Genomic DNA, 55,689 nt, shown 5'->3' with positions numbered 1-55,689 from the left:
AGCGTGTCTTCGAAATCCTGATCGGTCTCTCCCGGAAAGCCGACGATGAAATCGCCGGACATCGCGATATCCGGACGGACAGTGCGTATGCGCTCGACGAGACGGAGATACTCCGCCGCCGTGTGACGCCGGTTCATGGCCTTGAGGATACGATCCGAGCCCGACTGCACCGGCAGGTGGAGATAGGGCATCAGCGCACGCAGATCGCGATGCGACTCGATCAGCTTGTCGTCCATGTCGCGCGGATGGCTCGTCGTGTAACGCAGCCGCGCGAGACCGGGGATTTCCGCCAATCTGTAGAGAAGATCGCCGAGGCTCCATTCGCCCTTTTCGCCTTCAGAGCGCCAGGCGTTGACGTTCTGGCCTAGAAGCGTGATTTCGCGAACACCCGCATCCACCAGCCGCCGGGCTTCGTCCAAAATCTGCTGCACCGGCCGGGAGACTTCCGAACCCCGCGTGTAAGGCACCACGCAGAAGGTGCAGAACTTGTCGCAGCCCTCCTGCACCGTCAGGAAAGCGGTCACGCCGCGGGCGCGGATCTTTGCCTTTTCCGTTGCCGGCAGATGTTCGAACTTGTCCTCCACCGCATATTCGGTATCGACCACGCGGTTACCGGCCCGGGCGCGCTTCAGCGCTTCCGGCAGCCGATGATAGGTTTGAGGGCCGATAACGACATCGACGGCGGGGGCGCGGCGGAGGATTTCCTCTCCTTCGGCCTGCGCGACGCAGCCCGTCACGCCGATCATCAATTCCTTGCCCTCAGCGGCCCTTGCCTTCTTCATGTCGCGCAGACGCCCGAGCGCCGAATAGACCTTGTCGGCCGCCTTTTCGCGGATATGGCAGGTATTGAGGAGGATCAGGTCCGCCTCACCCATCTCTTCGGTCGCCACATAGCCATCGCCTGCCAGCGCATCGGTCATGCGGCCGGAATCGTAGACGTTCATTTGGCAGCCGTAGGTCTTGATGAAGACCTTGCGGCTGTTGGCGCGCTCATTCGGACGCGCTGGCGGCTCTTCGGCCGGAACTGAGAGGGAGACGTGTTCGTTCATGCGGGCTCTTTACCGCAAGAGGGCCGGGAAATGAAGCATTTCCTACATGCCTTCATAGTCGCGGCCGCGCAGGTGCCTGATCAGCATGCGCCGGATGCGGCTGGTGATTGCCTGGCTCAGATGTTTGCGATTGTCCCCGGTGCGGAAATCCACCGTTTCGCCGAACGCCACATCGACATCGAGCGCGCCTTCCTTCAGCACGCCCATCAGATGCGGGACGAGTTCGATATCGCCCGGCCAAGCCGCGATCGGCCGGTGGAAGCGGCCCATCGCCATGCCATGCACACGGGTATAGGCGAGCGCCACCGGCTGGACATGCACGACGCCTCCGGACGTGTAAGGCGCCGCGGCGGCCGCCGCTCCAAAGAGCGATGATTTGACCTCCATGAGCCGGTTGCCGTCCGATGTCGTGCCCTCGGGAAAAAGCACTACGATCTCGCCTGCCTTCATCCGCTCGGCAATCTCGTTTACCTGCTCTCCCGTCCGACGCTTCTGCTCGCGGGCGATGAAAATGCTCTTCTGGAGCTTTGCCAGGGTGCCGAAAATCGGCCAGTCGGCAACTTCCGCTTTTGCGATATAGACGACATCCGCCACCGCGCCGAGCACCAGAATGTCCTTCCATGACACATGGTTGGAGGCGAGCATCAGCGGCCGGCGGTACTCGAGATGCCCGTGTACGTGGATGCGGATCCCGAGCAACCAGCAGGCTGCCCTGTGCCAGTAGCGCGGGACGCGACGCCGGATCTTGAGGTCGAAGAGGAGGCCAACCAGCTGGAACGGCAAAAGGATCAGCGTGACTGCGAAGAGGGAGACGACAATGAGGCCGATCCGCAGCCAGGTTATCACTTATCGTCCTTGTCGAGCGGGATGCCGTAAAGCTCCAGCCGATGGCCGACGAGGCGGAAGCCGTGCTCGCGGGCAATTCGCTCCTGCAGCGCTTCGATTTCCGCCGAGCGGAATTCGATGACATTGCCGGTAGTGAGGTCGATCATGTGGTCGTGATGTTCTTCCGGCACGGTTTCATAACGCGAGCGGCCATCGCGAAAATCATGCCGTTCGATAATCCCCTCGTCCTCGAACAGCTTGACGGTGCGATAGACAGTCGAGATCGAGATACGCGGATCGACTTTGGAGGAGCGGCGGTAAAGTTCCTCGACATCCGGATGGTCGGCGGATTCCTGCAGGATACGGGCAATCACACGACGCTGGTCCGTCATTCGCATGCCCTTTTCCGCACACAGCTCCTCCAGGGTTTTGGAAAGGTCTGTCATGTCGTTTGGCCTCGAAACGTTCCAGTCTGAAGTTAGGGACTAACGAAGAACGCGGCTCATGACAAGCGCCGCGGATCGTGTCCCATCCGTCCCCGCATAATAGGCCGGCCGTTCCCCGACCTTCTCGAAACCGAGCTTGCGATAAAGTCCGACCGCCCCACGGTTTGCGGCCTCGACCTCGAGAAACATACTCTCACCGCCGCGGGCTGCGGCCTCCCTGAGGGCGGCCTGCATCAGCCGCCAGCCGAGCCCCTGCCTGCCGAACTTCTCGTTCACCGCCAAAGTCAGGATTTCCGCTTCACCCGCCGCCTCGCGCGACAGGACAAAACCACCAAGGGGCTTCGAGAAAAAGGCATTGGTCTGGCGCGCCACGAAGCCGAAAACATTCTGTTGCAGGAGCAGGCTCTGAAACTCGCCGTCATTCCACTGGCGCGGAAACCGCTGACCGTGCAGCTGGGATATTTCCGGGCAGTCGGCGACTTCCATCGGCACGATTTCGAAAAAGGGCTTCCAACTCAGGTAGTCGTCGAACATCGGAGCAGTCAGATATGTGCAAGGGCGAAGCCGGTCTGCGGCTTCGCATCGGGTCCGCGAAGATATAGCGGTTTCGGACGCTCCGCATCCAGCGGTTTTTCAGCACCGATACGGGCGACCATGGCGATATCGAACCGGTCGGAACCGGCGCCTTCGCCGCTGCCGGCGGAAGCGGCTGCACCCGAGCCGATGACGACGGCGGAGAAAGTCCCGGCAAGCCCGGCCACATTCTCGGCAGAAAGGGCCGCGGCCTGGTTGAGGGCCGTGCCTTCACCGGAAAATGCCTGCGCATAAATCTCGTTGCGCTTGGCGTCCATGGCGGCGACCACCCCTTTGCCCGGATGTCCGGCCAGATAGCTGCGAGCCAGGACCTCCAGCGTGGTCACGCCGACGGAATCTACGCCGAGTGCCAAGGCAAGTCCGCGAGCCGCGGCCACCCCCACCCTGATGCCGGTAAAGGAGCCGGGGCCAATGACGACGGCGATCCGACCCACCCTTTCAAGCGGGAGATTGGCTTCGAAAAGCGCCTGATCGATCACCGCCATCAGCCGTTCGGCATGGCCCTTGCCGATTGTTTCAGTAACGGCAGACAGGACCTTGCCCTCCGCGCTGTCAAACAGCGCAGCGGAACAATCCACCCCGGCGGTATCAATGGCCAAAACGATCATGCGGAGGAATCGGCGGGCTCAGAGAGCCTCGACCGCCTGCACTTCCGGAACGAAATGGCGCAGCAGGTTCTGCACACCGTGCTTCAGCGTTGCCGTCGAGGACGGGCAGCCCGAGCATGCGCCCTTCATGTTGAGATAGACGGTACCGTCGCGGAAACCTTTGAAGGTGATGTCGCCGCCATCCTGAGCGACGGCCGGGCGAACACGCGTCTCCAGCAACTCCTTGATCGTCGCAACGATGGTTTCGTCATCCTCGTCGAAGAATTCGCCTTCCTCGTCCGAGACTTCGGCAAGCGTGGAGGTGCCGCCCATGACCGGCTGACCCGACATGAAATGTTCCATGATCGAACCGAGGATCGCAGGCTTCAGGTGCTGCCATTCGGCGCTTTCCTTGGAGACGGTGATGAAATCGTAACCGAAGTAGACGCCGCTCACACCGTTGATCGCGAAGAGGCGGGCAGCGAGCGGAGAGACTTCCGCCTCCGCAGCATTGCGGAAATCCGCCGTGCCCTTTTCCATGACCACCTTGCCCGGCAGGAACTTCAGGGTCGCCGGATTGGGTGTGGCTTCCGTCTGAATGAACATTTTGTTTCTCCCGGGCAATGTCGCCCCTGAAATTTAGAATTCTTCAAAAGAAGATAAGCCGTATCATCTTTTGGTTCAAGTGCGTCTTTACCATTTCGAGGTCAAGCGGGCTCTTTGTCTTGACGCTATCTCAGACGCAAAACCGCTGCACGTTTCCTCGAATTGTTCTAGCAAAGGGCGTCAATTTCCTCGGCCGTGAGCGTATCCGGGAGCACGGTAACTGGGATCGGGAAGGCCGCCGCCCGGCCGGCGATGGACGATACAAGCGGCCCCGGCCCTTCCTTGGCGGAACCGGCGGCGAGAACGAGGATGGCGATGTCGCGGTCCTCCTCGACCAGCTGATTGATCTGTTCCGTGGCACTGCCCTCGCGGATGACGATTTCCGGGTCGATGCCGATCGTTTCGCGCACCCGCTGCGCCGCCTTCGCCATGACCGCTTCGGCCTCTTCCATCGCCTCGGCGCGCATGATCTGCTCGACGCCGAGCCACTGCTGGAAATCGCCTTCGGGAATCACGAACAGGAGAACCAGGCCTCCATTCGAATTCTTGGCGCGACGGCCGGCATAATGGACGGCCTTTTCACATTCCGGCGTTCCATCGATGACCGCCATGAACTTGCGACGATGCCCTTCAAGCCGAGAAAGCCGTTTTGAAACCATGCTGCCCCCTCTTCGCCGGTTCACGACCGAAGCGGTCGCGATGGCGAACTTATACCAACAGCGAAAAATGAAAACCCGCCATGAAAGCCATGGCGGGTATGCAATCTTTCCGTGACGCCTGACTTATTTCAGAAAGCCGACGATATCGAAGACCTCGCCCATGACCTTCTCGGCCCGGGCGCGGGCGCGCTCGCCGCCATCGCGAAGGATCGCATCTATGTGGGTCGTATCGCCCAGAAGCCGCCGCATCTCGGCGGTAATCGGCGAAAGCACGCTGACCGCGAGATCGGCAAGCGCCGGCTTGAAGACCGAAAACTGCTGACCGCCGAACTCGGAAAGAATATCGGCCTTCGTCCTGTCTGCGAGCGCGGCATAGATGCCGACGAGATTGTCCGCTTCCGGGCGCCCCTTCAGTCCCTCGACCTCGCTCGGCAGACCTTCAGGATCGGTCTTGGCTTTACGGATCTTCTTGGCAATCTCTTCCGGCTCGTCCATCAGGTTGATGCGCGAAAGATCCGACGGATCGGATTTCGACATCTTCTTGGTGCCGTCGCGCAGCGACATGACGCGCGGCGCCGGACCCTCGATCAGCGGCTCGACCAGCGGGAAATAACCGTGGATCGGCTCCTCTCCGACGACCATGTCGACGCCGGTGCCGGTCGCGCGGATCTTCTCCTGGAAATCGATATTGAATTTCTGAGCGATATCGCGCGCAAGCTCGAGGTGCTGCTTCTGGTCGTCGCCGACCGGCACATGGGTGGCGCGGTAAACGAGGATGTCGGCGGCCATCAGGCTCGGATAGGCCAAGAGGCCGAGTGAGGCGTTTTCGCGGTCCTTGCCGGCCTTGTCCTTGAACTGGGTCATGCGGTTCATCCAGCCGATGCGGGCGACGCAATTGAAGATCCAGGCAAGTTCGGCATGCTGCGGCACGGCCGACTGATTGAAGACGATATGCTTCCTGGGGTCGATGCCCGAGGCGATAAAGGCTGCGGCGATGGAACGGATCTGGCCGCGAAGATCGTCATGGACGAGCTGGGCGGTGATCGCATGCAGGTCGACGACACAATAGATGCAGTCGTTGTTTTCCTGGAGTGCGACGAATTTGCGGATTGCGCCGAGATAATTGCCAAGATGGAGATTGCCGGTCGGTTGAACGCCGGAAAAAACAAGCGGCTTGAAGGAATTCATTATCGTCCTCGATAGGCTGGTGGAGGGCCCCAGGCCCGAAGGGCCATGTTGCTAACGCGCGGGCTTATGCACGGTGGAGGATGCGGGATCAAGGGGCGCGCGGGGCTTTATTTCAAGGCAGACTCGTCCCTTGGTGCTGTCGTGATTTTTCAGTTTCGGCCGGGACACGTCGTGTGCCTCGTATAAATTAGTTTAGGTGACACGCGACGTGTCCCGTTCGGTGTGTTTTTCCGCGCAACTCCGGTTCCTCTGTGGCGACCCGTTTGTCGATGATGTTTATCAGGGCCGGTTTGTGTGCGACACACGCACGCCCCGCCGGTTCCGGCGAGAGGGGAACCATTTTCTGCGCAGCCCCTGACGATCCGCTTGCATAAGGGCGGTTCGCCAGATCACCGGTCCCGCCTCGCCGGTTATGCGGGCCGGTGTAGCCGAAGCGGGGCAGGCAAATTCTAGGCGGAGCCGGTGCGGGCGGGGATGCGGGGGGATAATATTTCGTCTATGTCTTTGAAAAACGGGCGGGGATGGAAGAAAATCATCCCCGGACAGCCGATGCCGGGAAAGGAATGGCGAAAGCTGATCCACCTACCACTTTTGGTCTCAAGCTTTCCGTCGCCTACCTATAAAGGGGAATTTTCTTGCTCCCCCTCATCCGAAAAGATTAACGCCTGTTAGCCTTTAAGGCAGGAACTTTCCCATTTTTGAGCAAAAGCCTCCTTATTCGCGCCTCTTTTGGAAAAGAAATACTCTCCCCGTACCACGGTTAATCCGTCATGAACGACGGGTCTCATCTCGGGGGATGTCATGCGCAATATTTTTCGCGTCGCGCTTACCTGCCTTCTGGCGCTCGGATTCAATGTGAACGCCGAAGCCGGCGAAAGCCAGAAACGCCGAGGCAACATTTTCAGACACGACTATACCGCCTTTTACACCGTGCAACGGGTGAGCGTCCGGACGAACTGTTTTCCGGAAAAACTCGGAGCCATTCTTGCCCATATCGCAAAGCAGACCGGCCGAAAGCCGATGGTGACGTCCGGTCACCGGCCACGATCAGGCCGATCGCAGCACAGCAACTGCTACGCCGCAGATATCCGCGTGCCCGGCGTTTCGGAACGGACGATCCTTGCGGCGGCTTCCAGCGCGCCTGGAATCGGCGGCATCGGGCGCTACTGCAACGGCATCGTCCACGTGGATATCGGGCCTAAACGGCGCTGGGTCCATTGCGGGCGACGGTCGAGAGGCTAGCCTACCTTCGGCTTTCGCTTCAGGTTCCGCCGGATCATGCCGATATCGGCGCCGCCGATCAGGAAAGCGGCGGCAAAATAGACCACCATGGCAAGCATCAGCAGGGCGCCGAGTGCTGCAACCTGATAAAGCAGCGAAACCTGCGGCGCCAGCCACGGCCCGGCATAGGGCAGCGCATAGACGAGTGCTGCCGACATGATGCCGGCGGCGACCAGCAGCAGGATGAGCCGCTTCGCAAGCGCCCATTCCCAAGCAAGGTCGCCGCGCCAGAGGAGCGTCGAAAAGAGCAGGACGGTATTGATCCAGCCGGCGGCCGCCTCCGCCGTCGCGATGCCGCGCTCGGCGATCAGCGGAAAGAGCGAGATCGCCAGGACGGAATTCAGGACGACGGAGACCATGGTGAAACGCATCGGCGTCCTGGTATCCTCGCGGGCATAAAAGCCCGGCTGCAGCGCCTTGATCAGCACGAAGCCCGGAAGACCGACACCATAGATGGCGAGAATGGAAGCCACGACGTCAGTGTTTTCCGCCGAAAAGGCACCGCGCTCGTAGAGAACCCGGATGATCGCTTCCGAAAGTATCCAAAGACCTGCGGCGGCCGGCAGCGTCAAGAACAGCACGAACTCGATCGACCGGTTCTGGGTATTGGCAGCTTCCTTCACATGGCCAGCCTTCAAGGCTCTTGCGAGCTCCGGCAGCAGGACGACCCCGACCGCAACGCCGACCACCCCGAGCGGAAGCTGATAGATCCGGTCGGCGTATTGAAGTGCCGCGATCGCGCCCTCCTTGCCGGATGCGATCGCCTGGCCGATGATCTGGTTGATCTGGGTGATGCCGCCGGTCACGGCCGCCGGCACGGCGAGGACGAGAAGGCGCTTGACGTTCGACGTCATTCTCGGGCGGCGGAAGCCGATATTGATGCCGGCATGGCGCACGCCGACATAGACCACAGCCAATTGCAGGATGCCGGCGACCAGTACGCTCCAGGAGAGATACCAGGCGATGGTGAGCGGTTCAGCGCCGATCCAAAGCCCATAAAACAGGGCCGCGATCATCACGACATTGAGGAAGACCGGGGCGATCGCTGCCGCAAAGAAATGATGCAGCGAATTGAGCATACCGCTCATCATCGCCGTCAAGGACATGCACATCAGGTAGGGGAACATCACGGCCGCCATGCGGATCGTGATCGACGTCTTTTCCGGGTCATCAGCAAAACCCGGCGCGATCACCCATTCCACCAGCCACGGCATGGCCAGTTCCATGACGATGGTGATGATCATCAGGGCCGAAAACAGAACGCCGAAGACCTCTTCCGAAAACCGCTTGGCGCCTTCTATGCCGTTCGCCTCGATTTCCTTGGAGAAGAGCGGCACGAAGGCCGCATTGAAGGCGCCTTCGGCGAACAGGCGCCGGAAAAGGTTCGGAAAGCGGAAGGCGGCATAAAAGACATCGGCCATCGGCCCGGTGCCCAAGGCGGCCGCCATCAGCGTCTCACGCGCGAAACCGAAGATACGGCTGCCAAGCGTCGCACCGCCGACGGTCGCGAATTTTCTGACAAGGCTCATTGGGTGGGGCTCATCGTGTCGTGCGAAATAGCACCGGCTTCAGCAAGCCCGCCCCCCTCTGGCCTGCCGGCCATCTCCCCCACAAGGGGGGAGATTACAAGCGGCGCGCTTTTCCCGCCAAATTGGCGAAGAGCCGAATAGTGGCGCCTATTGTTTGGTGACACCGTTGCCACCAGCCGATCTCCCCCCTTGTGGGGGAGATGGCCGGCAGGCCAGAGGGGGGTGTACTTCCAAGCAAAGGTGTTCATCAAAGACGGCTCACGCGCTGGCCTTGGTCTTGCGCTGGGCAGGCGTCGGGGCCGGTGCGATGATGCCGGTCGGCATGCCGCTTCTCAACTCGTCTTCCTGTTCCGACATGACGGCCTTCAGCCTCGCGGAGATATTGCCCTGGCGGTTCTCGTTGATGATCTTCGAGCCGACGAGATCGGTTACGTAGAACGTATCGATGACCTTTTCGCCGAAGGTGGTGATATGCGCTGAATGGATATCGAGCGACAGGTCGGCCAGGACCGCTGTGATATCCGCAAGCAGGCCGGTACGGTCCAGGCACTCCACCTCGATGACGGTGAACTTGTTCGAAAGCGCGTTCGAGATGGTGACGGAGGGCGGCAGGACGAAGGTCTTGTTGCGCTTGCGGGATTTGGCGCGCGTGGCGATAACTTCCGGCAGGCGTTTCTTGCCCGACAGCACGTCCTCGATCATGCGGCTGATCGTGCCGGCGCGGCGAAGCTCGTCCTCGTCCACCTGGAATTCGCGATTGATGAGAATCGTGTCCAGCGCACGCCCGTCGGATGTGGTGAAGATCTGCGCGTCGGCGATATTGGCGCCCGCCGCGGCGCAAGCGCCGGCGATGATCGACAGGAGGCGCGGATGGTCCGGCGCCAGAATGGTAATCTCGGTGATCGCATGAAACGAGTCGGTGCGGACCATGGTAGCAAGCGCCTGGCCGGACTTGTCCGCATCGCGGATGAATTTGGCGTGGCGCACCTGATCGTCCAGCGATACCGAGAGCAGATAAGGCTGGTAATGCAGCTTGGAATAGGTGCGGCGCTCCTTCTGGCTCCAGTCGACGAGCGCCTTGAAAAGCTCCTCTTCCGCCTGCTTGGCGCGCTCCTTGCGCGACAGCTCCGAGAAGCCGCCGGACAGGAGCAGCTCGGTCTCATAATAAAGCGTGCGCAGGAGCTGGCCCTTCCAGCCGTTCCAGACGCCCGGACCGACCGCACGGATATCGCAGATGGTCAGCACCAGGAGCAGCTTAAGCCGGTCCATCGACTGCACTTTTTCGGCAAAGTCGGTAACGGTCTTGCGATCGTGCAGGTCGCGCGTCTGGGCGGTCATCGACATCAGGAGATGTTCCTCGATCAGCCAGACGACCAGTTCGGTCTGTTTCGGGTTGAGCCCGAGCCGCGGGCAGAGCTTGCGCGCAATGCGGGCGCCGGCGATCGAGTGATCCTCCTGGCGACCCTTGGCGATATCATGCAGCAGGACGGCGACGTAAAGCACCGTCCGATCCTCGATGCTCGGCATCAACTTGTTCGAGAGCGGATGAATATCGGCGGCCTTGCCCTGGTCCACCTCGGACAGCGCTTCCACCGAGCGTATCAGGTGTTCGTCGACCGTGTAGTGATGATACATGTTGAACTGCATCATCGCCACGACCTTGCCGAACTCGGGAATGAAGCGGCCGAGAACGCCCGCCTCGTTCATGCGGCGGAGCATGAGGGCTGGGTCACGGCGCGAGGTCAACATGGAGAGGAAGAGGCGGTTGGCCTCTTCGTTCTCGCGAACGTCGTTGTCGATCAGCGACAGCGATCGGGTCATGTGCTTCAGCGCGTCCGGATGCAGCTCAAGCCCGTTGATATCCGCCACATGGAAGAAGCGGATGATATTGATCGGATCGCGCCTGAAGACATCCGGGTCGGCAAGCGTGATGCGGCCGCGATCTTCCACAAATTCCACCGTGCCGGGGATCTTGCGCAGCCGCTTGGTAAAGCGCGAGATGACACGCTGGGTCAGGCCCGGCGCCGCCTTCGCCTGATGTTCTTCGAGCGCGGCGCACAGGATGCGGGTCAGATCGCCGACATCCTTGGCGACCAGGAAATAATGCTTCATGAAGCGCTCGACCGCGGACATGCCCGGACGCGAATGGTAACCGAGGCTTTCGGCGATTTCGCGTTGGATGTCGAAGGAAAGGCGTTCCTCCGCCTTGCCGGTCAGAAAATGCATGTGGCAGCGAACGGCCCAAAGGAAGTCATCCGCCTTGTCGAACAGGCGCCATTCCTCGCGCGACAGGACGCCGAGCTTGACAAGATCGGCCGTATCGCGGACGCGGTAATAATATTTCGCGATCCAAAAGAGGGTGTGAAGGTCGCGAAGACCGCCCTTGCCTTCCTTCACGTTCGGCTCCACGAGATAGCGGGTATCGCCCGCTTTCTGGTGGCGCTGGTCGCGCTCGGCGAGCTTGGCGGCGATGAATTCAGGGCCTGTGTCGGCGACGATCTCCTTGTCGAAGCGGGTCTCCAGCTCCTTCACCAGACGCTCGCAGCCGCAGATGTCGCGGCTCTCGAGGATGGCCGTGCGGATCGTCATGTCCGTCTTGGACAGGCGGATGCATTCCTCGAGGGTGCGGGTGGCATGGCCGACCTTGAAGCCCAGGTCCCACAGGACGTAAAGCAGGAACTCCACGGCCTTGCGCATATTCTCCGAATTTTTCTCCGGGAGAAGGAAGAGAAGGTCGATATCGGACCCCGGCGCCAATGTGCCGCGACCATAACCGCCGACAGCCGCGATCGCGATCGCGCTGCTCTCCGGATAGAGGCCGGCTGCGATGGTTTCGTGCAGGACGCAGATTAGCTGATCCTGAAGCCAGGAAATGCGCCGCGCGCAGGCGAGCCCGCTGCCGTCCCTGGCCAACAGTTCCCGCGCCTTTTCGCGTCCTTCGACGCTGGCGCGGCGCAGGACCGGCAAGAGAGCGGCGCGGAGTTCGAGCTGCGAGCGGTTCTTGTCCTCGGCGATCGCCTTGCATTCGGCCCTGAGTCGGGTTGCGTCGAGCAGTTCAGAAAAATCGATATCGTGTCTGGCCATGTTATCCTGCCGGTGCCGGCCTGCCGGGGAGGCTATAGCGATTTCGGGGCACCTTGACCAACAATTATCACTGCCGGTCGTTTCAAAGTTGTTTCTTCCCGACACAAAGTTCAAGTCCGCTTCGGTTCTGCGGAGCCGCTTTGCGCCTGCTTGGCCCATATGCGGTACTGCGCCGGGCTCATGCCCGTCACGCGACGGAATTCGCGGTTGAAGTTCGATTTCGTCGAAAAGCCGACATCCAACATGATCGCCGTGACCGTCCGTTCGCTTTGCCGCAGGAGCCGGCAGGCTTCCGCGACGCGCCGGTTGTTGACGAATTGCGAGACGTTGAGCCCGGTCGCGCGGTTGACGGCGGAAGAGACATCCCGCACGGAGAGGCCGGTCCTGCGGGCAAGCTTCGCGAGGCTCAGATCTTCGCTCTTGTAGAGTTCGCGATCCTCCAGCGCCACCTCCACACGGGCGAGGATGGCGCGGTCTTCCGCGGTCGCCTCCATTGCCGGCCTTGCCGGAGCGCCTGAAGCCGAAAGCTCCGGCGCGAAGTAATAGACCACCACGGCGGCGATTGCGGCGATATTCATGATGGCGACCACGAAAGGCACGTCATCGGAGCCGTAGAGGCCTGCATAGACGGCGAGGCCTGCGTCGCTCACGGCAAAGAAGAACATCAGTCCGGCAGTGAGGCGCGCCGCACGAAGCGCCGGGCGCATCCGCTGCAGCGAAGCCTCGGCCATGACCTCGGTGCCGTTCGCCATGGTGAGCCGCCAGAGCGCGAAAGCGTAGCCGAGGAAGATCGCCAGCAGCAGCAGGTCCACCAGATCGCGGAAGAAGCCAACAGCGACCGAAACGGCAAGCGGCGGCAGCAGATGGAGCAAGGGCCTCGGGAGAGGCTTCGCCGTCAGACCGCGAAACGCCAGAAAAGCAAGCGGCGGCATGAGGGATGCCGAGACTGGAAGAAAGGGTGTCAACCCCTCGACACCATAACCAAAGCGCAGACCCACACCGATGCCCTGCAAGGCATAAAGGACGAGAAAAGCATAAAAATAACGGCGGGTGCCGGGGACTTCGACGCCCTTCAGGCTGCGATAAAGCGTCAGCGCGAAGACAAGGCCGGCAAGGAATGGCAAGGGAATGGAGAGCAATGCAGATATCCGACGAAAGTCGCCTCAAATCCAGATTTCGATGCCTATCATGTTCCAAGTCGAAAAGCATGAAGAGACCGCCGCAGGATGCGCCGGCCGTCTTGCTCTCAGATCAAAAGCTGTCAGTTCAGCTGCTTCTTCAGCGCATAAAGCGCGTCCAATGCCTCGCGCGGTGTCATGTCGTCTGGATTGATTGCCTTCAGCGCTTCCTCGATTTTCGACGGCCCGGCGCGTTTGGCTTCTTCACGGCGCACTGCGACCTGGAAGAGCGGCAGGTCGTCGATCAGTTGGCTTGCCGGGTTCTTGCGGTCGGAATCTTCCAGCTTGGTGAGAACGTCGCGAGCGCGAGCAACGACGGAATCAGGCAGGCCGGCAAGCCGGGCGACCTGGATACCGTAGGAGCGGTCGGCAGCACCTGGGCCGACCTCATGCAGGAAGATCACCTCGCCGTCCCATTCCTTGACCTTCATCGTGGCGTTGGAGAGGCGGGTGAGCTTTTCCGACAGCACCGTCAGCTCATGAAAATGAGTAGCAAAGAGGCCGCGGCACCGGTTCGCCTCGTGCAGGTGCTCGACCGCCGCCCAGGCGATCGACAGGCCATCGAAAGTGGCGGTGCCGCGGCCGATCTCGTCCAGGATGACCAGCGACCGGTCGGTCGCCTGATTGAGAATCGCCGCCGTCTCGACCATCTCCACCATGAACGTCGACCGGCCGCGCGCCAGGTCATCCGATGCACCGACGCGTGAGAAAAGCCGGTCGACGATGCCGATATGGGCTGACGTCGCGGGTACGAAGGAGCCCATCTGCGCAAGGATGGCGATCAGCGCATTCTGGCGCAGGAAAGTCGACTTGCCGCCCATGTTCGGACCGGTCAGCAGCCAGAGCGCGCCGAACTCGCCGGTCCCATACGGGGAAAGATCGCAGTCGTTGGCGATGAAGGGACCCGAGGACTGCCGGCGCAACGCCTGTTCGACGACGGGATGGCGGCCCCCTTCGATCGCGAACATGCGGGAGGCATCAACGACGGGGCGGCGGTAGTTCCATTCCTCGGCGAGCATGGCGAGACCGGCGGCCACATCCACGACGGCGAGTGCTCGGGCGCCAGCCTTGATCGCCTCGGCTTCGGCGGTAACGGCCTCGACCATCTGGCCGAAGGCTTCGAGCTCGATCGTCAGCGCCCGATCGGCAGCGTTGGCGATGCGGCTTTCAAGATCTGCAAGCTCGGTCGTGGTGAAGCGCATGGCGCTTGCCATGGTCTGGCGATGGATGAAGCGCGCCTTGCCCTCCGGCGTGTCTGTCATCGTGCCGGAATTGCCGGCCGTGACCTCGATGAAATAGCCAAGCACGTTGTTGTGCTTGATCTTCAGCGATTTGATGCCGGTTTCCTCGGCATATTGAAGCTGGAGCGCGGCAATCACCCGGCGCGACTGATCGCGCAGGGCACGGACCTCGTCCAGCTCCGAATGGGCGCCTTCGGCCAGGAAGCCGCCGTCGCGCTTCAGGAGCGGCAGTTCCTTGGCCAGCATGTTTCCAAGCATCGATTCCAGGTGCAGCGGAAGGGCTTTCAAATCGGTGAGCGCATTGCCGAGCTCTTCCGGCAGCAGAGCACCATCAAGAAAGGCCGCCACGCCGCGCGCCGCTTCCAGCCCCTGCAGGATGCTGCCGAGATCGCGCGGACCGCCGCGATCCAGCGCCAGACGGGACAGCGCACGCGGCATATCCGGCACGTGTTTCAGCGAAGAACGAAGCTCGGAGCAGAGCCCAGGCTCCTCCAAGAGGAACGAAATCGAGTCGAGCCGCCGGTTGATGCGGTCGGGATCAGTCAGCGGTGACATCAGCCGCTCGGCGAGCAGACGAGCGCCGCCACCGGTGACGGTGCGGTCGATCGCCTTCAGGAGAGTGCCTTCGCGTTCACCGGACAGTGTGCGGGTGAGTTCCAGGTTGCCGCGGGTGGCGGGATCGATAAAGAGCGTCGAGGCGCCGCTTTCGCGTTCCGGCCGGCCGAGCGGCGGGCGTTCGGCAATCTGGGTCTTTTCCACATAGGCGACCGCGGCCGCGGCGGCGGCCAGCTCGGAGCGGGAGAAGGTGCCGAAGCCGTCCAGCGTGCCGACACCGAAATAGCGGGCGATCCGGCCTTCGGCGCTGGCGCTGTCGAACAGAACGGATGGCTGCGGCACGGCAACCTTGCCCAGCATGTCGAAGACCGGCTTCAACTCCGCATCGTGGAAAATAGTGTCAGCCAAGATCAGCTCGCGCGGATCGATGCGCAGGATATCGGCGAGCAGGCGCGACGGATCGGTTTCAGCGACCCGGAAGACGCCGGTCGAGATGTCGATCCAGGCAAGCGCCATTTGCGCTTCCGAGGAGCCGCGGATGCGGGCGAGCGCCATCAGATAGTTGGATTCGGAGGCGACGAGCAGCTTTTCTTCTGTGATCGTGCCCGGCGTCACGAGCCGGACGACATCGCGCTTTACGACCGATTTCGAACCGCGCTTCTTTGCTTCCGCCGGGTCCTCCACCTGTTCGCAGACGGCAACGCGGAAGCCGAGCGAGATCAGCTTCTGGAGATAGTCGTCCGCCGCATGCACGGGCACGCCACACATGGGAATATCCTGGCCCATGTGCTGGCCACGCTTCGTCAGGGTGATGCCGAGCGCGCGGGACGCATCGATCGCATCCTCGAAGAACAGTTCGTAGAAATCACCCATGCGATAGAAGAGCAGCGAACCGGGGTTGTTCGCCTTGATCTCGATATACTGCTCCATCATCGGCGTCGCGGACGCGCGGCTTTCCTCCGAGGCAAGCTCGGCTGCATTCAGGGCTTCGATGGAGAATCTTTCAAATTGGGTCACAGAACCGATTTCTTGTTGCGCACAGGAATTGGCGACACTATCGATGTTGGCCCCTGAAAGACAATAATCTGCCGCGGCCTGGAGGACGGCTGCCCACAAAAAGCTGAAAGCTGGAGGAGACATGCCCGTCAACGACAAGGCCCGCACGCGCACATCCGTGACCGAACAGGAGGCGCTCGACTTTCATTCCGAAGGCCGACCCGGGAAACTCGAGATCAATCCGACCAAACCGATGGCGACGCAGCGCGATCTTTCGCTCGCCTATTCACCTGGCGTCGCCGTGCCCGTCAAGGCGATCGCGGCCGATCCTGCCACCGCCTACGATTACACGACGCGCGGCAATATGGTCGCCGTCATCTCCAACGGCACGGCGATCCTCGGCCTCGGCAATCTCGGGGCACTTGCCTCCAAGCCTGTCATGGAAGGCAAGTCCGTCCTCTTCAAGCGCTTTGCCGACGTCGATTCCATCGATCTCGAGGTCGATACCGAGAACGTCGACGAATTCATCAACTGCGTGCGCTTCCTCGGCCCCTCCTTCGGCGGCATCAATCTCGAAGATATCAAGGCGCCGGAGTGCTTCATCATCGAAAGCCGCTTGCGCGAGCTGATGGATATCCCGGTCTTCCATGACGACCAGCACGGCACGGCAATCATTGCCGCCGCCGGCCTCATCAATGCGCTGGAACTGACCGGACGCGACCTCAAGACGACGAAGCTCGTCTGCAACGGCGCGGGGGCTGCGGCGATCGCCTGCGTCGAACTCATCAAGGCGATGGGCTTCAATCCGGAAAACATCATCCTCTGCGACACCAAGGGCGTCATCTTCCAGGGGCGCACCGAGGGTATGAACCAGTGGAAATCGGCGCATGCGGTGAAGACGAGCAAGCGGACGCTTGAAGAGGCGATGAAGGGCGCGGATGTCGTGTTCGGCCTTTCCCAGAAAGGCGCCTTCAGCGAAGAGATGATCCGCTCCATGGCCGACAAGCCGATCATCTTCGCCATGGCGAACCCGGATCCGGAAATCACGCCGGAAGAAGTCGCCCGTATCCGTGACGATGCGATTATGGCGACCGGCCGCTCGGACTATCCGAATCAGGTCAACAACGTCCTCGGCTTTCCTTACATTTTCCGGGGCGCTCTCGACGTTCGGGCAAGCCAGATCAACGATGCGATGAAGATCGCGGCTGTCAGAGCCCTTGCCAAACTGGCACGGGAAGACGTGCCGGACGATGTCGCCGCGGCCTACCAGGGCAACCGGCCGCGCTTCGGCGCTCAATATATTATCCCCGTGCCGTTCGATCCGCGGCTGATTTCGGCGATCCCGGTCGCCGTTGCGGAAGCGGCAATGGAAAGCGGCGTGGCGCGCAGGAACATTACGGACCTTGCCGCCTATGGCCGCGAGCTCTCCGCCCGCCGCGACCCCATCGCCGCTACCACCCAAGGCATTTACGAGCGCGTGCGCCGCTTTCCGAAACGGGTGGTCTTCGCGGAGGCGGAGGAAGAACAGGTCATGCGGGCGGCGATCTCCTTCTGCCATCAGGAACTCGGAACCGCAATCCTGCTCGGCCGCGACGACGTGATCCGCGCGACAGCGGAAAAGGCCGGCATAGAGCTCGACCGCCCCGGCATCGAAATCCTCAATGCCCGCCTTTCCAATCGGGTCGAGGCTTATACGGATCATCTCTACGCCCGGCTGCAACGGCAAGGATTCCTGCATCGCGACGTCCAGCGCCTCATTCACAACGACCGCAACCACTTTGCCGCGACCATGGTGGCGATTGGCGACGCGGACGCGATGGTAACCGGCACGACCCGCAACTACGCGACCGCACTGCAGGATATTCGCCGCTGCATCGACCCCAAGCCCGGCCACAAGGTGATCGGCGTCTCGCTAGTGATCTCGCGCGGCCGGACGATCTTCGTCGCCGATACGGCGGTCCACGACATGCCGAATGCCGAGGACATCGCCGATATCGCCGTCGAAGCCGCACGCGTTGCCAAGCGCATGGGTTACGAGCCGCGCGTTGCATTGCTTGCCTATTCCACCTTCGGCCAGCCGATCGGCGAGCGTTCCGAACGGGTGCGCGAGGCGGTGAAGATCCTCGACCAGCGGCGGGTGGACTTCGAATACGATGGCGAGATGGGAGCCGACGTGGCGCTCAATCCGCACCGCATGGAGCAGTACCCGTTCTGCCGGCTTTCCGGCACCGCCAACGTGCTCGTCATGCCGGCGATCCATTCGGCATCGATCTCGACACGCATGCTGCAGGAGCTTGGCGCTTCGACAGTCATCGGACCGCTACTCGTCGGACTCGACAAGTCGGTGCAGATCACTTCGATGGGCGCCAAGGACAGCGACATCGTCAACATGGCGGCGATCGCAGCTTACAATGCCGGGACGTGAGCCCCAGTGAAGACAGCACCCGGGTGGACGAAGTTTAGTAAACTAAGTCCACTCGATTACTTTTGCCACGAAGACGGTCAATATTCATGAAGCGAAAACTCATCTGTCGCACTTTGTCGAGGAGGCGGCAAAAGGAGAGGGTTTTGTGATCGCCAGAGCTGGCAAGCAGAGCATGACCGAAGGCATGCCGCTGCTGACTCCGGACGAACGATCGCGCAATATAACGGGCCAATCAGGCTGGTGCGTTAGCTCGCAAACCGGCCGGCGTCGGCGCCATAGTAGTTGACGTAGCGGCTGGAGATCGAGGCGATCGGCAAGACGACGAGCACGTCGGTCGTATTGAAGGCGTGGTCGACGACGGCACCGTCGCCGATCATCGCACCGAGACGCAGATAGCCCTTGATCAGCGGCGGCAGGGCCATCAGCGCCTTCTTGGCGTTGACGCCTTCGAATGGCATCAGATCCATCTTGCGATAGAGTTCCGGACGGGCGGAGACTGCCCACTCCCCCTTGGTAGAAACCGTGTGATGCAGGAAGGACAGCGCCAGCGCGTGCTCCTCCGGGTAGATTCCCGGGAAGGAGGCACAACCGAACATGGCGCTCATGCCGTGTTTCAGCGAGTAGGCCCAGTTGCCCTGCCAGAGCAGTTCGACGGTGCGTTTGGTGCGATAATCCGGCAATACGCAGGAACGGCCAAGTTCCATGAACTGCTTGTCCGGGTGACGGGAGAGCAGCGGCTCGATGTCGAACTCGGAGGCCGAATAGAAGCCGCCGTTGGCGAGCGCCACGTCCTGCCTCAGCAGGCGATAGGTGCCGACGATCTGGTCCTCGATATCGCCCTCAATCGCATGGTCGATCACAAGCAGATGGTCGCAGATAGCGTCATAGGAATCGACATCGCGCCGGCGCCGCATGGCGTCCGAATTCAGGGTCGCGCCCATCTCTTCGACAAAGACGCGGTAACGCACGGCCTGCGCGGCGTCGATTTCGCGATCATTGCGTGCAAGCCGGGTTTCCAGCGTGCCTATGCGGCCGAAGGTATCGCCGCTTGCCGGGGCAGGTGCCGGCGACTGGGTTTTTTCAGAGGTCAAGTTACGGTTCAGGAGTTCAAGTGTCATGGTGATTCGTCCCGTACCGGTTGGATCACCGCCATAAATCACGTCTCTGCAACAGGAACGTGACAACTTTTGTGACAATATGTTCCGGTAGTGATTCCGTCAACGGATCTGTTGACGACCGGACGCGGCCGCGTCCAGAGCCTGGATCTCGTCCAGAAGCTTCAGCGGGTCGACCGGTTTGCCCAAGACAACGCTCGCGCCATTAAGGAGGGCCTCCCGCCGGATATTTTCCCGGCTTTCTCCGGTGAGGACGATGACCGGAACGGGTGCGAGGCCGCCCTGGTTCTCTACCTTGCGCAATGCCGAGAGTAGGTCGAGTACCGTCCCTCCCGGCATATGCATATCCGAGATAACCAGATCGGGCCGGGCCTCTTCCCGCAGCGCATCTTCCAGCAATGCGGGAAAATCTTCGGCGAGGATGACGCGATGCCCTGCCTTTACGAGAATGGAACGGGTGAGCAGGGCGCTGACCGGATCATCTTCACCGAGCAGGATAGAAAGACCATCGACCTGTTTTTCGATCACGGGCGCCGGCGGCACCTGGTTGTCGTTCAGCGCATCGCGCGTGCCGAACCCCCTGAGCAGGCCGCTCAGCACGTCGATCAGCGATTTCTCGCGAAGCGGCCGAATGAGCCAGGCATCGAAGAAATCCTGCGGCTGGGAGGCTCGTTCCTCCGGGTTGACAAGCAGGATACGGTGCAGCGGCGCATGCGCTTTTTCATTGGCGTAGTCGGATGCCAGCCGGTGGTCGACGATGAGATCGGTGTAGGGCACAGGCCCGGCTTCCGCCCGGTCGATCAGCATCTGGGCCTCCGCCGTATTCGACACGTGCCGGCAGCGACCGCCCAGGGTCTCGATGGTCGCGACCATCGCCCTCGCCGCCGGGCCATCGGGCGCCAGAAGCAAGACACGGGAGCGGGCCAGCAACTGGTTACGCTCGACGGTGCCGGATTGCGCAACTTCCGCAAGCTGCAGCGGAAAGCGGATCGTGAAGGTGCTGCCGCTTCCCTTGCGACTCGCAACGGACAGAGAACCGCCGAATTCGGTGAGGATGCGAGAGGCAATTCCGAGGCCGAGCCCGGTGCCTCCGCTGCGCGCTTCAGCGGTGCCCATTTGTTCGAACTCACCGAAGATCCGCCGCTGTTCGTCGGGCGTCATGCCGGGACCGCTATCGATGACCGCAATCGCTACATTGCCGTTGTCGACACAGGCCCGCACCAGAACGCCGCCCTCCGCGGTGAACTTAACGGCATTGCCGATCACGTTGAAAAGCACCTGCCGGATGCGCGCTGGATCGAAGTCCAGCAGATCCGGGAGATCGGCGTCTACGGTGGCGGCGATTTCGATGCGTTTTTCGTGCGCACGAGGCGCCAGCAGTTCAACCACGCTTTCGATCACATGCCGCAGGTTCTCGGCGCGATTGTTGAGCTTGAAGCGGCCTGCCTCCAACGTCGAATAGTCGAGCAGGTCCTCCACGAGCTGCGCCAGGGCATAACCGGACTGGCGGATGCCGCTCAGATAGTTCTGCTGCTCTGCGGTCAGCTTCGTCTGGCCGAGCAGATGGGTCATCCCGAGGATGCCGTTCAGCGGCGTGCGGATTTCATGCACAACCGTCGCGATCTGCCGGGATTTTGCCGCACTGGCAGCCTCGGCATCTTTCCAGGCCTGATGCAGGCGGGAAACCGTGCGCCTGCGGCGCCATTCAAAGATGCGGGAAAACAGCGCCGCGACCGCATTGGCCGGTGGGCGGGGTTGTTCGCGTGGACCAAGGCCCAAGGCAGGCACAGCCTGCTCCTCCACCGGTTCGGCATTTTCGACCGAGGTGGGAGACGCGAACGCTTTGGCGATACGCTCATGTATTTCGGCAATGTCGCGCATATGGGGAAGACTACCGAGGTTTCTTTCCCAATCCTTAGAGCAATCAGGTAAAATTTTACTGATCGGCGGTTTTCGGTCCGAAAAGCTCGTCAAGGACCACCAGGCCGGCACCCACGGTGATAAAGCTATCGGCCAGATTGAACACCGCAAAGGACCAGGTTGCCGTGTGGAAAAGAATGTAGTCGATCACGTGGCCATATAGAAAACCGTCGATCAGATTGCCGATCGCACCAGCAATGATCAATGCGAAGCCCGCATGGGCGAAAGCCCGATCCCTCGGAGTGCGCCGCCAGAGCCAGACGACGAAGGCGACGATGACGATTCGCATACCGATGATGAATTCGCGCTCCATTCCCGAGAGAAGGGAGAAAGCGACGCCCAGATTATAGGTGCGGTAAAGCGCCAGGACGGGCAGCAACGGCACGGCTTCTTCCATGGGAAGATAATTTTCGACGGCAATCTTCACCACCTGATCGAGGACGACAGCTACGACGATGACGATCAGGGCCACCAACGGCCTTGAAAGAAAGGTGGCGCGTTCGGTCATTTCTTCTCGTCCAGGGTCAGGAGGTGGCGCCGCGCCTCGAACAGCATGATGGCGGTGGCGACGGCGAGGTTCAGCGAATCCGCCCTCCCCTGCTGCGGGATCCGGACCGTGCGATCGGCAGCCCTGGCGAGGTTGTCCGGCAGGCCGGACTGCTCGTTGCCCATCAAAAGCACAACCGGCTTTCCGGCATAATCGACGGTCCGGTAGTCGACGGCGCCGGCGAGATGCGTGGCCACGACCTCGACGCCGGAACGCTTCTGCCAGGCGAGAAACTCCTCTGCGGAACATTTCACCACCGGCATGGCAAAGACCGAGCCCATGGTGGCACGAACCGTCTCCAGCGAGAACGGATCGGTGGATTCGCCGACGAGGACAACGGCGGACGCTCCCGCCGCATCAGCCGTCCGGATGATCGTGCCGAGATTGCCCGGATCGCGGACCCGATCGAGCGCCACCAGCGTTTCGTTCCTGGCCGGTTTCAGATCGTCGAGCTTCTTCCAGCGCTGTTCGAAGATGCCGACAACCATTTGGGGATTATCGCGGCGGGTGACCGACGACAGCACCTTTTCGCTCACTTCCAGAACCAGCCCGCCGTGTGCCACGGTCTTTGCCGCCACCTGTTCGACCAGCGGCTTGCCCTTGGCTGCCTTGGAATAGACGAGCGTGCGGATCGACCAGCCGAGTTCCAGCGCGTCGATGACGAGTTTCAGGCCTTCGGCCATGAAAGTGCCGCTCTCCTCGCGGTCCTTCTTGTTGGTTAGCGCCTTGATATCCTTGATGATCGGGTTGGCGAGCGAAGTGACTTCCTTCACCTGGCCGACGCGTCGTGGCCCAGTCTTGTGATATTCGTCGGTCATGCGGGTACCCAGCGACTGAAAAGGGACGTGGACAAGGCCCGGCCGGGGCTCTTGCCGTCCAGTCCGGCCTCGCGAATGACAAGTTCGCCGGATTCCACCACGCCGCCTGCACCGCGCATCGTCTCGCGCATCAGTTCGTGAATGGAATAGAAGCTCGCGCGGATCGAATAGGCCGTGAGAACCAGACCGATCGCTTTCGGCGAAAGCAGTTCCCGGCAGATGTCCAGCATCAGTGGCAAATGATCGAAGAGCTGCCAGACCTCACCGTTGGGGCCACGGCCGAATTTTGGCGGATCGGTGAGGATGATGTCATAGCGGTTGCCACGGCGTTCCTCCCGCAGGATGAACTTCATGGCATCCTCGCAGATCCAGCGGATCGGCGCCTTTTCAAGCCGCGCCAGCGCCTGGTTTTCGCGGGCCCAGCCGATTGCCTTTTTGGAGGCATCAACGTGCGTGACCTCGGCGCCAGCGGCGGCTGCAACAAGTGAGGCCACACCGGTGTAACCAAAGAGATTCAGCACCTTGACAGGGCGGTTCGCCTCCTCGGCCCGACGCTTCATCCAGTCCCAATGAACGATCTGCTCGGGAAAGACGCCGACATGCCGGAAGGCCGTGAAGCGGCCGAGAAAATCAACCCCGAGCAGCGATAGCGGCCAGGTTTCGCCAAGAACATCCTTCGGGAAACGCCAGCGGCCCATGCCGTCCTCGTCCGTATCACCGGTGAAGACCGCATCCGCCTTTTCCCATACATGGGCGGGAAGCGACGGCTGCCAGAGCGCCTGCGCCTCCGGCCGGACGATGCGATACGGACCGTATTGCTCCAGCTTCAAGCCGTTGCCGCTGTCGATCAGGTGGAAATCACCTGCGCCGGAGGATTCCAGGATGACCGGCACCCGTTCAACCGGCCTCTCCCCCTGGCGGGCAAGAAGCGCGCGCGTTTCCGCTGGTGCCGTTGCGGCCGCATGCTTTGCGGCCTTCTCCGGGGCGCGGGCCGCCTGCCTTGCCGGCTGCGGCTTGGCTGACGCCGCCGGACCGCGCGCAGCCGTTTTTGGGGCAGCGGCCTGAACCTTCTTTGCCGGCCGCCTTTCCTTGTTCTTCAATGCGCTCATCCGCTCAGATTGGTAATCGTGGGGCAGCAGATAGCATTTGCCCGGCATTCTTCAAAGTCACTGCCGGACAGATGCCGCGTTTTATTCATCGGGCCACACGCCCACCAATGTTCCCCTTGGCAAAACGAGACGCCGCAGCAATAGTACCGCCACAGGTCTTGGGAGGATCACGACATGGATATGGGCGGCGAAGAACGAATTGCAGCACCCCGCCAAGTGGTGTGGGAGGCACTCAACGATCCGGAAATTCTCCGCCAGTGCATTCCGGGCTGTCAGACGCTTGAGCAGAAATCGCCGACCGAACTTGTCGCGGCGGTCAAGCTGAAGATCGGTCCGGTTTCGGCGAATTTTTCCGGCGAAGTGACCTTGTCCGACGTCAACCCGCCGGAGAGCTACACGATTTCCGGTGAAGGCAAGGGCGGTATCGCCGGTTTCGCCAAGGGATCGGCAACCGTGACGCTGCTGGAAGACGGCTCCGAAACCTTGCTGCGCTATTCGACGAAAGCGCAGGTCGGCGGCAAGCTCGCCCAGCTCGGCTCTCGCCTCATCGATTCGACATCGCAAAAACTCGCCGGCCAGTTCTTTGCAGACTTCAACAAAGCGGTGATGGCAAAGACCGGGCAAGCTTAGGCCAAAGCCCGTCTATTTGGAAACCAGTTGCCGAGAGGCCGGCTGACCGCCTACGGCAGCCTTGTGTTCCTTCTGCCAGCGCACTGCCTCGCGTGCCTCGACACGAGCCTGCTTGCGATGCCTGCCCTGGCTCCACCAGGTCACAGCCGCGCCGACCAGCATGCCAAAGAGAAGGGCAAGAAACAGGAACAGGAAGAAAGGCGCGCTGACGGCCAGCACGCTGTCTTCCGGCCGGAATGGATTGAGTGCAAGCGTCACCATCTGACGGTTCGCCACCGCCAGCACGATCAATATGATCCCGAGCGGCACGAAGATCACGAGGCTGAGGATCTTTTTGAGCTTGTCCATGGGTAATCTCCGGCAACAGGTCAATCGCCGCTTTACCGGCGTCTGTTGCAGAATAGGCGCGCTTTATGGGGTTTCAAGGGCGACGCAAAGCCGCGCCACAGAGGATTAATCCTCTTCGTCGGCAAGATCCGGATTCAGGCGTTCGCGGAGTTCCTTGCCGGTTTTGAAGAAGGGAACCCATTTCTCTTCCACGAACACACTTTCGCCGGTGCGCGGGTTGCGGCCGGAACGGGAGGGACGATTCTTCACCGAAAAGGCGCCGAAGCCACGCAATTCGACCCGGTTTCCGGCGGCAAGGGCATCCGTGATCTCGTCGAGCACGGCGTTCACGATGTTCTCGACGTCGCGATGGTAGAGATGCGGATTGCGAGCTGCAACGATCTGCACCAGTTCTGACTTGATCACGGTTGCCCCCTGAAAAAACTAGATTTTCAACCGCGCCCAACCTGCCAAACCGAGACCAGACCGTCAAGGAACAACTTGTCCGCGCCGAAGATGCGGAGCATATCCGGCGCGATGGCCTCGCCCAGGCCGGTCTGCTTGACGAACTGGCCAAGCATGCTCGCAAGCCAGAAGGACGACGACGAGTTCCGCTCCTTCCAGTCGACAACCGGCAGGTCCTTAGAGACGCCACGCGATTCCAGATAAACGCGGATGTCCTCGTCGCCGCCGAGCTTGTCGACCAGTTTGGCCGTTAGCGCCTGGCGACCCGTGAAGATCGCCCCGTCTGCGAGCTTCAGCACCTCGTCGCGCGGCAGCTTCCGGCGGTCTGCAACGAGATCGACGAACCAGGCATAGCTGTCCATCACCATGTTGCGGATCATCGTCTTTGCTTCTTCGCTCGCCGGGTGGAAGGGAGAAGGCTCAGCCTTCAGCGGCGCCGATTTGATCTCTTCCAGCGAAACACCGACCTTCTTCATCACCTCATCGACCTGCGGATACTGAAAGATCACGCCGATCGAACCGGTAATCGAGCTTTCGCCAGCGACGATCTGATCGCCTGCAGTGGCGATCATGTAACCGGCCGAGGCAGCAAGGGTGCGGATATCCGAAACGACGGGCTTTTTTTCCGCCACCTTGCGGATGGCCTTGAAAATACGCTCCCCGCCGTAAGTCGTACCGCCGGGCGAAGAGATCGAAACGACGAGGGCTTTGGCGCGGTCGCTCTCGGCGATCCGCTCGAGCCGCTCCAGCAGTTCCTTGTCATCGGTGATCAGCCCCGAAATCTCGATACGGGCAACATGGGGCACCGCGGATCCGGCGCCTTCGCCAAAAGCAGTGCGATAGAGCGCGAAGCCGATGCCGACCAGGAAAACCAGGGCGACGATACGCCAGAAGCTCAGCTTGCGGCGCAGGTTCCGCCTGTCCGCGATTGCCATTTGATCCATGGAAAATGCCCTTTGAAATGCGCTTCCGTTGCTAAATAGGCTCTCTAGCGCGTTTTGCAGCGGCGCACATCACGTTTTTATATTGTCCGTTATTGTTTGTTGATGAATAAAAACCATATTGGCGGACAACGAAAGCCTGCCCGATGCATGCCGGCGCCATTCGAATGGCGCCGCGGCGGTGGCAGGCAAAGAAGGACCTATCCGGCACCCATGCTGCAGAATATCCGAAAAACGGCAGGCCTTGCGCTGGCGCTGCAGCCCCAGGCGGATGCATATCAGGCCGCGCTTGCGCATTCCGCCATGGTACGGAAGCTGAAGGTCCTGTTGCCAATCGCCGCAGCCGTGATCTCGGCGGCATTCATCGGCGTTTCCATCATCCGCGCCTATTTGCCGGAAAATCTGTCCATCGAAAACGCCCGCATCGAGAACGGCAAGATCGTCATGGAACGGCCAGCCATTTCCGGCCGCAACAATGACGGCATCAGCTATTCGATGACGGCCAACCGCGCCCTTCAAGATATCGAGAACCCGAACAAGATCACGCTTGAAAACGTCAAGGCCGCCGTACCCGTCAACGACGACGTGATCGCCCGCGTGATTGCCACCGGCGCCGATTTCGACCGCGGCACCGACATGCTCGACCTCACCGCTCCCTTCGACGTCAACCTCTCCAACGGGATCACCGCCCGCTTCAAATCCGCACATCTCGATGTCAATGCCGGCGTCATGGATACGCCCGATCCCGTCGACATTTCGATGAAGGAAGGTTCGATTGTTGCAGACTCTTTAAAGATAACGGATAAGGGACGCACCATCACCTTCAAAGGTCAGGTTCGCGTCCATCTCGATCCTACCGCCATCCGCAACCAAGGCAAATAGAGCCCGGCCGTCATGACTAATCGCCGCCTTCTCAACCGGAATACCGCATTCTTGATCGCGGCAAGCTTCGCGTGCTGTTTTGCCGCAACAGCCTCCGCCCAATCGACAACCAGCCAGATGGAGGGCCTGAAGCTCTCCAACGACCAGCCGATCCAGATCCAGAGCGATCAGCTCGAGATCAAGGAACAGGAAAAGAAAGCCTTCTTCACCGGCAACGTCCAGGTCGTGCAAGGCTCGACCACGATGAAGGCCGGCAAGATGACCGTCCTCTATACCGGTGAAGGCGCGTCCGTAACGTCCGGCAACGCCAATATCGATAAGATCTTCCTGGACGATACCGTTTTCCTGACCTCCGGCACCCAGCAGGCGACCGCCGAAAAAGGCGAGTTCGACATGGCGACACAAACCTTCGTGCTTTCAGGAAAGCAGGTTGTCCTGTCGGAAGGCCCCAACGTCTTTAAGGGCTGTAAGCTGACGGTGCTGATGGAAACGGGCCAAGCCAAGCTCGATGCCTGCGGCGGCCGGGTCGAAATCCTGCTCGACCCGAAGTCGCGGCAGCCGCAACAGAAGCAATAATAGACATATCTCGTGAAAACACCGTTGCTCTCCCGTCTGTCGGCCAGGAAGCCGTCTGCGCCAGAACCCTTCGTTGCACGCGACAAAGCGCGCTACGAGGGGACATTGGTGGCGCACGGCCTTTCCAAGACCTATGATACGCGCCGCGTCGTCAACGGCGTCTCGCTGGTCGTGCGCCGCGGCGAGGCGGTCGGGCTGCTCGGACCGAACGGCGCGGGCAAGACAACCTGCTTCTACATGATTACCGGGCTCGTACCGGTCGATGAAGGCATGATCGCCATCAACGGCAACGAGGTCACCCATATGCCGATGTATCGCCGGGCTCGGCTCGGCGTCGGCTACCTGCCCCAGGAAGCGTCGATTTTTCGCGGCCTGACGGTGGAGGAAAATATTCGTGCCGTGCTCGAAGTGCACGAACCGGACAAGGACAAGCGGGAGCGCAAGCTCGACGAGCTTCTGGAAGAATTCCATATCAGCCAGCTTCGTAAGTCCGCGGCAGTCGCTCTGTCCGGCGGCGAACGGCGGAGGCTCGAAATCGCCCGCGCACTTGCGACCGACCCGGCCTTCATGCTGCTCGACGAACCTTTTGCAGGCGTCGACCCGATTTCGGTTTCCGATATTCAGAACCTCGTGCGCCACTTGACGGCACGCGGCATCGGCGTTCTGATAACGGATCACAACGTTCGCGAGACGCTCGGCCTCATCGATCGCGCCTACATCATTCACGCAGGCGAAGTCCTGACCCATGGTCGGGCCGATGACATCGTCAACAATCCCGATGTTCGCCGCCTTTACCTGGGCGACAAGTTTAGCCTGTAGCGCGCGGAAGAAATTTACTTTCCCGTACTGCGGCGCTTGACCAAATCTTTCAAAAAAGCAATTCTTGTGCCAGATGCAAATTTGGCTATGTGCGGGGATGGCCGAAGGCGCGCTGCGCTGTTTCATGACGGAACAGCCAAGGGGATATCAGGGGAGTTTCGCGTCCGCCATGGGTTTATCCGCCAGCCTTTTTCTGAAGCAGACCCAGTCGCTGGTGATGACGCCGCAGTTGATGCAATCCATTCAACTGCTGCAGATGACGCATTTCGAGCTCAACCAGTTCATCGCACAGGAAGTCGAGAAGAACCCGCTGCTCGAAATTGCGCCAGGCGAGATCGATGGCGGCACGGAAACAGGCTTTGAAAACGAGGAAACCTTCCCGGAAGCCGACGGCGGAAGCGGCGAAGCCCTCCACATCTCCAGCGACGGCCGCTGGTACGAGGGCAACTCCGCCATAACTGCCGAGCGTCTTGGCGAAGGTCTCGATACGGGATTTGAAAACGTCTTTCCGGACGACGGACCAGCCCGCCGTGCCGATGCACCAGAATTGCTGAGCCAGTGGAAGTCGATGCCGGGCGGAGAATCCGGCGACGATTACGATCTGAACGAGTTCGTCGCCGGCCAAGTGACATTGCGCGACCACCTGAACCAGCAGATCCCGTTTCTCATCACCGGCACGGCCGACCGGCTGATCGCGCAGCATCTGGTCGATCAACTCGACGAGGCGGGTTACCTGCAAGGCGCCATCGAAGAAACAGCCACCCGGCTCGGCAAGTCCTGCGACGATGTGGAAGCCATCCTGAACAAGCTGCAGACGCTCGATCCGCCCGGCGTCTTCGCACGGTCGCTCAGCGAATGCCTAGCGATCCAACTTCGCCAGAAGGATCGGCTGGACCCCGCCATGGACGCTCTCGTCCGGCATCTCGAACTGCTCGCCAAACGCGACTTCGCCTCGCTTCGAAAGATTTGCGGCGTCGACGACGAGGACCTGATCGACATGCTGGCGGAAATTCGCGGGCTGAATCCGAAGCCCGGCGCCAGCTTTGAACGTGGCGCCTCGGAGACGATTTCCCCTGATATCGTCGTCCGCGCTGCGCCTGATGGCACCTGGATGATCGAACTCAATCCCGACACACTGCCGCGCGTCCTAGTCAACCAGGCGTATTTCCAGACGGTTTCGAAGAGCTGCCCGAGAAGTGGCGAGGACCACAATTTCCTTTCGGAATGCATGCAGAACGCGAACTGGCTGACCCGCAGCCTCGACCAGCGCGCCCGGACGATCATCAAGGTGGCGGCTGAAATCGTCCGCCAGCAGGACGCCTTCCTGATGCACGGCGTCGATCACTTGAGACCGCTCAACCTCAAGACGGTGGCCGAGGCGATCAAAATGCATGAATCGACGGTAAGCCGGGTCACCTCAAACAAATACATGCTTACGCCCCGGGGTCTGTTCGAGCTCAAATATTTCTTCACCGTCTCAATCGGTTCGGCGGAAGAAGGCGGGGACAATCACTCCGCCGAAGCGGTGCGGCACCGTATTCGCCAACTGATCGCACAGGAAACGCCCGAGGCGGTCCTCTCCGACGATGACATCGTCATCAGCCTGAAACGCGGCGGTGTCGATCTCGCCCGCCGGACTGTCGCCAAATACCGGGAGGCAATGAACATTCCGTCTTCTGTTCAGCGACGCCGGGAGAAGCGAGCGCTTGCAAAAGTGGCTGCCTTCTAACCTCATCTTGACGAAAAACCTGCCCTGACGTCGTGGAGGGCTACGTAAAATTCCCAAGTTCCCCAACCGTTGACATTTAAGGCTCCGGGGGCTAGAAGCCCGCCGCAATTGCACGGGACATAGGCTTTAGGCATCCCCGACAACCAGCTGGGCAAAGATTGCAGCAATTTGACCTTGTCGCATGCGAGTGGCTTGGATGAGGGGGCGGCTTGGCGTAGACTGAACACGCAAGTCACGACAAGAAGGAAAAATTCCATGGGTGTCCGTGTATCCGGTAAGCATATGGAAATCGGCGAATCGTTCCGTCAGCGGATCGAGGGACAGATCGGTGAGGCGGTTACGAAATATTTCGACGGGGGATATTCGAGCCAAGTCATTGTAGAAAAATCCGGCTCGCGTTTTTCGGCCGACTGCAAAGTGCATCTCGACACCGGGATCGTCTTGCATGCGGCAGGGGAAGCAAACGATCCACAGGGCAGTTTCGATGCCGCAGCTGAGCGGATCGAAAAGCGGCTGCGCCGCTACAAGAGGCGCCTCAAGGATCATCATGCCGGCAACCACCTGAATGGCCATGCCGAAGTCGCATATACGGTCATGGACCGCGTACCGGATGAAGCAGACGAAGTGCCTGAGGATTTTGCGCCGACCATCGTCGCGGAAAGCTCAAAACCTTTGAAGACGATGTCGGTCGCAACCGCCGTGATGGCGCTGGATATGACCGACGAGCCTGTGCTGCTGTTCCGCAGCCCCGGCAAGGAAGAGTTGAACATCGTGTACCGCCGCAACGACGGCAATATTGGCTGGATCGATTCCACCAATATCAAGAACTGAACAATCTTGGGGAGAGCGTCGGAAGCGGCGCTTCCCCTCGCCTGGAGCGGGAGCTCTTGCGGCACAAAGGATGACTAGAATGGCATTGGCAGATTTGCTGCAGCAAGATGCGATTATTCCTGCCTTGAAAGTAAATTCCAAAAAGCAACTCCTGCAGGAACTGGCAGCCAAGGCTTCCAAGCTTACTGGCGTCGGCGAGCGGGAAATCTTCGACATCATTCTGCAGCGCGAACGGCTCGGTTCCACCGGCGTCGGCCATGGGATCGCCATTCCGCACGGCAAGCTCAACAGCATTTCGTCGATCAAGGGCATTTTTGCACGACTCGAGACGCCGGTCGACTTCGAGGCGCTGGACGACGAACCGGTGGATCTCGTGTTCCTGCTGCTCGCTCCGGAAGGGGCCGGCGCCGACCACTTGAAAGCACTGTCTCGCATCGCGCGCGTGCTCAGAGATCAAGAGCTGGTGGCAAAGCTTCGCAAGACGGACTCCGCCACCGCCATCTATGCCTTCCTGAATGAGGAACAGGCAAATCACGCCGCCTGACGGCTTGACGATTTTCGTGGAGACGAAATCAGTTCGCCCGGCCGCGATCGAGCGTCGGGTGGATCCGTTTAAACTTCAATCCTTGAGGTCGGCCTGAAGCCGATCGAGCAGGCGGACGGCGTGGGCGGCGTAATCGCCGATCCAGCGATCCTGGATCGCCTTAATGGGCAGCGCGTTGAGGTAGTTCCAGCGCTCGCGCCCTTCCCTTCTTACGATCACCAGATCGGCGTCCTCCAAAACCTTCAGATGCTGCATCACCGTACAGCGATCCATGTCCGAGAAGGTTTCGCAGAGCGATCCGGTAGTTTGCGGGCGATCCTTCAACTGGTCGAGGATCAACCTTCGCCGAGGATGGGCGAGAGCTTTGAAAACGGCATCGATATCCGAATCGGCTGACACGTTATATTTTTATAACTGATCTTGCAGGGCGGCAAGTCATGAGAGCGCGCGAGCACCCTCACCTTCATCGCGAGAGAGCGGGCGAAACCGCCCGCCTTCACACGTCTCAGGCGTTCTTTTCACCCGCCTGCTCCGCAGCCGTGGCTTCGGACCTGGGGCCGCCCTTGGCGACACCGACCATGGCAGGACGCAGCACCCGCTCGCCGATCGTATATCCTGCCTGGACGACCTGAACGACCGTGTTGTTCGGCACGTCTGCGTTTGGAATTTCGAACATGGCCTGATGGAAGTGCGGGTCGAATTTCTGGCCTTCCGCCTCGATCTTCTTGATGCCGTGACGCTCGAGCGCCGAGAGCATGGAGCGCTCCGTCAGTTCGACGCCTTCGAGAAGCGTCGTCAACGCCGCGTCGGCAGCTGCGCGCATTTCCGTCGGAACGGCATCCAGTGCACGGCGCAGATTGTCGGAAACGGCAAGCATGTCGCGCGCAAAGCCGGCGACGGCATAGGACTTGGCATCCTTGACATCGCGGTCGGTGCGGCGGCGCAGGTTGTCCATTTCGGCGGCAAGACGCAGGAAGCGATCACGCAATTCGTTGTTCTCAGCCTTCAAAACCTCGATGGGGTCGGGCTCGGCCGCGGCCGGCGCTTCGGCTGCGCCCTGGTTGGCCGCGTCCTGAAGAGCAGACGCCACGGCTTCCGCCGTATTCTCGGCGGCGGCTGCGTCAGGTCCGTGCTTCTTGGTTTCGTCGGTCATGACGGTCTCCGGTTATTCTTCACTGGGATATATGGCTTTGGATTTGTGCCCGATATCGAGGTTTAAAGTGGAAAAATCAAGGCTCGCCGGGAAACTTGCGCCGGCATTCAGCCGGTTTCAGCGCGACAGCCTTGCCAGAAGCTGGGCCGTATAATCCACCATGGGCACGATGCGGGAATAATTGAGGCGCGTCGGCCCGATCACCCCGACGGCCCCCACGATCCGGTCCTCGCCGTCGCGATAGGGCGCGACGATCAAGGAAGAACCGGAGAGCGAGAAAAGCTTGTTTTCCGAGCCGATGAAAATGCGGACCCCGGGACCTTTCTCGGCAAGCTCCAGGATTTCGATCAGGCTGTCCTTCTTTTCCAGATCGTCGAAGAGAAGCCGCAGCCGGTCGAGATCAGCCGTCTCATCGAGGCCCTGAAGCAGGTTGGCGCGGCCGCGGACAATAAGCTGGCTCGGTTTGCCTTCCTCGCTGTCGCCGGACCAGACCGCCAGCCCCCGTTCGACCAGATCCTGGGAGAGGGCATAAAGCTCGCTCTGGACCGCATCCTTCAGCTTCGTGAGCTGGTTGCGCAGTTCCGGTAGGGTCTGGCCCGTCAGGTGGGCGTTCAGGAAATTCGCAGCCTCCACCAATTGCGAGGACGTGACGCCCGCCGGCAATTCGATGATACGGTTTTCTACCTGGTTATGGTCGCCGACCAATACGGCAAGCGCCTTTGTCGGCTCAAGGCGGATAAATTCCACATGCTTGAGGACCGGATCGCTTTTGGTTGTGATGACGAGGCCGGCGCCACGCGACACGCCGGAGAGCATCAGGCTCGCTTCCGCCATCAGGCTTTCCATCGGCTGATCGCGATCGGCGCGGCGAACCTGCCGGTCTATTGCAGAGCGCTCCTCCTCCGAGAGGTTTCCGACCTGCATGAAGGCATCGACAAAGAAGCGGAGGCCTGTCTGCGTCGGCAGGCGGCCGGCACTGACATGCGGCGAATAGATGAGGCCGAGTTCTTCCAGATCACTCATGACATTGCGCACGGAAGCCGGCGAGAGCGACATGGGCAGGAGACGCGAAAGATTTCGGGAGCCGAGCGGCTCGCCGTTTTCGAGATAGCTTTCAACGATGCGACGGAATATTTCCCGCGAACGGTCATCGAGCACGGATCCGTTGTCTCTACCCGTCGGTCCAGAAAAACCCATCAATCCTTCACCGTACCGTTGATCTCCAAAGGAAATATAGTCATTCCCCCGGCCGGCGCAAATTGGAAATAATTGTTCTTCCGTGACACCGCTGTAACCGGCCGGGGCTTTTCCTTTGCAAAAGAGCGGCGGCGGTCTTAGAAGACGCCAACGCAATTCAGGAGCAGAGCATGAGGCCTTCAGGCAGACAGACAAACCAGATGCGCAAGGTCTCGTTCGAGCGCAATTTTTCCAAACATGCGGAAGGCTCCTGCCTCGTCAAGTTCGGCGACACGCATGTCCTGTGCACGGCCAGCCTTGAGGAAAAGACGCCGCCGTGGCTGCGCAATTCCGGCAAGGGCTGGGTGACTGCCGAATACGGCATGCTGCCGCGCGCTACGGGCGAACGCATGAAGCGTGAAGCGGCAGCCGGCAAGCAGGGCGGCCGGACGCAGGAGATCCAGCGTCTGATCGGCAGGTCGCTTCGGGCCGTCGTCGATCTCGAAGCACTCGGCGAACGGCAGATCACCGTCGACTGCGACGTCATCCAGGCCGATGGCGGCACCCGCACGGCGTCGATCACCGGCGGCTGGGTGGCGCTTTACGATTGTCTGAAGTGGATGGAGGCCCGCTCGATGATCAAGGTCGAGAAGGTGCTGAGGGATCATGTGGCGGCCATTTCCTGCGGGATCTTCGCAACCCAGCCTGTCATCGACCTCGACTATCTGGAGGATTCCGCCGCCGAGACGGACGCGAATTTCGTGATGACCGGTGCCGGTGGCATCGTCGAAGTTCAAGGCACGGCCGAGGGCGCGCCCTTCAGCCAGGACGAATTCCTGAAGCTGCTGGCATTGGCGCAGGCTGGTACGCAGGAACTGGTGGCGATGCAAAAACAGGCGATCGCCTGACGGAGGGAGGGCGCGTTGATCGAAGGCATCCTCGAAACCGCGCTCTATGCCGATGACCTTGACGCCGCCGAAGCTTTCTACGGCGGCGTTCTCGGCCTTGAAAAGGTCCTGCGTGCCGGCAACCGACACGTCTTCTTCCGCTGCGGCCCGGGGATCCTCTTGATCTTCAATCCAGCCGAGACCACAAAGCCGCCCTCCAAGGACGCGCTGCCGGTGCCGCCGCACGGCACCAGGGGAGCCGGCCATGCCTGTTTCCGCATCAGCGGCGAGGCGATTGACAGGCTCCGGGAAAAGCTGAACAAGGCAGGCGTAGCCATCGAAAGCGACTTTCATTGGCCGAACGGCGCCCGCTCGATCTATTTCCGCGATCCGGCGGGCAACAGCCTGGAATGTGCAGAGCCGAAGCTGTGGAATATCGAATAGGAATTTTGATGCGCAAGCTCGATACCAAGACCATCGTCGTCGCCAGCCACAATGCCGGAAAAATTCGCGAGATCGCCGAGCTCATCGGCCCACTCGGCTTTTCGGCAAAATCGGCGGCCGAGCTGGCCTTTGCCGAACCGGACGAAACGGGCGCGACTTTCGAAGAGAATGCAGCGATCAAGGCGCTTGCCTCGGCAAAGGCCTCCGGCCTGCCGGCGCTGTCGGACGATTCCGGCTTGGTGATCGACGCGCTGGACGGGGCGCCCGGCGTCTATACGGCCAACTGGGCGGAGCGCGAGGACGGCAGCCGCGATTTTCAGATGGCGATGGAGAAGGTCGAAAAGGCGCTGGAAGAACGCGGCGCGACGACGGCCGAACAGCGCGCCGGCCGCTTCGTCAGCGTGCTCTGCCTTGCCTGGCCCGACGGGCATACGGAGTTTTTCCGCGGCGAGGTGGAGGGCGCCGTCGTATGGCCGCCGCGCGGCACCCAGGGTTTCGGTTATGATCCCGTCTTTCAGCCGGAAGGCTATGACATCACCTTCGGGGAAATGAGCAGCGAACAGAAGCATGGTTGGCGACCCGGCGAGCCGGAGGCGCTGTCCCACCGCGCCCGCGCGTTCAAACGCTTCGTCGAAACCTGCCTGGAGGCATGAACTGACCCCCTCCCTCACTCTTCCTACCGATACACTTTTGCCCGATACGGGCGAACCGGGGTTCGGCGTCTATGTGCATTGGCCCTTCTGTGCGGCCAAATGTCCCTATTGCGACTTCAACAGCCATGTCCGCCACCAGCCGGTGGACCAGCCGCGCTTTACCGCCGCCTTCCTGAAAGAGATGGAGACGATGCGGAAGATGAGCGGCCCGAAAACGGTCACCAGCATCTTCCTCGGCGGAGGCACGCCCTCGCTGATGGATCCGGCCACCGTTTCGGCGATCCTGGATGGGATCGCCAGACACTGGCACGTGCCCGACGGCATCGAGATCACCATGGAGGCAAATCCCTCCAGCGTCGAGGCGACCCGTTTTCGCGGATATCGGAGTGCTGGCGTCAATCGCGTATCGCTCGGCGTCCAGGCACTGAACGACACGGATTTGAAATTCCTCGGGCGGCTCCATGATGTCGCCGATGCCCTGAAGGCGATCCGGCTTGCTCGCGAGATCTTTCCACGCATGAGCTTCGATCTCATCTATGCACGGCCGAAACAGACGGTCGAGGCGTGGGAGGCCGAGCTGAAAGAGGCGATTTCCTACGCGGTCGACCACCTGTCGCTCTACCAGCTCACGATCGAGGAAGGCACGCCCTTCTACGGGCTCCACAAGGCCGGCAAACTGATTGTGCCGGATGGCGACCAATCGGCTACGCTCTACGAAGCCACGCAGGAGATTACGGAAAGGCACGGCATGCCTGCCTACGAAGTCTCCAACCACGCCCGGCCGGGCGCCGAAAGCCGCCATAACCTGACCTACTGGCGTTATGGCGATTATGCCGGCATCGGCCCGGGGGCCCATGGCCGGCTGAGCCGGGGGAACCAGAAGCTGGCCACCGCCACGGAACGGCGTCCGGAAAGCTGGCTCGACCTCGTCGAAAGCCAGGGACACGGCATGCTCGATCAGGAGGTCCTCGGCTTCGAAGAACAGGCCGACGAACTGTTGCTGATGGGTCTTCGGCTCCGTGAGGGCGTCGATCTTGCGCGCTGGCAGCAGCTTTCCGGCCGCGATCCCGATCCCGTGCGCGAGGAGCGACTGCTGGAGCACGGATTTATCGAAAGGCTCGGCAATTCGCGGCTCCGCTGCACGCCGTCGGGCATGCTGATCCTCGATTCCGTCGTAGCCGATCTGGCTTGCTGACGACTGGAAGCTACGCTCTTACGGCCACTACATGGAGCCAATCGGTCGGCCGCTTGTCATAGGCGGTGCCCTGCTCCTCGGCGATCTTAACCGAGGTCCAGGACAAGCTCGCGTAGAGCTCTTCCAACCACTCCTTGGACGGATAATTGTAGAAGCGGCCGAGATCGTCATGGCCTTCCGCCTCACCGGCCTTGAAGCTCGCGTAAAACAGGCCCCCCGGCTGGAGCGCGGCATGGATTTTTCCAAGGACAGCGCCAAGTTTCGCGCGAGGCACGTGCAGCAGGCAGGCATTTGCCCAGACGCCGTCGAAGGCTTCGACCGCATCGATATCCTCAAAACTCAGCACCGAAACCGGCACGCCGAGGCGTTTCGTTGCCTCTTCGGCCATCTCCGGCGTACCATCCGTCGGCACGGCGCGGAAGCCGCGTTTGATCATCTCGCCGCTGTCGCGCCCGTTACCGCAGCCGAGTTCGAGAATCTGAGCGCCGGCCTTAAGCTTTGCGAGGAACAGATCCAGCCGGCGCATGCTCGGCCCGGCTGCGCTTCCTGCATATGCCGCAGCATTTTCGGCATAAAACGAGGAGGTCGGATCGCCGTGCATCTACGTTTTACCCTATCGTTGCGACAGCAAGAGTTTCGTGCCGAAGCCCACGAAGATCAGGCCGACGCCGACGTCGATCTTCTTTTTGGCCCTGATATATCCGGCTGCGATTGCCGGATGCGTGATGAGGCCGATCAGGCAGGCATAATAGACGGTCGAGACGACAAGCATAACCGCAATTGCGATCAAGCCATAAAAGAAAGGGGTGCCGGCCGGCATGGTTGCCGCAAAAAAGACTTGCGACGAAAAGCGCCGATTTCGGATTGGCGAGATTGGTCGCCAATCCCATTCTGTAAGCAGTCTTCAACGGCATATCGACCCGTTGCGCCGTCAGGTCCGCCGCATGCCGGGCCCTGCGAACATCTAGGAAAATCTTCGCCCCCAGCCAGACGAGATAAAGCCCCCCGGCCGTCTTCAGCGCCACATAGGCGAATGGAGCCGCCTGAAACAGGACGTTGATGCCGAGCCAGCCGGCAAGGCCCCAGCAGAAGGTGCCGGTGATGGTGCCCATCGCCGCAGCAATCGGCACCCGTCTCGGCGCTGTCAGTGCGTAGCGCATCACGAGCAACGTGTTAGGCCCTGGCGTAATACACGCCACGGCCCATATCGTTGCGACGGACAGAAGAAACATGGTCTCAGGCGTTGTTTTCGTTGATCAGCCGCTTCAAGAGTTCGACCTCGTGGCTGAGTTTGGTATCGCCGGAGATCAATTCCTCGATCTTGCGGACCGCATGGAGCACTGTGGTGTGATCACGGCCGCCGAACCGGCGCCCGATTTCCGGGAAAGACCGCGGCGTCAGGGTTTTCGAAAGATACATGGCCACCTGTCGCGGCTTCACGATTACCCGCGTACGGCGGTTGGATACCAGTTCCTGGCGCGAGACATTATAATGACGGGCGACGATGCGCTGGATGTCTTCGATGCGGACGCGCTTGGCTTCCCCCGCACCGACCAAGTGGGCCAGCAGTTCATCCACGCGCTCGATCGACAGCGAAGGCTCAAAAGAGCGGCGGAAGATCAGCTGGTTGAACGCGCCTTCCAGTTCGCGGCCGCTGTTTGCGACATTGCGCGCGACATGGGAGAGGATTTCCACCGGAATATCGAGCGACGGGTCATCTTGGCGTGCGACGGCGAGCCGCTGATTCAGCATCTCGAAACGCATTTCGTAATCCGGCGCCTCGACTTCGATCGCCACGCCGCCCTGCAGACGTGAGCGGACCCGCGGGTCGAGCGATTCCAGTTCCCAGGGAGCACGGTCGGCAGCGACCACCACCTGCTTGGCGCTGTCGAGCAGCATATTAAGGAGGTGGCAGAACTCGTTCTGGATCATCTTGCCTTGCAGGAACTGCATGTCGTCGATGATCAGGAGGTCGATATTGCGCAGCGAGTCCTTCAGCGTCAGTGCATCGTTGTCACGGATGGCGGTCGCAAAGCGCCACATGAAATATTCCGCCGTCAGGTAGACGACACGCGGCATCCGCTCACTGCAGACCGCAGCGTTGGCGATCGCCTGCAGGAGATGGGTCTTGCCGAGACCGACGCCGGAATGAATGAAGAGCGGATTGAAGCGGACCGCACCGGCGCCAGCTTCGGCGATGGTTTTCGCTGCGGCCAAAGCTACGCGGTTCGATGCACCTTCCACAAAGGTGTCGAAGGTGAAGCGACTGTCCAGCGGCGAGCCAAACAGCGGGCTCGGCGCCTGCGTCGGACGGGCAGCCGAAGCCGCCGGCGTGGGAAAAGTTGCGATCTTGCCGATTTCGCGCGGCATCTGCGGACGCTGGAAGGATTGTGTGGGAATCGGGTCCGGCGCGGTCCCGCGTTCTTCTCCCGCTACCGGGGTGCGGGTGTTGCGGCTCGCGCTGCGCACCAGGATTTCCACCTTCAGAATTTCCGCGTCTTCCGCCTGAAAGATGGACGTGATGAGATCGAGGTAACGATTGTTGATCCAGGACTTCAGAAAGGTCGTCGGCACCGTCAGCCGAACCACGCTTTTCGAGACCGAATGCAGCTTCAAACGCCCAAACCAGCTTGCATAAACATCCTGACCGACTTGTGCCTTCAAACGCGTGCTGAATCGCTCGAAAAGAGCATCATGCTTCATTTCCGGTGGTTCCCCTGCCGCCTGAGAGCAAACTGAATCAAATGACTGCCGTGATTGGTCCCCATTACCCGCACGGTTCGGTACGATACTGATTTGCATTATGCGCCGCCTTCCAAATTCATAGCCCGGCGGTTCTCGTTACGCCGCCAGGACAAACCTCGTTTTCCCGGGCACAGCAAACCATTCCCAATCATTGAGAACATCGCCGCCCGTTCCATTTTTTATGCTTCCCCGCCTCAACAGCAGATCGAAAGCGTTGCCCAGTCCGCCTCGTATTCGGACCAAAGCCTCGCGAGAGCCACCTCGCACAACACCGAACGCCCATCCTCATCATGGCCGCTCGAACCTGCCTCTCCTCCTTTGCCCCAGCTCCGCAGCGCAGATCTGGCCTCGACAAAATCCGACCGTCTCCGGAAACGTCAAATTTCCGGATCACAACCGATAGTTATATGGAAAACGGGCAAAACTTGTCCCGTAGCAAGGGGCAGAAAGTCTCCGCGCCGTCCCGGAAGAACGACTGCCGGCAGCCCTCTGAAGTAATCCCCGCGCCCCTTGCTGGAGGCCATTTAGGCAGGATCAAATGCCAAGATCAATGATGAATTTTACGCAAAATTAAGAGCTGGGCGTTGACTCTCCCAGCGTGATTTGAATGTCACAGACGGCTTCATGGAGAATCGCTTTTGAATCAATGGGATTCAAAAATGACATACATTCGGCGCGATCGTTCACAAAAAAAATAAAAATCTTCTTGACTCAGTTGGGCGCCATCCGCCGGGCGCCCGAGCTGCCCCCTCGCCTAACCACCTCCACCAACATATTGAAATTATACAGAAATTTCTGTCACGCCGCTGACACGAAATTGTTATTGAGCCGGGTAAATATAAGGTTAGCTGAGAGAATCAGAAAAAGCCCGGTCAAGCGACCGGGCTTTTTTGTGACTTAATTTTGTCGAGTGCTATTAGGCCGAAAGAGCCTTCACACGAGCCGCCAGGCGAGACACTTTGCGGGACGCTGTATTGCTATGAAGCACGCCCTTGGTAGCGGCACGCTGGATCTCTGGCTGCGCAGCCTTGAGAGCCTCGGCAGCAACCGTGATGTCGCCGGATGCGATGGCTTCCTCAACCTTGCGGATGAAGCCACGGACGCGCGAACGGCGAGCCTTGTTGACTGCGGTACGGCGAGCGATCTTGCGGGTCGCCTTCTTCGCCGAAGTTGTATTGGCCATTTCATGCCTCTCTACGAATTCGAACCAAAACTCCGCCGTTGCCGCGTCGGTCCTGCGACCCTCGATCCAGCAATTCGGGAGCAATAGAGGAAGCCGTGATCAGGCTTTCCCAACTGTGGGCGGGCATATAGCCGGAATACCCGCTCCAGTCAACGCGCATTTTGACCAATCGCGTGCCTGTTTCACCGGTTCGAGAATTGCGGCTTACGCTTTTCGACGAAGGCGCTCATGCCTTCCTTCTGGTCGGCCGTGGCAAATAGCGAATGAAAGAGCCGCCGTTCGAAACGTAGGCCTTCTCCAAGCGTCGCCTCGAAGGAGCGGGCAACCGCTTCCTTGGCCATCAGGACGGCAGCCCTGGGGAAGGAAGCGATCCTGGCGGCCGCTTCCACCGCCTCATCAACCAGGCGCTCCGGAGGCACGATCCGCGATACCAGGCCAGCGCGTTCGGCCTCGACCGCGTCCATCATCCGACCGGTCAGGACGAGGTCCATGGCCTTCGCCTTGCCGACCGCCCGTGTCAGGCGCTGCGAACCGCCCATGCCGGGGATGACGCCGAGGGTGATTTCCGGCTGGCCGAATTTCGCGGTCTCAGAAGCGATGATGAAGTCGCACATCATGGCAAGCTCGCAACCGCCCCCGAGCGCGAAGCCGGATACGGCCGCGATCATCGGTTTGCGGGTTGCGGCGATCGCCTCCCAGCCGGAAATGAAATCACTCACATAAGCATCGACAAAATCGATCCCTTGCATCTCCTTGATATCAGCGCCGGCGGCGAAGGCCTTTTCAGAGCCGGTCAGAACGATCGCGCCGATGCCTTCGTCCTTGCCAAAACCGGCCAATGCATCGGTGAGTTCTGCCATGACGGTGGAATTGAGGGCGTTCAGCGCCTTCGGCCGGTTGAGCGTTATCAACGCCACGGACTCGCGGATTTCGGTCAACAGGGTTTCGTAGCTCATCCGGTGTCTCCTCTCCTATTTCTGGCAGACAGGACAATAAAAAGTGGAGCGGCCCGCCTGCGTGATGCGGGCGACCGTACCGCTGCAGCCGGGCGTGCGGCAAGCCCCGCCTTCCCGGTCGTAGACCGAGAAGGAATGCTGGAAATACCCGAGAGAACCGTCAGTCTGAATATGATCCCGAAGTGAAGAGCCGCCCGCGGCGATCGCATCCGAAATGACGTTCCGGATGGCTTCGTGAAGCGCGAAAAGCTCTTTCTTCGGTCTTCCCGTCTTGGTGACCACGCCGCCGGCCGCGCGTCTGGGTGAAAGATGCGAGCGCCACAGCGCTTCGCATACATATATATTGCCGAGACCGGCGATCACCGTCTGGTCGAGCAAGGCACCCTTCAGCGGCTGGCTCTTGCCGGCAAGGCGAGCCGCGAGATAGTCCGCATTGAGCGCGTTGCCGGTCGGCTCGGGTCCCAGGTCGGCGAAGGCGGGATAAAGGTCGAGTTCGCTGCGCTTCCATAGATGCATGAAGCCGAAGCGGCGCGGGTCGTTATAGATGACCCGTAGCGGTCCGCTTTCTTTCGTAAGATGAAAGACCACGTGGTCGTGTTTGCTGTCCTTGGATCGCGGATGATGGAACTCACCCAGCGTGTTGTCTTCGATCCGGAAGGAGCCGGACATGCCGAGATGGCTGATGACCGTCAGGTCGTCCTCCAGATCGATCAGCAGATATTTGGCACGCCTGCCCAGCGACACGATCCGGCGCCCTTTCACTCTGTCGGCGAAGTTTTCCGGAAGCGGAAAGCGCAGATCCGGCCGGTTCAGTTCCAGCTTCGAGACGACGGCGTCTTCCATTGCCGGCGCGAGACCACGCCGGACGGTTTCCACCTCTGGCAATTCGGGCATAGCTACCTAACTTCCTGTTCCAACCTTACCGTTCCTGCTCTATAGAGCGGACCGGATGTCGCATGCATCTATAATGCATGGACCACAGATAGCGAGGCGCAGGTGATTTCGCTATGGTCGCTCGCGAATGGAGTCAAGGAGTTCACCGATGACCGAAGCCCGTACCAGCGCTGAAGGCGGAATGGAGACTTCCTACGGCTTCCGCCGGGTTGCAGAGGGTGAGAAGCAGGGGCTGGTCAACGATGTCTTCCACAAGGTGGCCAAGCGCTACGACGTGATGAACGACGTGATGTCGGCCGGCATGCATCGGGTCTGGAAAGATGCCATGATCGCGGCACTCAACCCGCGCAAGGACAGCAACTACAGGACCCTCGATGTGGCAGGCGGCACTGGCGACATCGCCTTCCGGATCGTCGAGGCCTCCGGCCGCAAGGCCCATGTCACCGTGCTCGATATCAACGGTTCGATGCTTGCAGTCGGCGCCGAGCGAGCCACGAAGCGCAAGCTTTCGGAGAACCTCGATTTCGTTGAAGCCAATGCGGAATCCCTGCCTTTCGAGTCGAGCTCCTTCGACGCCTATACGATTGCCTTCGGAATTCGCAACGTGCCGCATATCGATGTGGCTTTGAAAGAGGCTTACCGCGTCCTCAAACGGGGCGGCAGGCTGCTGGTGCTGGAATTTTCCGAGGTCGAGATGCCGCTGCTCGAGCGCTTCTATGACGAATGGTCCTTCAAGGCGATCCCGCGCTTCGGCAAGATGATCACCGGGGAGGCCGAGCCCTATCAATATCTGGTGGAATCGATTCGCAAATTCCCCAACCAGGAGAATTTCGCCACGATGATCCGCGACGCCGGTTTCTCCCGCGTGACCTACACCAATTATACCGGCGGCATTGCAGCGCTGCATTCCGGTTGGAAGCTTTGACCGCATGAGCACGATCGGCGCTTATTTCCGGCTTGCACGCGTCGGCTGGGTCCTGGTGCGCGAGGGCATCGTTTCTGCCCTTCCTTCGCAGGGCCTGCCGCCTTCGGTTGGCCTTCTGAAGTCGCTCGTCCAGCCCTTGGCCCGCAACCATTCGCTCAAGCAGGCACGCAGCGAGCGGCTAACGCGCGCCGTGGACAGGCTCGGCCCGTCCTATGTCAAGATCGGGCAATTCCTCGCAACCCGCCCGGACGTGGTCGGCGTGGATTGGGCCGTGGATCTTGCGCTCCTGCAGGACCGCATGGCCTATTTCCCGACCGAGATTGCCAAGGGGGCGATCGAAGGCTCGCTCGGACGACCCATCAGCGATCTTTATTCCTCCTTCGGAGAGCCTATTGCCGCGGCCTCCATCGCCCAAGTGCATCCCTGCATGATCGGCGACAGAAAGGTGGCTGTGAAGGTGGTGCGGCCGGGTGTGAGGCAGCGCTTCGCCCACGACATCGAGAGCATGTATCTCCTCTCCCGCATGCAGGAGCGCTTCGTACCCTCCTCCCGGCGTCTCAGGCCGGTCGAGGTAACGCGCACGCTTGAACAGACCACCAAGGTGGAGATGGACCTTCGCCTGGAAGCGGCCGCGCTTTCCGAGATTGCCGAAAACATCAAGGACGATCCCGGCTTCCGCGTGCCGAGCGTGGACTGGGAGCGGACCGGCCGCGATGTCGTCACCATGGAATGGATCGACGGCATCAAAATGTCGGACGTGGGCGCTTTGCAGGCTGCCGGCCACGATCTGGAGAGGCTTGCCGAGGTCCTGATCCAGTCGTTCCTTCGCCATACGCTGCGCGACGGCTTCTTCCATGCCGATATGCATCCCGGCAACCTCTTCGTCGACAAAACCGGTACGATCGTCGCCGTCGACATGGGCATCGTCGGTCGACTGGGCAAGAAGGAAAGGCGCTTCCTCGCGGAGATTCTCTACGGTTTCATCACGCGCGACTACACACGGGTCGCGGAGGTCCATTTCGAGGCTGGCTACGTGCCTGCGCACCATGACGTATCGAGCTTTGCCCAGGCGATCCGGGCAATCGGGGAGCCTATCCACGGACAGCCGGCGGAAACGATTTCCATGGCCCGCCTTCTGGCGCTGCTCTTCGAGGTAACCGACCTTTTCGAGATGCAGACCCGGCCGGAGCTGATCCTTTTGCAGAAGACGATGGTCGTCGTCGAAGGCGTGTCGCGGATGCTGAACCCGCGGTTCAACATGTGGAAGGCGTCCGAGCCGGTGGTCGGCGACTGGATCCGCAGCAATCTGGGGCCGAAACGAGTGGTCTCCGATCTGAAGGACGGCCTGAAGGCAATGGTAAAACTTGCGGAAGCCGCGCCGGAAATTGCCGCCAAGACCGAGAGGTTCCACGAAGAACTCATTCATATGAGCGAGCACGGCTTGCGTTTCGACCCCGAAACGGCCGAAGCGATCGGCAGGTCGGAAGCCCGACACAGCCGTTCCGGCCGCATCGCATTGTGGATCATCGCGCTCTCGCTGCTCTATTTCGTCTTCACGCTCGGCTGACACACACCGGCAGCGCGAACCGCAGACGCCTTTATTCCGCCCGGTTCTTCATTCTCTGTTAAGGAATACATTCCTTTCCGGAGACCTTGCCCATGGCGCTCGGCGCTTCCCAACGCTTGCAGGACGGCGTCGCGGCCGTCGAAACCATGACCCGGTTTGCGCTGGCTGTGCTCGCGCTCGCCTCCGGCGTCTATACCTATCTCGGCGTACGTTCGATCCTCGACGGCTCGCCGACCGCCGTCTTCTTTGCGGCGATCATATATTCCGCTTCCGTTTCCGTGGGGATCTACGCCTTCTGGTCCTACATGGCACGCTTTTATCCGCATGTGACGACCCGCGCCGGCCGAACCGCCATGCTCGGCGTCATGGCGCTCGGCGCTGCCATGATCATTGCCATGTCGAGCTGGCTGAACGCGGCGGCACTGGCAGGCTCGGCGGCACTCGAACAGCATCTCGCCGAAACGGTGGAGGACTATACTACCGATCTCGACCAGGCACATCAGAACGCCCTGGCCGCGCAAAGCCTGCTGCCGGATATCCAGCGGGCATCCGAGCGTTTCGCCCAGCTCGCGGCCTCCGAACGGCAATCGGGCGCGCTTACGGGAACGAACGGATCCGGCAGCGTCGTGGCGCTCCTTTCGCAGATGTCGGCACAGCTTAAAGATCTCGAAAACGGCATCAACACGTCGCGTGAGCAGGTGACGAACCTCTTCAACGACGGGCAGAAGCGGTTGGAGACGATGCGGACGCTCGTTTCGGCGCCGGGCGCCATAGAACCGCGCGCCGACCAGTTTTCCTCAGAAGTCGTCGCACTCACCGGCGTCATTGCTTCGCTCGGGCAGACATCGATCGCGCCGTCGATCCGCCGGGCGGCGGACGACCTGTCTCTCGGCTTCATCGCTCCGGTGGCCGATGGCGGTGATGCCAATCTCGTCAGCCGCCAGGACCAGGTCATGGAGACGGTGCGGGCGTCGGTCGCGGCACAGTCGAAGGTCCTCTCTCAGGCCGCCGACGAGATCCTCGCTCGTGCTCCCGTGCCCGAACGGCGGTTCGTACCCCTCTCTTCCGCGGAAGCGGTGCTGCGCTACGCATCCGACTTCATTCCTGCCTGGGCTGGCGCAATCTCGATCGATCTTTTGCCCGGCGTGCTGGTCTTCATTCTCGCGGTCGTTCACGGCGCTATCCGCAGGCAGGACGAAAAGCTGCCTTTTGCCGAACGCATTACTGCCGCGGAACTACTTCAGGCGCTGCAAGTCCAGCGGGCGATCACCGCTGGCGGCATCAGCATCGAAGAAGCCGTCGCCAGGGCAGAACCGGAGAACGACGCGCAAGAGCCGAACAATATAACCGCGATCGATCTCAAGTCGCGCACACGGGACCGCTCTCATGAGGATCGATAAGCCGATCGAGGCGCTGTTGAAGCTGGACGACGGCGTTCTCATGCGGGGCGCCTTCTTTATCCTGTTGTCGGCCGCGGCGGTTTTTCTTGTCATCGACGTGCGCGACATTACCGCGATGAATGCGGAGCTTCCGGGCTACGACCCGTTGCGCCAGGACCAACCCGTCCTGCCTCCGGCACTGACGGACGGAGTGCCTGCCGCGCCGCCGGTCCAGCCGGCGAGCTCCAAGGAAGTGCTGCGCCAGCCGATGAAATTCGAGTTGAAACCGAGTGGTGTTCTTCTGGCCGAGGGGACAATCGATCCTGGTGCCGCGGGTCGGTTTGCACAGGAGATCGAGGCCCGCGGCGAATATGTGAAGACGGTGATGCTCAATTCGCCCGGCGGCTCGGTCGAAGATGCGCTTACCATGTCGAAGCTGATCCGGGAGAAGAAGCTGGACACCAAGGTGGCCACGAAGGGCCTCTGCGCCTCCTCCTGCCCGATCGTTTTCGCCGGCGGTATTGGGCGCATGGCGGAGAAGGACGCGGTTGTCGGCGTGCATCAGGTCTTCAATGGTGGCAAGGACAGGCCCACCGCCGAACAGGCCATGTCGGCCGCGCAGGCGACGACCGCGCGGGTAGCCCGGCATCTGGATGCGATGGGCATAGGTGCCGGGCTCTGGATCAATGCCCTGGAAACGCCGCCGGACCGGCTCTATTACCTGACGCCAAAGGAAATGGCGGATTTCAAGCTGACAACCGAGCCGGTCGCGACTGCCAAGAAAAAGAGCTAGCGGCGACCGCTAGCCTTGCTGGCGCTCGCAGAAGGTAGTCCGGTTGCTGAAAGGGTCAGTGACCGTGACCTCCAGGCCCCAGGGCACCTCTTCAAGCCCCGGCCTCATATAGGAATAGTTCTTGCCGATCAATTCGGCATGGAAGTGCCTGATGCCCTGCATGGGCACAAAGACCCGCGCACCGGGTGAAGCATCGCCCGAATGCTCGCTTAGATGCATCAGCATGCCGCTGCGGGAAATCTGGCAATAAAGCGGTGCGTTGTCGTGAAAGCGGTATTCCCAATCCACCTCGAAGCCCAGAAAGCCACAATAAAACTCCATGGCCTTATCGACGGAGAATATGCGGAAGATCGGGATCGCCGGCTGGATCGACGCAGCCTCCCGCCTCTGCGGAGGCTCTACCGCCTCGATCTTGGCGGCAAGCACATTCCAACTGTCGTAGCCGAACTGGCTCGCGACGAGTTCGAGCGCCTGGCTATGGGTAAGATCTATCTTACGTTCTGCCAGCGCCTCACGCAGGCTTTTTGCCATCAGTTTGGCATCGCGAAAGTCGCGCATCTCATCACCCTCCAAAGGACGAACGGCAAGATCAGGGTCCGCATTACTGATCCGTTCGTCATCGTTGGCCGGGTGGCTAAGGATGAGAGGCGGTGGATGCGTTCACCATGGGCGAAAAGCCCGCGGACGGCTGGCCGCATCCGGCCAACTCATCGATAGCATCACACCTGCAGAAGGATCAATCTGCCTCATAGCTTGGAGCAAGGACGTTCAGACGGTTTTCGTTTCGACAGTATCGTTGGGAGATGCGGCCGGAGCGGCGGCGCTCCCCTCCTGATAGTTGTCAGACGACGGTATGACGGCTGCCTTTATTTCCTGGAAACCTGCCCGGCCGGCTTCGCTCAAGCCGGCCCCCGCCATTTCCAATGCCGTTTTTGGATGTCGCCTGACAAGCACACCGAGCGCCTTCAACACGGCAGCCGCGCCTATGCGGCCCGCCGCAGTTTTGCCGTAGCGTTTCAGAACCAGGCGCTTCAACGGGCCCGGCAGGCGAGATTCCTGCTTGCCGCGAGAGGAGGCACGTCTTCTCGCTAATGTCTTACCGCGTCCGCTAAAGGGCGGTCGTCTTTTTCCTTCTTCTTGGCGGCAGGAAAGATAGAACGGGTCTGGTCGGCAACCACATCCATGGCGGCATTGGCTGCACTTTGCAGTGCCTCTCCGGCAATTCCCACCGCGCGAGCGCTCTTGCGTGCGCCTTTCTTGCCTGCCCTGGCAATGTCCTCCCGTTCCTCCGTCAGCACGGCGGCAGCCGCACCGGCTGCGGCCAAGAGCGCTTTGCCAAGAATGTCCCGGCCGGTCTTGCTGGCCAGCATGCTCTTGAGAAAGGAAGACTTGCGGATCGATTTCGGCACCTTGAAGCCGGCGACTTTCTTCGGGATTGCGTTCTTCTTGGCCATCTGTCTTCTCCTTTGGGGAAAAGAACGCCCACCCTCTCGTCGCAGTTCCAAAAGACCAAAGGTGGCGCCGATTGCAACTTGGCGGGCAAGGGCTTAGCTTCCGCCACACATCCTATATCCGGGCAAGAGCATGGCACTGACAGGCAAGCGCATTCTTCTGATCATTTCGGGCGGCATCGCGGCCTATAAGAGCCTCGACCTCATCCGCAGGCTGCGCGAACGCGGAGCCTCGGTGAGGCCGATCATGACCAAGGCTGCGCAAGAATTCGTCACGCCGCTTGCCGTCGGCGCACTCTCTTCCGGCCATGTTTATGTGGATCTCTTTTCGCGGGAGGACGAACAGGATGTGGGCCATATCCGACTGGCCCGCGAAAGCGATCTGGTTGTCGTGGCGCCTGCAAGCGCCGACCTGATGGCAAAGATGGCGCATGGGCTTGCCGATGATCTCGCCAGCGCCGTATTGCTGGCGACGGACCGGCCGGTGCTCATCGCACCCGCCATGAATCCGAAAATGTGGGCCGCAGCCGCGACCAGGCGCAACGCCGAAACCCTGAACGCGGACGGTATCCATTTCATCGGCCCGATGGCTGGCGAAATGGCCGAAAGCAACGAGGCGGGGATTGGCCGGATGGCCGAACCGCTGGAGATCGTCGCGGCAATAGAACGGTTGCTGGACGAGGCACCGAAACCCTTGGCCGGAAAGACGGCAATTGTCACCTCCGGCCCGACACATGAACCGATCGATCCGGTCCGCTACATCGCCAACCGCTCCTCCGGCCGTCAGGGCCATGCGATTGCTGCGGCACTGGCAAGACTTGGTGCCGAAGTAACGCTGGTTTCCGGCCCCGTGACCATTCCCGATCCGGCCGGCGTCAAGACAGTGCATGTGGAGCGGGCGGAGGAGATGCTTGGCGCGGTGCTTTCCCGTTTGCCGGCCGATATCGCGGTCATGGTGGCTGCCGTCGCCGACTGGCGCGTCGCCTCCTCGGCGGAACAGAAGATCAAGAAACGGCCGGGTGAGGCTCCACCTCCGCTGCAGCTTGCCGAAAATCCCGATATCCTTAAAACGGTGGGGCATCACGACAAGCGGCCGAAACTGGTCGTCGGCTTTGCCGCTGAGACGCAGGATGTCGAAAAGAACGGGCGCGCCAAGCTCGAACGCAAGGGCGCCGATATGATTGTCGCCAATGACGTTTCCCCCGGGACAGGCATCATGGGCGGCACCCGCAACCGGGTGAAGATTATCTCTGCCGGTGGGATCGAGGAATGGCCCGATCTCGGAAAGGATGAAGTCGCGAAACGACTGGCCCGGCTTATCGCCGAGCGGCTGGCAGGAGCCTGACATGAGCGTTTTCGAGCCTGAAGGTTTCGACGCCTTCGTCAAAAGCCTGCCGGGCACGTCCTTTGTCGACCAGTGGGGCAGCCACGTTGCCAAGGTGGGCGGCAAGGTCTTTACGTTGCTTTCGGCAGAAGACGGCAAGGCGCGCGTGGTGGCGAAATGCCCGGAAGAAAGTTTCGAAATCCTGACGGCACTCGACGGGATCCGGCAGGCTCCCTATTTCGCCAAGCGCAAATGGGTGGAGATCGGCAGATCCTCGCCGCTTTCAGATGACGAGGTAATTCACTATCTCACCCAGTCTTATCACCTCGTGGCGGCGAGCCTGACGAAGAAACTCCGACAGGAATTGGGAATTACGCCAACTTCCTGACAGCTTCTTCGTCCTCGCGGCGAGGCGCGAAGACAGACACCTGCGCGCCTTCGCCACCGACCTTCACGGCGCTGCCGTCGGGAATCTCCGCCCAAGCGTCGACGTCGTCGTTCAGTGGTTCGGAGACAAGGCAATAACCCGTCTTGCCGCCCATCGGAGCGGCATAGAGGGTCGGTGGCTTGTGATCGGTAGCATAACGCACGGCAAAAAGCTCGCGGCCGTTCGAGAAGGCCGCAGTGAAGCGCACCAGCGCGTTGCCGGATTTCTCCACCGAAAGGTCCTCAACCGTCGCGATCACCTTTTCCATCGCTCCGAACGGATCGGTATCAAGCCCCAGCTCCAGCGCGAGCAGGAACAGAAGTTCGGAATCCGTCGTGCCGGTGCGGGCATGGAAAAGCTCATCACCGAGCATCGCTTCCATCGCGCGGCGAATGCGTTCGAAACCGGAAATCTGGCCATTGTGCATAAACGACCAGTGACCGTGAACGAAAGGATGGCAGTTATCCCGCCGCGTGCCGCCGGCGGTTGCGGCCCTTACATGGGCAAGGAAGAGCGGCGAACGGATCTGCCGGGCGATGCTTCGCAGATTGCAGTCCGACCAAGCCGGCAGGATATCGCGATAGCGCCCGGGCTCGGGCCGGTCGGCATACCAGGCGATGCCAAAGCCATCGCCATTGGTGGCTGTTTTCGCGCGGGTGGCGCAATGGGACTGTTCGATGAGGGAATGGGCCGGCGAGGATACGAGCTCTTCCAGATAAAGAGGTTCGCCGCGATAGGCTGCCCAACGGCACATAGATCTGCTGCTCCGATATTGCCGCCCGTTCGCGGCCCGATATTTGGAAAACTCAGAGTCCCGGCAAATGGTTAACGGGACGTCAACCAAGGACTTTCATGCCAGATTTTCGGCGGAGCAAACATCACTTTTTGCAACGTAATGTTGCCGCGTGCGGTTGTCGGCGTGAACTTGTGGCCTAAATCAGGCACTATGTCGCATCAGCAACATCCCACCACGGCAGGACAAGTACCTGCTCTGCCCGGAGACCGGGTCCTCTCCAAACTTGCAAGCGAACCCGACCAATGGGCCTTATTCCTCGATATCGACGGCACGCTGCTCGATCTGGCCGAAACCCCCGATGGGATCGTCGTCCCGCCGGATCTGCCGGAACACCTCCACCGGCTTTCCATGAAACTCGGCGGTGCGCTCGCGCTGGTAACGGGCCGGGCACTGCCGTATGCCGACCAGCTTTTTAGGCCCTATGCGTTTCCGATCGCGGGATTGCATGGGGCGGAGCGGCGCGATCCATCCGGCGCCATCAGCCGGATCGAACCAGACGCCTCGTTCGAGGACCTGAAAGCCGCGCTTGCCCGTGAAGCGGAGCAATGGCCCGGCGTTCTGGTGGAGGACAAGGGAGCTGCGGTCGCCGCTCACTATCGCCTGGCACCCGACCGGCAGCAGGCGCTTGAGGCGGCCATGCCTCGCTACCTGGAAATGGCCGGGCCTGATTTCACGCTTCAGCGCGGCAAGATGGTGATGGAGATCCGCCCGGCACGCGCGAGCAAGGGCCATGCCCTGCAGGCCTTCCTCGAGCAAGCCCCATTCGAGAGCCGCAAGCCGATAGCCATCGGCGACGACGTAACCGACGAAGCGATGTTCCGCATCGCCAATGAACTTGGCGGGCATTCGATTCGGATCGCCGAAGTGCTCGATGGAACCGAGGCGAAATCGATCATCCGGTCGGCCTCAGTGCTCAGAGGCATAGTCGCCACGCTTGTCGGCGATAAAACCGCTACATGAACAAAAGGAAGAAATCTTGAGTCGTCTCGTGGTCGTATCCAACCGTGTCACCGTCCCGGAAAGAGGCGGGGCCGCCCCGGCAGGCGGATTGGCCGTCGCCTTGCAGGCAGCCCTTGCCGAACGCGGAGGCATATGGATGGGGTGGTCCGGAAAGTCGAGCGGGGCGAAAGAGCCCGCAGCCCTCCATTTGCAGACGCATGGCAACATAACCTATGCGCTGACCGATCTCACAAAGACCGATGTGGAGGAATATTATCACGGCTTCGCCAACCGCGTGCTCTGGCCGATCTGCCATTACCGGCTGGATCTCGCCGAATACGGGCGCAAGGAAATGGCCGGCTATTTCCGCGTCAATCGCTTCTTCGCCCAACGGCTGGCGCCGCTCATCAAGGAAGACGACGTCATCTGGGTGCATGACTACCATCTGATCCCGCTTGCTTCCGAGCTGCGCCAGATGGGCTTCAAGAACAAGATCGGCTTTTTCCTGCATATCCCCTGGCCGCCCGCAGACGTGCTGTTTTCCATGCCGGTGCACGAGCAGATCATGCGCGGCCTGTCCGAGTACGATCTCGTCGGGTTCCAGACGGATTTCGACCTCGACAATTTCGGCGGCGGGCTGGTGCGCGAGGGCATTGGCGAGCGCCTCAGCGAAGGCAAGTTCAGCACCTATGGCCGCACCTTCAAAGGCGGCGCCTATTCGATCAGCATCGAGACGGCTGCCTTCGCGGAGTTCGCCCGCAAAGCCGCCTCCAATGCGATGGTGCGCAAGGCGCGCCAGAGCGTCGAAGGCCGGGACCTCATCATCGGCGTCGACCGGCTCGACTATTCCAAGGGCATCACCCAGCGCATCGACGCCTTCGAGCAGTTCATCACCCTCAACCCGGCCTACCAGAACAAGGTGACCTATCTTCAGATCACCCCGAAATCCCGCTCGGAAGTGCCCGAATACGAGCAGATGCAACGCACCGTCGCCGAACAGGCCGGGCGGGTGAACGGTGCGATCGGTACCGTGGATTGGGTACCGATCCGCTATGTCAATCGCTCCGTGGCCAGACCGGTGCTGGCAGGCCTCTACAGGCTGGCGCGGATCGGGCTTGTGACGCCGCTGCGGGACGGCATGAACCTCGTCGCCAAGGAATATGTAGCTGCCCAGGACCCGGAGAATCCAGGCGTGCTTGTGCTGTCGCGCTTTGCCGGCGCCGCCCGCGAGCTCACCGGCGCCCTACTCGTCAATCCCTATGATATCGAAGGCACGGCGCACGCGATCGCACGCGGACTGACGATGTCGCTGGAGGAGCGCAAGCAGCGCTGGGAGAAGATGATGGAGCATCTCCTGAAACACGATATCAACCGGTGGTGCGATGACTTCCTGAAGGATCTCACCGCAGCCTGACCAAGGAGTCGCGGGAATACGCCCCAGCGGCATCGGGGGATGTCCAGTCGAATATCCCCCGATGTCCATCTCAAGCTGCCTGTTTCAGCGATCCGAGCGCCTCCTCAAGGCTGACATGCCCCAGGAACTTGCCGGTGGTCCGGGCATCCTCTTCGTGTTCGATCGCCCAGGCGAAGCGCACTGCAGGATCCAGCTGAAGCCGTTCGTATAGGGCGTTCAGAGCCGGAAACTTCCGCCTGTCGACGACCTGATGGAAATCGTTCCAGCGGGCGATGCCGGCGAAATAGGCGTCCGCAAAGCTCTTTTCCTCGCCGAGCAGCCATGGGCGGCCATCGAGCAGCGTTTCCAGCTGCGCATGCGCCTTCTCCACCTTGGCGATGCCATAGGCTCGCAGAGCGTCCTTGGCCGATGGTTCCAGCTCATGCTCGACCGTATGCCAGAGGGGGCCGAACGCGTTGAAGAAGCTGGTATTGAGGAAGGCCAGCATCTGGTTCAGCCGATCGAACTTTTCCGCGTCCGGAGGAAAACCCCAGCCTTTGTGAACGGTACGCGCGGCAATATGATTGAGGATTGCCATGCTCTCGCTCATCACCCGACCGTCCGGCAGCATCAGCGACGGCGTTTCGCCAATCGGATTCAGCGGCTTGTAAACGTCACTCGAGACGACGCCCGGCATGTCGATGCGGCAGAGGCGATAAGGCGCTCCCGTCCATTCAAGCGCGACGATCGAACCGAACGAACATCCTTCGGGCACACCATAAAACAGGATCGGTGTCATGTATCACTCCTTGCGTTGATATTGGAATGAAACCAATATGAGGTATGGACGCTGAAGGAATAGATGCCAGTTTGGCGCCTTAAAGTTCACAAATCTGGAAGCTGCATGAGCAATCCACTCAACCTCAACGACCTGAACTTTTTCGTTCAAGCGGTGGAGCATGGCGGTTTTTCGGCTGCCGGACGAATGCTCGGCGTGCCAAAATCCACGGTGAGCAAGCGGGTGGCCGAATTGGAAAGCCGGCTCGGCGCACGGCTGATCCAGCGTACTTCGAGAAGCTTCACGCTTACCGACCTGGGACGGGAATTCCTCCGGCATGCGCAGGCCTCGGTCATCGAAGCGGAAATGGCCGAGGCGATCGTTCGCACCCATCTCGGCGAACCGAGCGGCATCGTGCGAATGACCGCAGCCGTGCCGACCGCCCAATTCGTGCTCGCTGAACATCTGGTCGAACTTCCGGCGCGATACCCCAAGCTGCAACTCTCGCTGCATGTAAGCGACCGGTTCGTCGATATGGTACAGGAGGGATTCGATATCGCGGTCCGCAGTCATCAGGCGCCTCTGCCGGATTCGACACTGCTGCAGCGCAGGCTCGCCACCCATGCCTTCTTCGTCGTCGCCTCGCCCGGCTATCTCACAACTCATGGCGAGCCGAAACGGCCGGAGGACCTTACCGGACACCATGCCATCACGGCCGGCCTCGGCGACACCCGCTGGCGGCTGACGTCCAAGGAGGGAGAAGAGGTTGAGATCGCGCCGAAGCCGGTGATCGCTGCGGACGAACCCATGGTTATGATGAAGGCCGCGATTGCGGGGCTTGGCGTGGCGTGCCTGCCGACATCGGTTTGTCGAGAAATACTGACAGAGGGAAAGCTCGTCCGTCTGCTGCCCGGCTGGACGGCCGGCAGCATCACCACGACGATCCTGATGCCACATCGGCGCGGGCAGCTTCCCTCAGTGCGCGCAGTGGTCGACTTTCTCGCAGAGCGGATCAGTGACTGACCCTTTCCATCCGGCCAATTACGGGCTACCTCATCGCCTTTCATTCGAAAGAGGCCAGCATGTCGATCGAAACCCCAACCGCCTTCGAAGTCACGCCTGAACGCATTGCGCA

General features: G+C 60.8%; 57 protein-coding genes (2 of these 57 cut by a window edge). 23 read left to right on the top strand and 34 right to left on the bottom strand.

What is annotated here, in order from left to right:
• The 8 genes from miaB to trpS all read right to left on the bottom strand — a co-directional run.
• A protein-coding gene (gene miaB, locus C5L12_RS02655) for a tRNA (N6-isopentenyl adenosine(37)-C2)-methylthiotransferase MiaB (RefSeq protein ID WP_105370477.1) crosses the window boundary here: on the bottom strand, positions 1–1,049 show its 5' portion. Its footprint begins 373 nt before the window's first position; only the first 1,049 of its 1,422 coding nucleotides appear in the window; its start codon is at positions 1,047–1,049; the stop codon falls past the left edge of the window.
• A 42-nt stretch (positions 1,050–1,091) separates the two neighbouring features.
• Positions 1,092–1,895, bottom strand: coding sequence for a lyso-ornithine lipid O-acyltransferase (olsA, locus tag C5L12_RS02650; protein WP_105370476.1), 804 nt, complete (start codon positions 1,893–1,895; stop codon positions 1,092–1,094).
• Complete coding sequence (locus tag C5L12_RS02645) at positions 1,892–2,320, bottom strand: Fur family transcriptional regulator (protein WP_105370475.1); 429 nt, start codon at positions 2,318–2,320, stop codon at positions 1,892–1,894. Before C5L12_RS02645 ends, olsA begins: the two co-directional genes overlap by 4 nt.
• Positions 2,321–2,359: 39 nt before the next feature.
• On the bottom strand, positions 2,360–2,854 hold the full coding sequence (locus C5L12_RS02640; protein ID WP_105370474.1) for a GNAT family N-acetyltransferase: 495 nt from the start codon (positions 2,852–2,854) through the stop codon (positions 2,360–2,362).
• Positions 2,855–2,862: 8 nt separating this feature from the next.
• The gene (tsaB, locus tag C5L12_RS02635; protein ID WP_105370473.1) at positions 2,863–3,522 is read right to left on the bottom strand and encodes a tRNA (adenosine(37)-N6)-threonylcarbamoyltransferase complex dimerization subunit type 1 TsaB; all 660 of its coding nucleotides are present in this window, start codon (positions 3,520–3,522) and stop codon (positions 2,863–2,865) included.
• 18 nt (positions 3,523–3,540) lie between these two features.
• Positions 3,541–4,107 carry a NifU family protein gene (locus C5L12_RS02630; protein ID WP_105370472.1) on the bottom strand — a complete coding sequence of 189 codons (567 nt, stop codon included), beginning with the start codon at positions 4,105–4,107 and terminating at the stop codon, positions 3,541–3,543.
• A gap of 167 nt (positions 4,108–4,274) precedes the next feature.
• Positions 4,275–4,766: a universal stress protein gene (locus C5L12_RS02625; RefSeq protein WP_105370471.1), complete on the bottom strand. Its 492-nt coding sequence runs from the start codon at positions 4,764–4,766 to the stop codon at positions 4,275–4,277.
• 123 nt (positions 4,767–4,889) lie between these two features.
• Positions 4,890–5,954 (bottom strand): tryptophan--tRNA ligase, encoded by a 1,065-nt coding sequence (trpS, locus tag C5L12_RS02620; RefSeq protein WP_105370470.1) that lies wholly within the window; start codon positions 5,952–5,954, stop codon positions 4,890–4,892.
• A gap of 801 nt (positions 5,955–6,755) precedes the next feature.
• Between trpS and C5L12_RS02615 the strand changes: the two genes are divergently transcribed.
• Entirely contained in the window at positions 6,756–7,196 is a 441-nt protein-coding gene (locus tag C5L12_RS02615) for a YcbK family protein (RefSeq protein ID WP_105370469.1), read from the top strand.
• Here the strand turns inward: C5L12_RS02615 and murJ are convergent.
• The 4 genes from murJ to mutS all read right to left on the bottom strand — a co-directional run bounded on the left by murJ (position 7,193) and on the right by mutS (position 15,755).
• Entirely contained in the window at positions 7,193–8,764 is a 1,572-nt protein-coding gene (gene murJ / locus C5L12_RS02610) for a murein biosynthesis integral membrane protein MurJ (RefSeq protein ID WP_105370468.1), read from the bottom strand. The two genes, C5L12_RS02615 and murJ, sit on opposite strands and share 4 nt — an antisense overlap.
• A gap of 258 nt (positions 8,765–9,022) precedes the next feature.
• A complete protein-coding gene (locus C5L12_RS02600) occupies positions 9,023–11,848 on the bottom strand; it encodes a [protein-PII] uridylyltransferase (protein WP_105370466.1) in 2,826 nt (941 codons plus the stop codon).
• 110 nt (positions 11,849–11,958) lie between these two features.
• Positions 11,959–12,987: a helix-turn-helix domain-containing protein gene (locus tag C5L12_RS02595; protein WP_105370465.1), complete on the bottom strand. Its 1,029-nt coding sequence runs from the start codon at positions 12,985–12,987 to the stop codon at positions 11,959–11,961.
• Positions 12,988–13,109: 122 nt separating this feature from the next.
• Complete coding sequence (mutS, locus tag C5L12_RS02590; RefSeq protein ID WP_245422743.1) at positions 13,110–15,755, bottom strand: DNA mismatch repair protein MutS; 2,646 nt, start codon at positions 15,753–15,755, stop codon at positions 13,110–13,112.
• Positions 15,756–15,960: 205 nt separating this feature from the next.
• Here mutS and C5L12_RS02585 point away from each other — a divergent pair, with 205 nt between their 5' ends.
• Positions 15,961–18,243 (top strand): NADP-dependent malic enzyme, encoded by a 2,283-nt coding sequence (locus tag C5L12_RS02585; protein WP_105370464.1) that lies wholly within the window; start codon positions 15,961–15,963, stop codon positions 18,241–18,243.
• A gap of 245 nt (positions 18,244–18,488) precedes the next feature.
• Here C5L12_RS02585 and olsB read toward each other — a convergent pair whose 3' ends face one another.
• The 5 genes from olsB to C5L12_RS02560 all read right to left on the bottom strand — a co-directional run bounded on the left by olsB (position 18,489) and on the right by C5L12_RS02560 (position 23,743).
• Positions 18,489–19,361, bottom strand: coding sequence for a l-ornithine N(alpha)-acyltransferase (olsB, locus tag C5L12_RS02580; protein ID WP_105370463.1), 873 nt, complete (start codon positions 19,359–19,361; stop codon positions 18,489–18,491).
• Positions 19,362–19,460: 99 nt separating this feature from the next.
• Complete coding sequence (locus C5L12_RS02575; RefSeq protein ID WP_105370462.1) at positions 19,461–21,239, bottom strand: hybrid sensor histidine kinase/response regulator; 1,779 nt, start codon at positions 21,237–21,239, stop codon at positions 19,461–19,463.
• 55 nt (positions 21,240–21,294) lie between these two features.
• Entirely contained in the window at positions 21,295–21,786 is a 492-nt protein-coding gene (gene lspA, locus C5L12_RS02570; protein WP_105370461.1) for a signal peptidase II, read from the bottom strand.
• Entirely contained in the window at positions 21,783–22,643 is an 861-nt protein-coding gene (locus C5L12_RS02565) for a TrmH family RNA methyltransferase (RefSeq protein ID WP_105370460.1), read from the bottom strand. Before C5L12_RS02565 ends, lspA begins: the two co-directional genes overlap by 4 nt.
• Positions 22,640–23,743 carry a class I SAM-dependent methyltransferase gene (locus C5L12_RS02560; protein ID WP_425350728.1) on the bottom strand — a complete coding sequence of 368 codons (1,104 nt, stop codon included), beginning with the start codon at positions 23,741–23,743 and terminating at the stop codon, positions 22,640–22,642. The genes C5L12_RS02565 and C5L12_RS02560 overlap by 4 nt, the downstream gene beginning before the upstream one ends.
• 183 nt (positions 23,744–23,926) lie before the next feature.
• Between C5L12_RS02560 and C5L12_RS02555 the strand changes: the two genes are divergently transcribed.
• Positions 23,927–24,382 (top strand): SRPBCC family protein, encoded by a 456-nt coding sequence (locus C5L12_RS02555; protein ID WP_105370459.1) that lies wholly within the window; start codon positions 23,927–23,929, stop codon positions 24,380–24,382.
• 12 nt (positions 24,383–24,394) lie between these two features.
• Here the strand turns inward: C5L12_RS02555 and C5L12_RS02550 are convergent, their stop codons facing one another.
• The 3 genes from C5L12_RS02550 to sppA all read right to left on the bottom strand — a co-directional run bounded on the left by C5L12_RS02550 (position 24,395) and on the right by sppA (position 26,118).
• The gene (locus C5L12_RS02550; protein ID WP_105370458.1) at positions 24,395–24,730 is read right to left on the bottom strand and encodes a lipopolysaccharide assembly protein LapA domain-containing protein; all 336 of its coding nucleotides are present in this window, start codon (positions 24,728–24,730) and stop codon (positions 24,395–24,397) included.
• A 105-nt stretch (positions 24,731–24,835) separates the two neighbouring features.
• Positions 24,836–25,135: an integration host factor subunit beta gene (locus C5L12_RS02545; protein WP_105370457.1), complete on the bottom strand. Its 300-nt coding sequence runs from the start codon at positions 25,133–25,135 to the stop codon at positions 24,836–24,838.
• Between the two features lie 26 nt (positions 25,136–25,161).
• Entirely contained in the window at positions 25,162–26,118 is a 957-nt protein-coding gene (sppA, locus tag C5L12_RS02540) for a signal peptide peptidase SppA (RefSeq protein ID WP_105370456.1), read from the bottom strand.
• A gap of 210 nt (positions 26,119–26,328) precedes the next feature.
• Here sppA and lptC point away from each other — a divergent pair, with 210 nt between their 5' ends.
• The 6 genes from lptC (at position 26,329) to ptsN (ending at position 31,496) form a co-directional block, all read left to right on the top strand.
• Positions 26,329–26,997 carry an LPS export ABC transporter periplasmic protein LptC gene (lptC, locus tag C5L12_RS02535; protein WP_105370708.1) on the top strand — a complete coding sequence of 223 codons (669 nt, stop codon included), beginning with the start codon at positions 26,329–26,331 and terminating at the stop codon, positions 26,995–26,997.
• A 117-nt stretch (positions 26,998–27,114) separates the two neighbouring features.
• Positions 27,115–27,573: an LptA/OstA family protein gene (locus tag C5L12_RS02530; protein WP_245422742.1), complete on the top strand. Its 459-nt coding sequence runs from the start codon at positions 27,115–27,117 to the stop codon at positions 27,571–27,573.
• Positions 27,574–27,609: 36 nt separating this feature from the next.
• Positions 27,610–28,392 carry an LPS export ABC transporter ATP-binding protein gene (gene lptB / locus C5L12_RS02525; protein WP_105370707.1) on the top strand — a complete coding sequence of 261 codons (783 nt, stop codon included), beginning with the start codon at positions 27,610–27,612 and terminating at the stop codon, positions 28,390–28,392.
• A gap of 169 nt (positions 28,393–28,561) precedes the next feature.
• The gene (gene rpoN / locus C5L12_RS02520; RefSeq protein WP_105370706.1) at positions 28,562–30,121 is read left to right on the top strand and encodes an RNA polymerase factor sigma-54; all 1,560 of its coding nucleotides are present in this window, start codon (positions 28,562–28,564) and stop codon (positions 30,119–30,121) included.
• A 255-nt stretch (positions 30,122–30,376) separates the two neighbouring features.
• Positions 30,377–30,952: a ribosome hibernation-promoting factor, HPF/YfiA family gene (gene hpf / locus C5L12_RS02515; RefSeq protein WP_105370454.1), complete on the top strand. Its 576-nt coding sequence runs from the start codon at positions 30,377–30,379 to the stop codon at positions 30,950–30,952.
• Positions 30,953–31,031: 79 nt separating this feature from the next.
• Entirely contained in the window at positions 31,032–31,496 is a 465-nt protein-coding gene (ptsN, locus tag C5L12_RS02510) for a PTS IIA-like nitrogen regulatory protein PtsN (RefSeq protein ID WP_105370453.1), read from the top strand.
• Between the two features lie 75 nt (positions 31,497–31,571).
• Here ptsN and C5L12_RS02505 read toward each other — a convergent pair whose 3' ends face one another.
• From C5L12_RS02505 to hrcA, 3 genes are all read right to left on the bottom strand, one after another.
• A complete protein-coding gene (locus C5L12_RS02505; protein ID WP_105370452.1) occupies positions 31,572–31,895 on the bottom strand; it encodes an ArsR/SmtB family transcription factor in 324 nt (107 codons plus the stop codon).
• A gap of 106 nt (positions 31,896–32,001) precedes the next feature.
• Complete coding sequence (gene grpE / locus C5L12_RS02500; protein ID WP_105370451.1) at positions 32,002–32,649, bottom strand: nucleotide exchange factor GrpE; 648 nt, start codon at positions 32,647–32,649, stop codon at positions 32,002–32,004.
• A 117-nt stretch (positions 32,650–32,766) separates the two neighbouring features.
• Complete coding sequence (hrcA, locus tag C5L12_RS02495; RefSeq protein ID WP_105370450.1) at positions 32,767–33,846, bottom strand: heat-inducible transcriptional repressor HrcA; 1,080 nt, start codon at positions 33,844–33,846, stop codon at positions 32,767–32,769.
• A gap of 170 nt (positions 33,847–34,016) precedes the next feature.
• Here hrcA and rph point away from each other — a divergent pair, with 170 nt between their 5' ends.
• The 4 genes from rph to hemW are packed head-to-tail and all read left to right on the top strand — an operon-like array spanning position 34,017 to position 37,004.
• The gene (gene rph / locus C5L12_RS02490) at positions 34,017–34,733 is read left to right on the top strand and encodes a ribonuclease PH (RefSeq protein ID WP_105370449.1); all 717 of its coding nucleotides are present in this window, start codon (positions 34,017–34,019) and stop codon (positions 34,731–34,733) included.
• Between the two features lie 15 nt (positions 34,734–34,748).
• Positions 34,749–35,156: a VOC family protein gene (locus C5L12_RS02485; protein WP_105370448.1), complete on the top strand. Its 408-nt coding sequence runs from the start codon at positions 34,749–34,751 to the stop codon at positions 35,154–35,156.
• Between the two features lie 8 nt (positions 35,157–35,164).
• Positions 35,165–35,809 (top strand): RdgB/HAM1 family non-canonical purine NTP pyrophosphatase, encoded by a 645-nt coding sequence (gene rdgB, locus C5L12_RS02480; protein ID WP_105370447.1) that lies wholly within the window; start codon positions 35,165–35,167, stop codon positions 35,807–35,809.
• A gap of 1 nt (position 35,810) precedes the next feature.
• The gene (gene hemW, locus C5L12_RS02475; protein WP_105370705.1) at positions 35,811–37,004 is read left to right on the top strand and encodes a radical SAM family heme chaperone HemW; all 1,194 of its coding nucleotides are present in this window, start codon (positions 35,811–35,813) and stop codon (positions 37,002–37,004) included.
• Positions 37,005–37,014: 10 nt separating this feature from the next.
• On the opposite strand, the gene C5L12_RS02470 is transcribed toward hemW, so the two are convergent.
• The 6 genes from C5L12_RS02470 to mutM all read right to left on the bottom strand — a co-directional run bounded on the left by C5L12_RS02470 (position 37,015) and on the right by mutM (position 42,782).
• Complete coding sequence (locus C5L12_RS02470) at positions 37,015–37,605, bottom strand: class I SAM-dependent methyltransferase (RefSeq protein WP_105370446.1); 591 nt, start codon at positions 37,603–37,605, stop codon at positions 37,015–37,017.
• A gap of 7 nt (positions 37,606–37,612) precedes the next feature.
• The gene (locus C5L12_RS02465; RefSeq protein WP_245422731.1) at positions 37,613–38,164 is read right to left on the bottom strand and encodes a LysE family translocator; all 552 of its coding nucleotides are present in this window, start codon (positions 38,162–38,164) and stop codon (positions 37,613–37,615) included.
• 76 nt (positions 38,165–38,240) lie between these two features.
• Positions 38,241–39,806, bottom strand: a complete 1,566-nt coding sequence (dnaA, locus tag C5L12_RS02460; RefSeq protein WP_105370445.1) for a chromosomal replication initiator protein DnaA — start codon at positions 39,804–39,806, stop codon at positions 38,241–38,243.
• Positions 39,807–40,665: 859 nt separating this feature from the next.
• Positions 40,666–40,932, bottom strand: coding sequence for a 30S ribosomal protein S20 (gene rpsT, locus C5L12_RS02450; protein ID WP_105370704.1), 267 nt, complete (start codon positions 40,930–40,932; stop codon positions 40,666–40,668).
• Positions 40,933–41,114: 182 nt separating this feature from the next.
• On the bottom strand, positions 41,115–41,888 hold the full coding sequence (locus C5L12_RS02445; protein WP_105370443.1) for an enoyl-CoA hydratase: 774 nt from the start codon (positions 41,886–41,888) through the stop codon (positions 41,115–41,117).
• A 15-nt stretch (positions 41,889–41,903) separates the two neighbouring features.
• Complete coding sequence (gene mutM, locus C5L12_RS02440) at positions 41,904–42,782, bottom strand: bifunctional DNA-formamidopyrimidine glycosylase/DNA-(apurinic or apyrimidinic site) lyase (RefSeq protein ID WP_105370442.1); 879 nt, start codon at positions 42,780–42,782, stop codon at positions 41,904–41,906.
• Positions 42,783–42,930: 148 nt separating this feature from the next.
• Between mutM and ubiE the strand changes: the two genes are divergently transcribed.
• From ubiE to C5L12_RS02420, 4 genes are all read left to right on the top strand, one after another.
• Positions 42,931–43,707, top strand: a complete 777-nt coding sequence (ubiE, locus tag C5L12_RS02435) for a bifunctional demethylmenaquinone methyltransferase/2-methoxy-6-polyprenyl-1,4-benzoquinol methylase UbiE (protein ID WP_105370441.1) — start codon at positions 42,931–42,933, stop codon at positions 43,705–43,707.
• A gap of 4 nt (positions 43,708–43,711) precedes the next feature.
• The gene (ubiB, locus tag C5L12_RS02430; RefSeq protein ID WP_105370440.1) at positions 43,712–45,274 is read left to right on the top strand and encodes a 2-polyprenylphenol 6-hydroxylase; all 1,563 of its coding nucleotides are present in this window, start codon (positions 43,712–43,714) and stop codon (positions 45,272–45,274) included.
• Between the two features lie 92 nt (positions 45,275–45,366).
• Positions 45,367–46,674 carry a hypothetical protein gene (locus C5L12_RS02425; protein WP_105370439.1) on the top strand — a complete coding sequence of 436 codons (1,308 nt, stop codon included), beginning with the start codon at positions 45,367–45,369 and terminating at the stop codon, positions 46,672–46,674.
• A complete protein-coding gene (locus C5L12_RS02420; RefSeq protein WP_105370438.1) occupies positions 46,661–47,446 on the top strand; it encodes a COG3904 family protein in 786 nt (261 codons plus the stop codon). Before C5L12_RS02425 ends, C5L12_RS02420 begins: the two co-directional genes overlap by 14 nt.
• 9 nt (positions 47,447–47,455) lie before the next feature.
• Here C5L12_RS02420 and C5L12_RS02415 read toward each other — a convergent pair whose 3' ends face one another.
• The 3 genes from C5L12_RS02415 to C5L12_RS02405 all read right to left on the bottom strand — a co-directional run bounded on the left by C5L12_RS02415 (position 47,456) and on the right by C5L12_RS02405 (position 48,900).
• Positions 47,456–48,004, bottom strand: a complete 549-nt coding sequence (locus C5L12_RS02415) for a glyoxalase superfamily protein (RefSeq protein WP_105370437.1) — start codon at positions 48,002–48,004, stop codon at positions 47,456–47,458.
• A gap of 210 nt (positions 48,005–48,214) precedes the next feature.
• On the bottom strand, positions 48,215–48,481 hold the full coding sequence (locus C5L12_RS02410; RefSeq protein WP_105370436.1) for a hypothetical protein: 267 nt from the start codon (positions 48,479–48,481) through the stop codon (positions 48,215–48,217).
• 53 nt (positions 48,482–48,534) lie between these two features.
• Positions 48,535–48,900 carry a hypothetical protein gene (locus C5L12_RS02405; protein ID WP_105370435.1) on the bottom strand — a complete coding sequence of 122 codons (366 nt, stop codon included), beginning with the start codon at positions 48,898–48,900 and terminating at the stop codon, positions 48,535–48,537.
• A gap of 130 nt (positions 48,901–49,030) precedes the next feature.
• On the opposite strand from C5L12_RS02405, the gene coaBC reads away from it, so the two are divergent.
• Both coaBC and C5L12_RS02395 read left to right on the top strand, forming a co-directional pair.
• Entirely contained in the window at positions 49,031–50,242 is a 1,212-nt protein-coding gene (coaBC, locus tag C5L12_RS02400) for a bifunctional phosphopantothenoylcysteine decarboxylase/phosphopantothenate--cysteine ligase CoaBC (RefSeq protein WP_105370434.1), read from the top strand.
• Position 50,243: 1 nt separating this feature from the next.
• Positions 50,244–50,609: an MmcQ/YjbR family DNA-binding protein gene (locus C5L12_RS02395; RefSeq protein WP_105370433.1), complete on the top strand. Its 366-nt coding sequence runs from the start codon at positions 50,244–50,246 to the stop codon at positions 50,607–50,609.
• On the opposite strand, the gene C5L12_RS02390 is transcribed toward C5L12_RS02395, so the two are convergent.
• Positions 50,593–51,402 carry a class II glutamine amidotransferase gene (locus C5L12_RS02390; protein ID WP_105370432.1) on the bottom strand — a complete coding sequence of 270 codons (810 nt, stop codon included), beginning with the start codon at positions 51,400–51,402 and terminating at the stop codon, positions 50,593–50,595. The genes C5L12_RS02395 and C5L12_RS02390 overlap by 17 nt on opposite strands.
• A gap of 192 nt (positions 51,403–51,594) precedes the next feature.
• Here C5L12_RS02390 and otsB point away from each other — a divergent pair, with 192 nt between their 5' ends.
• Together otsB and otsA are read left to right on the top strand one after the other, a co-directional pair.
• Complete coding sequence (gene otsB / locus C5L12_RS02385; protein WP_105370431.1) at positions 51,595–52,404, top strand: trehalose-phosphatase; 810 nt, start codon at positions 51,595–51,597, stop codon at positions 52,402–52,404.
• Positions 52,405–52,420: 16 nt separating this feature from the next.
• Entirely contained in the window at positions 52,421–53,797 is a 1,377-nt protein-coding gene (otsA, locus tag C5L12_RS02380; protein ID WP_105370430.1) for an alpha,alpha-trehalose-phosphate synthase (UDP-forming), read from the top strand.
• 70 nt (positions 53,798–53,867) lie between these two features.
• On the opposite strand, the gene C5L12_RS02375 is transcribed toward otsA, so the two are convergent.
• Entirely contained in the window at positions 53,868–54,575 is a 708-nt protein-coding gene (locus C5L12_RS02375; protein WP_105370429.1) for a glutathione S-transferase family protein, read from the bottom strand.
• A gap of 105 nt (positions 54,576–54,680) precedes the next feature.
• Between C5L12_RS02375 and C5L12_RS02370 the strand changes: the two genes are divergently transcribed.
• Together C5L12_RS02370 and C5L12_RS02365 are read left to right on the top strand one after the other, a co-directional pair.
• Positions 54,681–55,577 carry a LysR substrate-binding domain-containing protein gene (locus C5L12_RS02370; protein ID WP_105370428.1) on the top strand — a complete coding sequence of 299 codons (897 nt, stop codon included), beginning with the start codon at positions 54,681–54,683 and terminating at the stop codon, positions 55,575–55,577.
• A gap of 59 nt (positions 55,578–55,636) precedes the next feature.
• On the top strand, positions 55,637–55,689 hold the beginning of the coding sequence (locus tag C5L12_RS02365) for a threonine/serine dehydratase (RefSeq protein ID WP_105370427.1). The gene runs 904 nt beyond the window's last position; the window shows 53 of its 957 coding nt (coding positions 1–53); it begins with the start codon at positions 55,637–55,639; its stop codon lies off the right edge, out of view.

This window comes from Neorhizobium huautlense, assembly GCF_002968575.1.
In the GTDB taxonomy this organism is placed as follows: Bacteria; Pseudomonadota; Alphaproteobacteria; order Rhizobiales; family Rhizobiaceae; genus Neorhizobium; species Neorhizobium huautlense.
The sequence above is the reverse complement of the archived record's forward strand: the minus strand, read 5'-3'. Positions and strand labels throughout refer to the sequence as shown.

What these genes read in the sequence shown, in the direction of transcription:
- C5L12_RS02645 (WP_105370475.1), bottom strand. Translation starts at nt 2,320, where the DNA reads ATGACAGACCTTTCCAAAACCCTGGAGGAGCTGTGTGCGGAAAAGGGC.
- C5L12_RS02640 (WP_105370474.1), bottom strand. Translation starts at nt 2,854, where the DNA reads ATGTTCGACGACTACCTGAGTTGGAAGCCCTTTTTCGAAATCGTGCCG.
- tsaB (WP_105370473.1), bottom strand. Translation starts at nt 3,522, where the DNA reads ATGATCGTTTTGGCCATTGATACCGCCGGGGTGGATTGTTCCGCTGCG.
- C5L12_RS02630 (WP_105370472.1), bottom strand. Translation starts at nt 4,107, where the DNA reads ATGTTCATTCAGACGGAAGCCACACCCAATCCGGCGACCCTGAAGTTC.
- C5L12_RS02625 (WP_105370471.1), bottom strand. Translation starts at nt 4,766, where the DNA reads ATGGTTTCAAAACGGCTTTCTCGGCTTGAAGGGCATCGTCGCAAGTTC.
- trpS (WP_105370470.1), bottom strand. Translation starts at nt 5,954, where the DNA reads ATGAATTCCTTCAAGCCGCTTGTTTTTTCCGGCGTTCAACCGACCGGC.
- C5L12_RS02615 (WP_105370469.1), top strand. Translation starts at nt 6,756, where the DNA reads ATGCGCAATATTTTTCGCGTCGCGCTTACCTGCCTTCTGGCGCTCGGA.
- murJ (WP_105370468.1), bottom strand. Translation starts at nt 8,764, where the DNA reads ATGAGCCTTGTCAGAAAATTCGCGACCGTCGGCGGTGCGACGCTTGGC.
- C5L12_RS02600 (WP_105370466.1), bottom strand. Translation starts at nt 11,848, where the DNA reads ATGGCCAGACACGATATCGATTTTTCTGAACTGCTCGACGCAACCCGA.
- mutS (WP_245422743.1), bottom strand. Translation starts at nt 15,755, where the DNA reads ATGATGGAGCAGTATATCGAGATCAAGGCGAACAACCCCGGTTCGCTG.
- C5L12_RS02585 (WP_105370464.1), top strand. Translation starts at nt 15,961, where the DNA reads ATGCCCGTCAACGACAAGGCCCGCACGCGCACATCCGTGACCGAACAG.
- olsB (WP_105370463.1), bottom strand. Translation starts at nt 19,361, where the DNA reads ATGACACTTGAACTCCTGAACCGTAACTTGACCTCTGAAAAAACCCAG.
- C5L12_RS02575 (WP_105370462.1), bottom strand. Translation starts at nt 21,239, where the DNA reads ATGCGCGACATTGCCGAAATACATGAGCGTATCGCCAAAGCGTTCGCG.
- lspA (WP_105370461.1), bottom strand. Translation starts at nt 21,786, where the DNA reads ATGACCGAACGCGCCACCTTTCTTTCAAGGCCGTTGGTGGCCCTGATC.
- C5L12_RS02565 (WP_105370460.1), bottom strand. Translation starts at nt 22,643, where the DNA reads ATGACCGACGAATATCACAAGACTGGGCCACGACGCGTCGGCCAGGTG.
- C5L12_RS02555 (WP_105370459.1), top strand. Translation starts at nt 23,927, where the DNA reads ATGGATATGGGCGGCGAAGAACGAATTGCAGCACCCCGCCAAGTGGTG.
- C5L12_RS02550 (WP_105370458.1), bottom strand. Translation starts at nt 24,730, where the DNA reads ATGGACAAGCTCAAAAAGATCCTCAGCCTCGTGATCTTCGTGCCGCTC.
- sppA (WP_105370456.1), bottom strand. Translation starts at nt 26,118, where the DNA reads ATGGATCAAATGGCAATCGCGGACAGGCGGAACCTGCGCCGCAAGCTG.
- lptC (WP_105370708.1), top strand. Translation starts at nt 26,329, where the DNA reads ATGCTGCAGAATATCCGAAAAACGGCAGGCCTTGCGCTGGCGCTGCAG.
- C5L12_RS02530 (WP_245422742.1), top strand. Translation starts at nt 27,115, where the DNA reads ATGGAGGGCCTGAAGCTCTCCAACGACCAGCCGATCCAGATCCAGAGC.
- rpoN (WP_105370706.1), top strand. Translation starts at nt 28,562, where the DNA reads ATGGGTTTATCCGCCAGCCTTTTTCTGAAGCAGACCCAGTCGCTGGTG.
- hpf (WP_105370454.1), top strand. Translation starts at nt 30,377, where the DNA reads ATGGGTGTCCGTGTATCCGGTAAGCATATGGAAATCGGCGAATCGTTC.
- ptsN (WP_105370453.1), top strand. Translation starts at nt 31,032, where the DNA reads ATGGCATTGGCAGATTTGCTGCAGCAAGATGCGATTATTCCTGCCTTG.
- grpE (WP_105370451.1), bottom strand. Translation starts at nt 32,649, where the DNA reads ATGACCGACGAAACCAAGAAGCACGGACCTGACGCAGCCGCCGCCGAG.
- hrcA (WP_105370450.1), bottom strand. Translation starts at nt 33,846, where the DNA reads ATGGGTTTTTCTGGACCGACGGGTAGAGACAACGGATCCGTGCTCGAT.
- rph (WP_105370449.1), top strand. Translation starts at nt 34,017, where the DNA reads ATGAGGCCTTCAGGCAGACAGACAAACCAGATGCGCAAGGTCTCGTTC.
- rdgB (WP_105370447.1), top strand. Translation starts at nt 35,165, where the DNA reads ATGCGCAAGCTCGATACCAAGACCATCGTCGTCGCCAGCCACAATGCC.
- C5L12_RS02470 (WP_105370446.1), bottom strand. Translation starts at nt 37,605, where the DNA reads ATGCACGGCGATCCGACCTCCTCGTTTTATGCCGAAAATGCTGCGGCA.
- C5L12_RS02465 (WP_245422731.1), bottom strand. Translation starts at nt 38,164, where the DNA reads ATGCGCTACGCACTGACAGCGCCGAGACGGGTGCCGATTGCTGCGGCG.
- dnaA (WP_105370445.1), bottom strand. Translation starts at nt 39,806, where the DNA reads ATGCAAATCAGTATCGTACCGAACCGTGCGGGTAATGGGGACCAATCA.
- rpsT (WP_105370704.1), bottom strand. Translation starts at nt 40,932, where the DNA reads ATGGCCAATACAACTTCGGCGAAGAAGGCGACCCGCAAGATCGCTCGC.
- C5L12_RS02445 (WP_105370443.1), bottom strand. Translation starts at nt 41,888, where the DNA reads ATGAGCTACGAAACCCTGTTGACCGAAATCCGCGAGTCCGTGGCGTTG.
- mutM (WP_105370442.1), bottom strand. Translation starts at nt 42,782, where the DNA reads ATGCCCGAATTGCCAGAGGTGGAAACCGTCCGGCGTGGTCTCGCGCCG.
- ubiE (WP_105370441.1), top strand. Translation starts at nt 42,931, where the DNA reads ATGACCGAAGCCCGTACCAGCGCTGAAGGCGGAATGGAGACTTCCTAC.
- ubiB (WP_105370440.1), top strand. Translation starts at nt 43,712, where the DNA reads ATGAGCACGATCGGCGCTTATTTCCGGCTTGCACGCGTCGGCTGGGTC.
- C5L12_RS02425 (WP_105370439.1), top strand. Translation starts at nt 45,367, where the DNA reads ATGGCGCTCGGCGCTTCCCAACGCTTGCAGGACGGCGTCGCGGCCGTC.
- C5L12_RS02420 (WP_105370438.1), top strand. Translation starts at nt 46,661, where the DNA reads ATGAGGATCGATAAGCCGATCGAGGCGCTGTTGAAGCTGGACGACGGC.
- C5L12_RS02415 (WP_105370437.1), bottom strand. Translation starts at nt 48,004, where the DNA reads ATGCGCGACTTTCGCGATGCCAAACTGATGGCAAAAAGCCTGCGTGAG.
- C5L12_RS02405 (WP_105370435.1), bottom strand. Translation starts at nt 48,900, where the DNA reads ATGGCCAAGAAGAACGCAATCCCGAAGAAAGTCGCCGGCTTCAAGGTG.
- coaBC (WP_105370434.1), top strand. Translation starts at nt 49,031, where the DNA reads ATGGCACTGACAGGCAAGCGCATTCTTCTGATCATTTCGGGCGGCATC.
- C5L12_RS02395 (WP_105370433.1), top strand. Translation starts at nt 50,244, where the DNA reads ATGAGCGTTTTCGAGCCTGAAGGTTTCGACGCCTTCGTCAAAAGCCTG.
- C5L12_RS02390 (WP_105370432.1), bottom strand. Translation starts at nt 51,402, where the DNA reads ATGTGCCGTTGGGCAGCCTATCGCGGCGAACCTCTTTATCTGGAAGAG.
- otsB (WP_105370431.1), top strand. Translation starts at nt 51,595, where the DNA reads ATGTCGCATCAGCAACATCCCACCACGGCAGGACAAGTACCTGCTCTG.
- C5L12_RS02375 (WP_105370429.1), bottom strand. Translation starts at nt 54,575, where the DNA reads ATGACACCGATCCTGTTTTATGGTGTGCCCGAAGGATGTTCGTTCGGT.
- C5L12_RS02370 (WP_105370428.1), top strand. Translation starts at nt 54,681, where the DNA reads ATGAGCAATCCACTCAACCTCAACGACCTGAACTTTTTCGTTCAAGCG.